This window comes from Pseudomonas sp. R19M, assembly GCF_050312585.1.
Taxonomy (GTDB): Bacteria; Pseudomonadota; Gammaproteobacteria; order Pseudomonadales; family Pseudomonadaceae; genus Aquipseudomonas; species Aquipseudomonas palleroniana.
Genome location: NZ_JBNPJV010000107.1, coordinates 113,699 through 171,369, shown reverse-complemented (window position 1 = coordinate 171,369; position 57,671 = coordinate 113,699). Strand labels below are relative to the sequence as shown.

Sequence of the window (57,671 nt, the reverse complement as noted above, 5' to 3'; positions counted from 1 at the left end):
GGTCGATGGCATCAGGGCTGGTACCGATGATCGGCACGCCGGCAGCTTCCAGGGCACGCGCCAGCTTCAGCGGGGTTTGGCCGCCGTACTGGACGATCACGCCTTTAGGCTTCTCGACGCGCACGATTTCCAGCACGTCTTCCAGGGTCACTGGCTCGAAGTACAGGCGATCGGAGGTGTCGTAGTCGGTGGAAACGGTTTCCGGGTTGCAGTTGACCATGATGGTTTCGTAACCGTCTTCGCGCAGAGCGAGGGCGGCGTGCACGCAGCAGTAGTCGAACTCGATACCCTGGCCGATACGGTTCGGACCACCACCCAGGATCATGATCTTGTCGCGGCCCGACGGCGCGGCTTCGCACTCTTCCTCGTAGGTGGAGTACAGGTAGGCGGTGTCGGTGGAGAACTCGGCAGCACAGGTGTCAACGCGCTTGTAGACCGGGAAGATCTCCAGCTTGTGACGATGAGTGCGCAGGTTTTTCTCGGTCACACCCAGCAATTTGGCCAGGCGCTGGTCGGAGAAGCCCTTGCGCTTGAGGCGGAACATCATGTCGCGGTCGATGCTGGCCAGGCCCAAGGTCTTGACCTTCTCTTCTTCCTTGATCAGATCTTCAATCTGGACCAGGAACCAAGGGTCGATCATGTTCATGCCGAAGATGTCTTCAACGGTCATGCCGGCACGGAAGGCGTCAGCCACGTACCAGATACGCTCGGCGCCCGGCACGGTCAGCTCGCGCTTGAGCACGCTCATGCTTTCCGGGCTGGCCAGGTCGAGCTTCTCGTCCAGGCCGCAAACGCCCACTTCCAGGCCGCGCAGGGCTTTCTGCAGGGATTCCTGGAAGGTACGGCCGATGGCCATGACTTCACCCACAGACTTCATCTGAGTGGTCAGGCGCGCGTCGGCCTTGGCGAATTTTTCGAAAGCAAAACGTGGCAGCTTGGTCACGACGTAGTCGATGGACGGCTCGAAAGACGCCGGGGTCTTGCCGCCGGTGATGTCGTTCGACAACTCGTCCAGGGTGTAACCCACAGCCAGCTTGGCCGCGACCTTGGCAATCGGGAAGCCGGTGGCTTTCGAAGCCAGGGCCGACGAACGCGATACACGCGGGTTCATTTCGATCACAACCATGCGGCCGGTGTTCGGGCAGATACCGAACTGTACGTTGGAACCACCGGTTTCCACGCCGATCTCGCGCAGTACCGCCAGGGAGGCGTTACGCAGGATCTGGTATTCCTTGTCGGTCAGGGTCTGTGCCGGAGCCACGGTGATCGAGTCACCGGTGTGCACGCCCATCGGGTCGAAGTTTTCGATAGAGCAGACGATGATGCAGTTGTCCTTTTTATCGCGGACAACCTCCATCTCGTACTCTTTCCAACCGATCAGGGATTCATCGATCAGCAGCTCTTTGGTCGGCGACAGGTCCAGACCACGGGCGCAGATTTCTTCGAACTCTTCACGGTTGTAGGCGATACCGCCACCGGTGCCACCCATGGTGAAGGATGGACGGATGATGCACGGGAAACCCAGGGTCTCGAGGACCGCATTGGCTTCTTCCATGCTGTGGGCGATACCCGAACGCGGGCATGCCAGGCCGATGGACTTCATGGCCTTGTCGAAACGCGAACGGTCTTCAGCTTTGTCGATGGTGTCGGCATTGGCACCGATCATCTCTACGCCGAATTTCTCCAGGACGCCTTCGCGCTCCAGGTCCAGGGCGCAGTTCAGAGCAGTCTGGCCGCCCATGGTCGGCAACAGTGCGTCCGGACGCTCCTTCTCGATGATTTTGGCAACGGTCTGCCACTTGATCGGCTCGATGTAGGTAGCGTCGGCCATGGCCGGGTCGGTCATGATGGTGGCCGGGTTGGAGTTTACCAGGATGACGCGGTAACCCTCTTCGCGCAGTGCTTTACAAGCCTGGGCGCCGGAGTAGTCGAATTCGCAGGCCTGGCCGATCACGATCGGGCCGGCGCCGAGAATCAGGATGCTTTTTATGTCTGTACGTTTTGGCATGGGTTTGTCACTCAAATCCGCAGGTCAGTCGGCAAGCCGTCTTGAACAATCTTTGAAGCGCCTGCGGGGGCCGCCGAGGTCCGGGGCCGCCCGCAAGCCGCTCAGTCAGCGTCGCTTGGCCATCTCATTGATGAAACGGTCGAACAGCGGCGCGACGTCGTTCGGGCCCGGGCTGGCCTCAGGGTGGCCCTGGAAGCTGAACGCGCTCTTGTCGGTGCGCTCGATACCCTGCAGGGAACCGTCGAACAGCGACTTGTGAATAGCGCGGACATTGCTCGGCAAGGTTGCTTCATCCACCGCGAAACCGTGGTTCTGGCTGGTGATCATCACAACGCCAGTGTCCAGGTCTTGTACCGGGTGGTTGGCACCGTGGTGGCCGTGGCCCATTTTCAGGGTCTTGGCGCCGGAGGCCAGGGCCAGCAACTGGTGGCCCAGGCAGATGCCGAATACCGGAATCTCGGTTTCCAGCACGTCCTTGATTGCCTGGATAGCGTAGTCGCATGGCTCGGGGTCACCCGGGCCGTTGGACAGGAACACGCCATCCGGTTGCAAGGCGAGCACATCGCTGGCCGGGGTTTGCGCCGGAACCACCGTCACGCGGCAGCCGCGCTCGACCAGCATGCGCAGGATGTTGTACTTGACGCCGTAGTCGTAGGCCACTACGTGGTAAGGCAACTCAGCGGCTTCGATGGTCGCATGGTCATCAGTCTTCAAATCCCAGACCGTGGAGCGCCACTCGTACTTCTCTTTGACGCTGACGACCTTCGCCAGGTCCATGCCTTTCAGGCCAGGGAAACCTTGCGCCGCGGCAATCGCCGCCTCTTCGGAGATATTGTCACCGACCATGATGCAGCCGTTCTGCGAGCCTTTTTCACGCAGGATGCGTGTGAGGCGGCGAGTGTCGATACCGGCGATCGCCACAACGTTGTTGGCTTTCAGGTAATCGGACAGCGACATCGTGTTACGCCAGTTGCTCGCAACCAGTGGCAGGTCACGAATCACCAGACCCGCCGACCAGACACGATCAGACTCGACGTCTTCCGGTGTAGTACCGGTGTTGCCGATGTGCGGATAGGTCAGGGTAACGATCTGCTGGGCGTAGGAAGGATCAGTAAGGATTTCCTGATAGCCGGTCATGGCAGTGTTGAACACTACCTCTCCAACGGTTTGACCGTCGGCTCCAATGGCATCGCCGCGAAAAATGCTGCCATCAGCAAGGGCGAGTATGGCTGGCTTAGTCAAGAAGACCTCCCGTAAATAAAGCCTGAAAGGGCGATCGCAGGTTGTAAAAAAGCGGAGTGACGTATGGACACGTCACCCCGCTTGTTCACTGAATTATTCTGCGCGCTTTTAGTGGACACACTAAAGCTGTAGCTTACAGAAAAAGGCTTTTTTGGTCCACCGCTAATGAGCCTTAAAGGCAGGGGAATGCGACAGGACGTCGCCTAGCGGGTAAAAACGGGGCCTAAGCATAAGCTTGAGACCCCTTTTTAGCTACTGATTAGTGCAGTTCCAGCACGTCACGCATGTCGTAAAGGCCAGGCTCACGCCCTTCCAGCCAAAGCGCGGCACGTACCGCGCCCTTGGCGAACGTCATACGGCTGGACGCTTTGTGAGTGATTTCCAAGCGCTCGCCTTCAGCGGCGAACAACACAGTGTGATCTCCCACCACATCACCACCGCGAACCGTGGCAAACCCGATGGTGTCATGCGCGCGCGCACCGGTATGGCCTTCACGACCGTAAACGGCGACTTTCGACAAATCACGCCCCAACGCATCGGCAATTGCCTCACCCATACGCAGCGCGGTACCGGACGGCGCATCGATCTTGTGGCGGTGATGAGTCTCGATAATCTCGATATCCGCCTCATCACCCAGCACACGAGCCGCCAGATCCAGCAGCTTGAGCGAAAGGTTCACCCCCACGCTGAAATTGGCGGCGAAGACGATAGGAATATCCTTGCCCGCCTCCACCAACAACTGCTTCTGCTCGGCACTCAAGCCCGTGGTACCGATCACCATGGCCTTGCCGGCCTTGCGGCAGAACGCCAGGTTCTTCAGCATGACGTCCGGCAGGGTGAAATCGATCAATACGTCGAACTCGTCAGCCACCTGTTCCAGGTTGCCGGACAGCGAAACGCCGATACGCCCCAACGAGGCCAGCTCACCGGCATCCGCACCGATCAATGTGCTACCGGGGCGCACGATGGCCGCGGTCAGCCCAGAAGCCGGCGAGCGCTGCTGCACCGCCTCGACCAGCGTCTTGCCCATGCGCCCTGCAGCGCCCATTACGGCTATACGTCGCATACTCACTTCCTTACAGGTCGCCGAAGAAGCGCTTCACGCCATCGAAAAAGCCAGTGGTCTTCGGAGAGTGGGAGTGATCCCCCTCCAACGAACTGCGGAATTCTTCAAGCAATTCACGCTGACGGCGATTCAGGTTGACCGGCGTTTCCACCGCCACGCGGCACATCAGGTCACCGGCGCCACCGCCGCGCACCGGCGCAACACCTTTGCCACGGATGCGGAACTGTTTGCCGGTCTGTGTGCCTTCAGGAATCTTGAGTTTCACACGCCCATCAAGCGTCGGAATCTCGATCTCGCCACCCAAAGCCGCATCGACAAAACTGATCGGCACTTCACAGAACAGGTGCTTGCCATCACGCTGGAAGATCGAGTGCTCACGCACGTTGATCACCACGTACAAGTCCCCCGTAGGGCCGCCCTGAGTACCCGCCTCGCCCTCGCCCGACAGGCGAATACGATCACCGGTATCCACACCCGCCGGCACTTTCACCGACAGGGTCTTGTACTCTTCGACACGCCCTTCGCCGTGGCAGGAGTCGCACGGGTCGGAAATGATCTTGCCCTGGCCATGGCAGCGCGGGCAGGTCTGCTGCACCGAGAAGAAACCTTGCTGCATGCGTACCTGGCCGATACCCCCACAGGTCGGGCAAGTAATCGGCGAGGAGCCCTTCTTGGCACCCGAGCCATCACACGGCTTGCAGTTGACCAGCGTCGGCACACGAATGTTGACACTGGTACCGCGTACGGCTTCTTCCAGGTTCAGTTCCAGGGTGTAGCGCAGATCGCTGCCGCGCTGGGCACCGCCACGCTGGCCACCACGACCACCACCAAAGAAGTCGCTGAAGACATCGCCGAAGATATCGGAGAAGTTCTGACCACCAAAACCGGCGCCACCACCGCCCATGCTCGGATCGACGCCGGCATGGCCGTACTGGTCGTAGGCCGCACGCTTGTTAGGATCAGATAGGCATTCGTAGGCTTCGTTGGCCTCTTTGAACAGTTCTTCGGATTCCTTGCTATCCGGATTACGGTCCGGGTGATGCTTCATCGCCAGGCGACGGTAGGCCTTCTTCAGGTCCGACTCGCTGGAGCTGCGCTCCACACCCAATACTTCGTAATAGTCACGCTTTGCCATAAGTCTTTGCACTCTTAAGGACGTTCAGCCAGACCCTCCTGAGCCTTGCCAAACTCGTTGAGCCCCAATACAGGCCCGGACCCAACTCACGTCAATTCAACGATCCTGGTCATTACTACTTTTTAACCGGAGCCCCGATCAAAAACGCGGTATTTACTGCTCGGGAAGCAGGAGCATTCCCGGTCACACCGCCAGCATCCGAACGCTGTCGCATGCTGTAAAAATTCGCGTACCCCAGACACGCCAACGCGGGAGCAAGCTCCCGCGCGGCGACATCCTACCAGTCACCGCTTGATAGCGGTCAACCGGACGACCAACTTACTTGTTGTCTTTGACTTCTTCGAACTCAGCATCGACAACGTCGTCATGCTTGGCTTCAGGCTCAGCGTGTTGCGCGCCGCCTTCAGGCTGGGCTTGTTGTTCGGCGTACATTTTCTGAGCGACTGGCGCGGAGACCTTCGACAGCTCTTCGATCTTGGCTTCGATGGCAGCCTTGTCGTCGCCTTTTACAGCGGCTTCCAGGGCAACCACGGCAGCTTCGATTGCAGTTTTCTCTTCAGCAGTCACTTTATCGCCAGCATCAGCGACCATTTTGCGGGTCGAGTGAACCAGGGCATCACCTTGGTTACGAGCACCGGCCAATTCTGCAAACTTGGCGTCCGCGTCGGCGTTGGCTTCGGCATCACGAATCATCTGTTGAATTTCTTCATCAGACAGGCCGGAGTTGGCCTTGATGGTGATCTTCTGCTCTTTGCCGGTCGCCTTGTCTTTCGCACCGACGTGCAGAATACCGTTGGCGTCGATGTCGAAAGTTACTTCGATTTGTGGCACGCCACGTGGTGCTGGTGGAATCTCGGACAGGTCGAACTTGCCCAGGGATTTGTTCTGTGCAGCCTGCTTACGCTCACCTTGCAGCACGTGAATAGTCACGGCGCCCTGGTTGTCGTCGGCAGTCGAGAACACTTGCGATTTCTTGGTAGGAATCGTGGTGTTTTTCTCGATCAGCGCAGTCATCACGCCGCCCATGGTTTCGATACCCAGGGTCAGCGGGCTGACGTCCAGCAGCAGTACGTCTTTCACGTCACCAGCCAGTACCGCGCCCTGGATAGCAGCACCCATGGCAACCGCTTCGTCCGGGTTCACGTCTTTACGTGCTTCCTTGCCGAAGAACTCGGTGACTTTCTGCTGGACCAGTGGCATACGGGTCTGACCGCCCACCAGGATCACGTCGTTGATGGAGCCAACGTCGATGCCTGCGTCTTTCAGGGCGATGCGGCAAGGTTCGATGGTGCGCTGAACCAGGTCTTCAACCAGCGCTTCCAACTTGGCGCGCGAGATCTTCACGTTCAAGTGCTTCGGACCGGTGGCGTCTGCAGTGATGTACGGCAGGTTCACGTCGGTCGACATGCTCGAGGACAGCTCGATCTTGGCTTTCTCAGCGGCTTCTTTCAGGCGCTGCATGGCCAGCGGGTCACCCTTGAGGTTCATGCCGCTTTCTTTCTTGAATTCGTCAACGAGGTAGTCGATCAGACGAATGTCAAAGTCTTCACCACCCAGGAACGTGTCACCGTTGGTGGCCAACACTTCGAACTGGTGCTCGCCGTCGACTTCCGCGATTTCGATCACGGAAACGTCGAAGGTACCGCCACCCAGGTCATAAACGATCACAGTGTGGTCGCCTTTGGCCTTGTCCATACCGTAGGCCAGAGCCGCCGCGGTAGGTTCGTTGATGATACGTTTTACGTCCAGGCCCGCGATGCGGCCGGCGTCTTTGGTCGCCTGGCGCTGGCTGTCGTTGAAGTAGGCCGGAACGGTGATCACCGCTTCAGTCACGGTTTCACCCAGGTAATCTTCGGCAGTCTTCTTCATCTTTTTCAAGACTTCAGCCGAGATTTGCGGTGGAGACGCTTTCTTTCCATTTACTTCAACCCAGGCGTCACCGTTGTCAGCCTTGGCGATTTTGTAAGGCACCATCTTGATGTCTTTCTGTACGACTTCTTCGTCGAACTTACGACCGATCAGACGTTTTACCGCATACAGCGTGTTATGCGGGTTAGTCACGGCCTGACGCTTGGCCGACTGGCCGACGAGGATTTCACCGTCGTTGGCGTATGCAATGATCGACGGCGTGGTACGCGCGCCTTCGGCGTTTTCAATGACTTTTGCAACGCCGTTTTCCAGCACGGAGACGCAGGAGTTGGTAGTCCCCAGGTCGATACCGATAATTTTGCCCATGATTTACTCTCCCGAAACTTGAATTTTGATGCCGCAGCAGTGGTGGCTAACCGCGGTAGCACTTAAACGCTTGACTTATAGATGGGGCCGTTACGACTGATTTCAAGCCTGCTCATCAATAGAAGGTGAAACGGGTGCAGGAGCCTTGCTCACCACCACCATTGCCGGGCGCAGCAAGCGACCGTTAAGCAGATAACCCTTCTGGAACACTTTCAACACACTGTTAGGCTCAAGGTCATGGCTCTCTTGCATGGCCATGGCCTGGTGATGCTCGGCGTTGAACGGCTCGCCGCCTTGTGGATCGATCGCTTCCAACTGATAACGCTTCAGGGTGTCCTGGAACATTTTCAGGGTCAGCTCGATCCCTTCACGCATCGCACGGATGTTTTCGTCGTCTGGGTTGGACAGCTCAAGACCACGTTCCAGGCTGTCGATAATCGGCAGCAAGTCGCCGGCAAATTTTTCCAGCGCGAACTTGTGAGCCTTTTCTACATCCTGCTCGGCACGGCGGCGGACGTTCTGCAGATCGGCGGCAACACGCAAAGACTGATCCTGCGCAGCGGCCAATTGCTCTTCAAGCACTTGTACACGAGTTGCCAGCTCATCGCCGCCAGCCGAATTGGCGTCTGGAGTTTGCGTATCCTGCGTCTGTTCGTCAGCCATAGATTTCTCCTTTCAAAATCATGCGCGAACTCGACTCGCGCTTCTGTTCCGGTATATGGGGTCACAATTTCCAGGTTCAAGGGCGCAGGCGTTACCAAAAGTCTTTCACAGGCCCGGGAGCATTTCCGTCGCATTCATTCCGTATCGCACTAAGAAAAAACAATACTCAAGCAAATCGAGCTAAGCGCCAGGATTGTCAGGCCCGAACAAAACACTGTATAAATAACCAGACCTAAAGCCTGGGAGCGGCCGTCATGCTGGTGCACCTGTCCGTACATAACTACGCCATTGTTGAACACCTTGATCTAGAGCTGGATCGCGGAATGAGCGTAATCACAGGCGAAACCGGCGCCGGCAAGTCGATCATGCTCGACGCGCTGGGCCTGACCCTGGGCGACCGTGCCGACAGTGGCGTGGTCCGCCCCGGCGCGGACAAGGCCGATATCCTGGCCACTTTTGATCTAGCGGACATCCCGGAAGCGGAAGCCTGGTTGGCTGAACGCGACCTCAATAACGACGGCCCGTGCATCCTGCGCCGAGTCATCACCGCCGAAGGGCGCTCACGCGGCTATATCAACGGCACGCCCTGCCCCCTGGGCGACCTGAAAGCGCTGGGCGAGTTGCTGATCGATATCCACAGCCAGCACGAACATCAATCCCTGCTGAAAACCGATACCCACCGCCGCCTGCTGGACGAATACGCAGGGGCCACCGACCTGGCCCGCCAAGTGCAGCTTGCCGCCCAACGCTGGCGCCAGACCCGCCAGGAGCTGGAGCGTCTGTCCAACTCCGGCGACGAACAACGCGCTCGCCACCAGTTACTCAGCTATCAACTTGAAGAACTGGAAAGCCTGGGCCTGGGCGAGACGGAGCTGGAGCAGCTGGAACAGGAACACAAGAACCTCACCAACGCAGAAACCCTGCTGGGCATTTGTCGCCAGGTAGTGGAGCAGTGCAGCGAGAGCGATTCGGGCAATGTGCTCAATGCACTCACGACCAGCCTCAATCGGCTGTCCAGCGTAAACAGCGCATCCGGCTCATTGAGCGAAGCCACCACCCTGCTGACCAGCGCACAGATCCAGGTTGAGGAGGCAGTGGGCGAACTGAATCGCTTCCTGGACCACTTTGATGCCGACCCTGCTCGCCTCCAGGAAATAGAAGAACGCCTGGACACCATCTACACCCTGGCGCGCAAACACCGGATCCAACCCACCGAAGTGGCGACGATGCAGCAGAAATTGCTGGATGAAATCGAAACCCTCAACGCAAATGACGAATCCATCGAACGCCTGGGTGAAGAGCTCGCTTCGTTTGCCCGTCATTACCAGGAGAAAGCACGAGAACTCAGTGACCTGCGCCGTCAAGCAGCCACAGGGCTGGCCGGTGCGGTCGAGCAGGAAATCCAGCGCCTGGGCATGCCGGGCGGCCGCTTTACCATCGAGTTGCGCACCAACGCCACCAATGAACTGCAACCCCATGGCCTGGAGCAGGTAGAGCTGCTGGTCAGCGCCAACCCAGGGCAGCCGCTCAAGGCACTGGCCAAAGTGGCGTCCGGCGGCGAGCTGTCGCGCATCAGCCTGGCCATACAGGTGATAACGGCCCAGACCTCACGCGTCCCCACCCTGGTGTTCGACGAAGTGGACGTTGGGATCGGCGGGCCGACTGCTGAGATTGTTGGTCAGCTGTTGCGACGTTTGGGAGATCGCGGCCAGGTGCTGACGGTGACCCACTTGCCGCAGGTAGCTGCCCAAGGGCATCAGCACCTGTTTGTACATAAAGTGCGGGGCAGTGATGCAACGCATACCGCAGTGTCCAAGCTGAACAAATCGGAACGCGTGGAAGAAGTGGCACGCATGTTGGGCGGTATAGACTTGACCAAAGAGTCCTTGGCTCACGCCAAGAAAATGGTGGTAGCCGCCAAGGCTTAGCCAAGCCTTTCTTTATATAGAGGTAGAAAACACGAAGGCGACCCTGAGGTCGCCTTCGATCGTTGCGCGGGTGAATCCGCGTCATTTTTACTTTTTCTTACGGATGTACAGAACCAGATTGTGGTCGACCAATTCGAATCCATGGTCCTCGGCAATCTTATGTTGCAGAGCTTCGATCTCGGGGCTGGTGAACTCGATAACCTCATTGGTATCCAGGTCAACCATGTGGTCATGATGACCACCGTCAGCCAATTCAAACACCGCATGACCGCCGTCGAAATTATGGCGAACCACCAGCCCTGCGGCTTCAAACTGGGTCAGCACACGATAAACCGTGGCCAGGCCAACGTCCTCGTTAGACTCCATCAGCGCCTTGTAGACATCCTCGGCACTCATGTGGCGCTGCTCAGCAGAATCGAGCATTTGTAGAATTTTGACTCGTGGCAGAGTCACTTTGAGACCGACTTTGCGTAGTTCGCTATTTTCAACCATGGTTAGCTTTCTCGCGGATGCTGCTTCGCAGCTTCTCTTAATACGGGTATGATCGGCGTTTAACGTTGTCCCAGCCAAGATAGTGGAAGTCGCCCACCGATGCAAAACACCAAGCTCTTGCTAACCAGTTTCACCTTTGTGGGACTGCTCGCACTCGCCGGTTGTTCATTCCCCGGGGTTTACAAAATCGACATCCAACAGGGCAATGTCGTCACGCAGGACATGATAGACCAGTTACGCCCGGGAATGACCCGACGGCAAGTACGGTTTATCATGGGCAACCCTCTGCTGACCGACACTTTCCATGCCGATCGCTGGGATTATCTCTACAGCATCCAGCCTGGTGGCGGTGAACGCCAGCAGGAGCGCGTCAGCGTTATTTTTAATGGCAACGACCAGCTTGTCAGCCTGTCAGGTGACTTCAAGCCCGGTGTAAGCCGCGATGACGCCCTGCTCGGCAAGGATAACGGCACGAACGTGAGCGCGCCTGCACAGGACGCCGAGAAGCCGAAGTCCGAAGAGCCTGCCAAGCCCGGCTCCTTGCTGGACCAGATCCAGAAAGACGTCGACGGCGTGAAGACCGTCCCGGTCCCGACACCAGAACCTCTGGACGCCAGCCCGCAGTAACTGTGCGGCAAGCAACAAAAAAGCCCGGCATGCCGGGCTTTTTGTTGCGTGTCATCTGGCGAACCTATGTGCCTTGCTGCCTGGTCATCGCAGCCTTGGCCGCACGCAGCCTACGCACCTCTTTAGGGTCTGCCAGCAACGGCCGGTAGATCTCGATACGATCACCCGCGTTGACGGTACGCTCATCCGGCTTTTCGACCACCTTGCCGAAAATACCCAAGGGATACTCAGCCAGCTCCACCCCGGGAAATTGCGCCGCAATCCCCGACGCCCGCACCGCGCCCCTTAAACTCGTGCCCACGGGTACCGTTACCGCCAACAACACCTGGCGGTCCTCGGCGGCATACACCACTTCAATCTCAACCATGCAGTTGTTTGGCTCGCTGGCAAAATGCGTCCACCAGCGTATTGGCGGCCTGATTGAACAGAGGGCCCAATGTCGCCCGCACAACCGGGCCCGCGTAGTCAAAGGACAGGTCCAGGCTGATCTTGCAGGCTTTGTCGGTCAGCGCCTTGAAGACCCACACCCCGTGCAATTGAGTGAAGGGGCCTTCCTGCAGGTTCATTTCAATGGATTGCCCAGGCACCAGCACATTACGCGTAACAAAGTGCTGGCTGAGACCACCCTTGGCCACCCCGACACTGGCAACCATATGCTCATCAGTGCTTTCCAGCACTTGCGCAGTAGAACACCACGGCAGGAACTCCGGGTAACGCGCCACGTCGTTGACCAGGTCATAGAGCGCCTGCGCCGGATAGGGCAGCAGGGCCGAACGTTGAATATGCGTCGTCATGTGAGCGTGATTTCCACTGCTGAGGCAAACATCGCGAAAAGAACAGCCGGATCCGCGAGCGAAAAAGATCAAAGAACTGTCTGCATTGTCCGGGATTCGTCGAACACGCTCAAGCACGCAGGTTGACCGTAGCCGACACGCTCGCAACTCCCTATAATGCCGCCCCTATGGCTAAACAAAAGAAACACCCCACAGGGACCATCGCGCAAAATAAAAAGGCGCGACACGATTACTTCATCGAACATCGGTTCGAGGCTGGTCTGGTCCTGGCCGGCTGGGAAGTAAAAAGTCTGCGCGCCAGCAAACTGCAACTGGTCGACAGCTACGTATTGCTCAAGGATGGCGAGGCATGGCTGCTTGGCAGTCATATCACCCCGCTGACCACCGCGAGCACCCACGTGATTGCCGACCCGGTACGCACGCGCAAACTGCTGCTCAATGCCCGCGAGATCGATAAACTCGCGGCAGCCGTACAGCAGAAGGGCTATGCCTGCGTCTGCTTGTCCTGGTACTGGAGCAAGCACCTGGTCAAGTGCGAGATCGCACTGGGCAAGGGCAAGAAGGAATACGACAAGCGCGATACCGAGCGCGAACGCGACTCCAACCGTGAGCTGCATCGCGCCGTGCGCAACAAGGGCAAGGAAGAGTAGCCCTTGCGAGGCTGTAGCCTGGGGTGGCTCACCCCGGCTACATGCCTTTACGCCGCTCCGCCCGCGCCACGCGCTGAACCTCCTGACGTACTTCCTCCAACACTTCCTGCACATACAGCAGGTGACGTGTTGAGACTTCCCGCGCCTGCTCGGCCCGCCCTTCGATAATTGCCAGATACAAGTCCCGATGCTGGCTGATGAGCATGTCGCGCGTCTCGGTGCGTTGCTGGTACATGCCACCGATATTGGTCACCACGTTGCGCTTGAGCAGATCGAACAGCCCCCGAATGGTGTGCAACAACACCGCGTTATGGCTGGCCTCGGCAATCGCCAAATGAAACCGCGCATCGGCCGCCCCCTCTTCCAGGCGGCTTACCTCGTCGGCCCGCGTGTAGCAATCCTGCAATGCGTCAAACGCTGCGGTCAGCCGCTCACGGTCGACCTCGGTGGCGCGCAGCGCCGCGTAATAGGCGCAGGACGCCTCAAGCGTCTGGCGAAACTCCAACAGGTCACGCTGCGCCTCGGGGTTGTTTTCCAACAGATGCAGCAACGGATCACTGAAGGTCGACCCCAGCGACTCCGCCACATAGTTACCCCCGCCCTGGCGACTGACCAACAACCCCTTGGCCGCGAGCTTCTGGATCGCCTCACGCAACGACGGGCGCGACACGCCGAACCGTTCCGCCAGAGCACGCTCTGCCGGCAAGCGTTCGCCTGACTTCAACGTGCCCTCGAGGATCATGCCCTCAAGCTGCTCGACAATATCGTCAGACAAACGGCGCTGCCGCACCTGATCAAACCCCATAACTCACTCCCCACAACCCCGACCACTCGCCGGGGCCTCTATTCTCGCCTATCGCCGCGCTCGCAGCACCTATCAGAACGCCCTCGATTGACCCAACCAGAACCCCCTCGCCGACGGCGCTACGACCAAAGTTTGCCAAGCGGCAAATTGACACACCCACGCCAAGGCTTTTACTCTAGCCGACAGCGCTTGTAAATTGGTCTTACCAATTATCCAAGATGACTGAATCGCGCCTGACCAACAACAATTAGGGGCCACCCCATATGCAAACCTGGCAACAGCTCTACAGCCCTCTCGGCAGCCTCGGCCTGTCCGCATTGGCCGCCGTTATCCCGATCGTATTCTTCTTCCTGGCCCTGGCCGTGTTTCGCCTCAAAGGCCACGTCGCCGGGAGCATCACCCTGGCGCTGTCGATACTGGTGGCAATCTTCGCCTTCCAGATGCCGGTAAACATGGCGCTCGCCGCCGCAGGCTACGGTTTCGCCTATGGGCTGTGGCCAATCGCGTGGATCATCGTCGCCGCGGTCTTCCTCTACAAACTGACGGTCAAAAGCGGCCAGTTCGAGATCATCCGCAGCTCGGTGCTGTCGATTACCGACGATCAACGCCTGCAGGTATTGCTGATTGGTTTCTGCTTCGGCGCCTTCCTGGAAGGCGCCGCCGGTTTCGGTGCGCCGGTCGCGATTACCGCCGCCCTGCTGGTGGGCCTGGGCTTCAACCCGCTGTACGCTGCCGGCCTGTGCCTGATTGCCAACACCGCGCCGGTCGCCTTCGGTGCGCTGGGCATTCCGATCATTGTCGCCGGCCAAGTGACCGGTATCGATGCGTTCAAGATCGGCGCCATGACGGGCCGCCAACTGCCGCTGCTGTCGCTGTTCGTTCCGTTCTGGCTGGTGTTCATGATGGACGGCCTGCGCGGCGTTCGCGAAACCTGGCCGGCAGCGTTGGTGGCGGGCGCAAGCTTTGCGGTCACGCAGTACTTCACCTCCAACTTCATTGGCCCTGAACTGCCGGACATCACCTCGGCCCTGGCCAGCCTGATCGCACTGACCCTGTTCCTGAAAGTCTGGCAGCCCAAGCGCACTGCCGGCGCACAGATCGCCGGTGTCACCCCCAGCGCGACGATCACCGCCAGCGCCGGGGGCTTCGGCCAGCCGCGCAGCACAGTGGCCTCGCCTTATAACCTGGGGCAGATTTTCAAAGCCTGGTCGCCGTTCCTGGTCCTGACCGTACTGGTCACCATCTGGACCCTCAAGCCCTTCAAGGCAATGTTCGCCGCAGGCGGCTCGATGTACAGCTGGGTGTTCAACTTCGCCATTCCCCACCTGGATCAAATGGTGATCAAGGTTGCGCCAATCGTCACCAACCCGACCGCCATCCCCGCCGTCTTCAAGTTGGACCCGATTTCGGCTACCGGCACCGCGATTTTCTTCTCCGCACTGATCTCGATGCTGGTGTTGAAAATTGACATCAAAACTGGTCTGACCACTTTAAAAGAAACCTTTTACGAGCTGCGCTGGCCGATCCTGTCCATCGGCATGGTGCTGGCGTTCGCCTTCGTCACTAACTACTCCGGCATGTCGTCGACCATGGCCCTGGTATTGGCGGCCACCGGCGCCGCTTTCCCGTTTTTCTCGCCGTTCCTCGGCTGGCTGGGGGTTTTCCTGACAGGCTCCGACACCTCGTCCAACGCCCTGTTCAGCTCGCTGCAAGCCACCACCGCGCACCAGATCGGCGTCAACGACACCCTGCTGGTGGCCGCCAATACCAGCGGCGGCGTGACCGGCAAGATGATTTCGCCGCAATCGATCGCCGTGGCCTGCGCCGCGACGGGCCTGGTGGGCAAGGAATCCGACCTGTTCCGCTTCACCCTCAAGCACAGCCTGTTTTTCGCCACGATCGTGGGGCTGATCACCCTGGCACAGGCCTACTGGTTCACCGGTATGCTGGTGCACTAAAGACCTGCACGTAATAGGGTAAGCATCGACGCCGGACCACGGTTGCGGCGTCAACTATTCCTGGAGGACCGATGAGCCTGCCTGCTGCTTTTCTGCGCGACGTCGCACAGCTGATTTCGAAAGATCGACGCTTCGACGACCCGCTTTCCACCCTGGCCTTCGGCACCGACGCCAGCTTTTATCGACTGATCCCACAACTGGTGGTCCGTGTAGAGTCGGAAGACGAAGTGGTGGCGCTGCTGCAACTGGCCCAACGCGATCACGTACCCGTGACCTTTCGTGCGGCAGGCACCAGCTTGTCCGGCCAAGCCATCTCTGACTCGGTGCTGATCGTGCTGGGCGACAACTGGAACGGCCGCGAGATTCGTGGGCAAGGCACGCAGATCCGTCTGCAACCCGGCGTGATCGGCGCTCAGGCCAACGCCTGGCTGGCGCCGTTCGGGCGCAAGATCGGCCCTGATCCTGCGTCGATCAACGCCTGTAAAATCGGCGGTATCGTTGCCAACAACGCCAGCGGCATGTGCTGCGGTACGGCACAAAACACCTACCACACCTTGGCGGGCATCCGCCTGGTACTGGCTGACGGCAGCCGCGTGGACACCGAAGATCCAGCCAGCGTCGCAGCCTTTGAGCAACAACATGGTGCACTGCTCGAGCGCTTGGCGACATTGGGCCGCGAGACGCGAGCCAACGCCGAACTGGCAGCCAAGATCCGCCACAAATACCGCCTGAAAAACACCACCGGCTTGTCACTCAATGCCTTGGTCGACTTTGATGAGCCCCTGGATATCCTCAGCCACCTGCTGGTGGGTTCCGAGGGCACGCTGGGCTTTATCAGCGCAGTCACATACGACACGGTGATTGATCACCCGAACAAGGCGTCGGCGCTGATTGTCTTCCCGGACGTCGAAACCTGCTGCAACGCAGTGACGGCGCTGAAAACCCAACCGGTCTCGGCGGTCGAATTGCTCGACCGGCGCAGCCTGCGCTCGGTACAGAACAAACCCGGTATGCCGGCTTTCGTACAACACCTATCGGAAAGCGCCTGCGCGTTGCTGATCGAATCCCGTGCGGCATCGCCATCACTGCTGCAGGAACAGATCAGGCTGATCATGGCCTCTCTGGCGCCTTTCCCTGTGGAAAAACAGGTCGACTTCACCGAAGACCCCGTGGAGAACGCCCGGTTATGGGCCATCCGCAAAGACACCTTCCCCGCTGTCGGCGCCGTGCGCAAAACCGGCACCACGGTAATCATCGAAGACGTGACCTTCCCGGTCGAACAACTGGCCATCGGCGTCAACCGCCTGATCGAACTGTTCGACAAGCATCACTACGACGAAGCGATCCTTTTCGGACACGCCCTGGAAGGCAATCTGCACTTTGTGTTCACGCAAGGCTTCAACAGCAGTGAAGAAGTCGCACGCTACCAAGCGTTCATGGACGACGTCGCGCAGCTGGTGGCCGTGGAATTCGGTGGTTCGCTGAAAGCCGAACACGGCACCGGCCGTAATATGGCGCCCTTCGTCGAACTGGAATGGGGCAGCGACGCCTATCAATTGATGTGGCAGCTTAAACGCCTGCTCGACCCCAACGGCATTCTCAATCCAGACGTGGTGCTCAGCGAAGATCCGCAAATCCACCTCAAACACCTCAAGCCCTTGCCCGCCGCCGATGAGCTGGTGGATAAGTGCATCGAGTGCGGTTTCTGCGAGCCGGTGTGCCCGTCGAAGGGGCTGACCCTGAGCCCGCGCCAGCGCATCGTGATCTGGCGCGACATCCAGGCCAGACGGCGCGCCGGCGTCGACACCACCGAGCTGGAAGCGGCGTACCACTACCAGGGCATCGACACCTGCGCCGCCACCGGGCTATGCGCCCAACGCTGCCCTGTAGGCATCAATACCGGTGACCTGGTGAAAAAGCTGCGTTCTCGCGACGCCAACCGTACGAAAACAGCCGAATGGCTGGCCAGCCATTTCGCCACCGCCCTGCAAGGTGCACGCTTCACCCTGCACGTTGCCAACGGTGCGCGCATGCTGCTGGGCGCACCACGCCTTGCAACACTCTCGGCGAACCTCACCCGGTTGTCCCAAGGCCAGATCCCGCAGTGGACCAACGCCATGCCGCAGCCGGAGAAAGCCATTCGCTTCAGCCCGCCCGTGACCGACGAGCGCCCCCGCGTGGTTTACCTGGCGGCTTGCGTCTCGCGTGCCATGGGCCCCGCAGCCGGTGATAAAGAGCAGATGTCGCTGTACGACAAAACCCGTGGCCTGCTGGAAAAGGCCGGCTACCAAGTCGTATTTCCCGAGCACCTGGACAACCTGTGCTGCGGGCAGCCCTTCGCGTCCAAAGGCTACGCCGAACAGGCCGAACACAAGCGCCAGGAAATGCTCGGCGCCCTGCTCCACGCCAGTCGTGGCGGCCTCGACCCGATCTACTGCGACACCAGCCCCTGCACCCTGCGGCTGATGCAGGACCTCGGCGAAACGCGCCTGGACCTCTACGACCCGGTGCGCTTCATTCGCACCCATCTGATGGACCGCCTTGACTTCACCCCCCAGGAAGCGCCCATCGCCGTACACGTCACCTGCAGCACCCAGCACCTGGGCGAAAGCCAGGCGTTGATCGATCTGGCGCGACGCTGCGCCAAGACCGTGGTGATCCCTGAGGGCATCCACTGTTGCGGCTTTGCCGGCGACAAGGGCTTCACCACGCCGGAACTCAACGCCCATTCACTGCGAACCCTCAAGGACGCGGTGCAATACTGCAGCGAAGGGATTTCCACCAGCCGCACCTGCGAAATCGGCCTGAGCCAGCATGGCGGCATCGATTACCACGGCTTGGTGTACTTGGTGGACCGCGTCACCCAGGCCCGCGCAGATTAAACCTGCAAAAAAACAGAACCCCGGCGCGCCGGCGTAGTCATCTGCATAGGTCTTCGCGACGAAGGCCCTCAACGACTTCGCTGGCTGCCCCACCCCGGGAGCAGCATCGAGCCTTACGTGTACAAGGAGAATACCGATGAAGCGCACTGCTCTTGCTGGCTTGTTCATCACTGCGGCGATGCTGGCCTCCCCTGTTTTCGCGGCCGGTGAACCTGATTTGTGCAAAATCAACCTCGACAAAATCAACAACGGCAAAGCCCTGCTGGCCACCGACACCTCTGGCAAAAGCGGCGAAATCGACACCGCCGTCTCCCAAGCCAAGGCAGCCCACGCCGCCGGTGATGACAAGAAGTGCATCGAGATCACCTCCAAAGCCCTGCAAGACCTACAGAACAGCGACAAAGGCGGTAACCAGTAACGCGCCGACGCTCAAGGCCAACCTTCGGGTTGGCCTTTTGTGACCGTTTGGCGTACACTGCACAAGCTTGTCACTCACTATGAAACAACGAGTTACAAGCACGGGGCCGTTTAGGATTCGACGCCGGTCGCGAAACTTTAGGTGCATGCCGAGTTGGTAACAGAACTCGTAAATCCACTGTTGCAACTTCTTATAGTTGCCAATGACGACCAATACGGTGCTGCTCTCGCTGCTTAATTGCAGCTGACATGCACTCCTGATGCCTTCGGGCTCAGCAATCATCAGGGGATGTCTGTAAACCCAAAATGATTGTCATATAGAACAGAATCGCCGTGCAGTACGTTGTGGACGAAGCGGCTAAAACTTACACAACTCGCCCAAAGCACCCTGCCCGTCGGGTCGCTGAGGGTTAACTTAATAGACACGGCTACGCATGTAGTACCGACAGCGGAGTACTGGCGGACGGGGGTTCAAATCCCCCCGGCTCCACCACTTCATCATCTAAAGACGTCCACGGACGTCTTTTTTTGTGCCTGAAATCCAGTGAAATCAAGGGTTTAAGCGCTACTTGGCGCTGGAGAGGTTTTTTGAGTTCCAGCCGTTTGGGTATTCCAAATGGTATTCCAAGCCATCCGGTGCTATTTTTTGGAATACCAAAACGGTGTCAGAGGTAGCTCTCATGCCCGCTCCAGCCCTTCGCCTTTCCGACCGCCAGCTCAAGGCAGTCAAGGCAAAAGACAAGGATTACGTCCTCAGCGATGGTGACGGCCTTCAGCTCCGAGTCAGGAGCAATGGCTCGATGCTGTGGAACTTCAACTACCGCGAGCCGGTAACCAAAAATCGTATCAATATGGGGCTGGGCACATACCCAGAGCTCTCGCTAGCGAACGCCAGGAAGAAAGTGGTGGAAGCACGCGAGCTGCTGGCACAAGGCATTGATCCCAAGGTGCAACGCAATGCACAGGACGAAGCCAAACGAGCGGAGACGGAACACACGTTCGAGAACGTGGCCACCGCCTGGTTCGAGCTGAAGAAGGACTCCGTCACGCCAGCGTACGCCGAGGACATTTGGCGATCGCTCACGCTGCACGTATTTCCAGACCTGAAAACAACGCCGCTCTCGAAAATTACCGCACCGATGGTCATCGAACTGCTTCGCCCAATCGAGGCCAAAGGCAGCCTCGAGACAGTGAAGCGACAGAGCCAACGGCTCAACGAGATCATGACTTACGGGGTTAACTCCGGTCTGATTTTCGCTAACCCTCTCAGCGGCATTCGGGCGGTCTTCAAGAAGCCCAAGAAAGAGAACATGGCCGCGCTACGACCCGAAGAGCTATCCGAGCTCATGATCGAAATCGCGAACGCCAGCATCAAGCGTATCACCCGCTGCCTGATCGAATGGCAACTGCACACCATGACCCGTCCTGCCGAAGCGGCTACCACCCGATGGGTAGACATCGACTTTGACAAACGCATTTGGACCATCCCGCCGGAGCGCATGAAAAAGCGTCGTCCGCACACCATCCCGCTGACCGAACAGGCACTCGCCTTACTAGAGACGCTTAAACCCCACAGCGGCCACAGGGAATACGTGTTCCCGGCAGATAGAAACCCGCGCACCCACGCCAACAGTCAGACTGCCAACATGGCGTTGAAACGCATGGGCTTCCAGGACCGCTTGGTCAGCCACGGCATGCGTTCCATGGCTAGCACCATCCTGAACGAGCATGGCTGGGATCCGGAGCTGATCGAAGTCGCGCTGGCGCATGTCGACAAAGATGAAGTCCGTAGTGCCTACAACCGGGCGGACTACATCGAACGCCGGCGTCCGATGATGGCTTGGTGGAGTGAGCACATCCAGAAAGCGGCCACTGGCAACCTGTCGGCATCTGCGATCAATCAAACCAGGGACGACAACGTCGTGCCGATACGGTGAGCGCTCACCGGACGCCGCCAGTAACCAAAATAACTCCCCAGATGGAGTGATGGTTGATTTGGCGACAGCGGCGACACCGGCGACGACCCGTGCAATACCTGGTCTGCAGCATGGCGACAGAAGTGGCGACTGTCGCCGTTGCAAGCCTCTCTCTTGGGGCTTTCTCGGCCAAGCCCAAGCGAGCGGGAAGGCTCCGCATTCCCACTCGCATGGGCTCTGCGTAATTGCATCTCACTTGACCACCTAATTGCATTGCCACTGAACAGTCATTTGCATTCGCGCTGACCAGCAGTTTGCAGTTGATGGGGGTCAGCAGGTGCCACTCAGCGCGAGTGCGTCAGCCAAGCACTGAAGGACTGCAACCGACCCATAGTTGTCAGTCATTTGTGTCCGCAAAATCACGGGTTGTTCAGCTCTCAATCAGCGATCACGCCTTCTGCTTACACAGAACTTGCTTGTGTTGCATCGACCGGTTGAATCCACAGCCGTCTCTTGCCTTTTGCAACAGGCAGAAAACGACTCATAGCTACCGGTCAGCAATGGCTGAAATTGACCGAAAGAAGTAGTCGGAAATATCGAAAAGACCGGGGGCAACTCAAACACTACAAGGCCGGCGAGAGCTAACTTGCAGCATTGCCGAGCATGCTCGGCACAGTTTGATGGTAAGCCTAATCGCCATGATAGTGTCCATGACGATTACGTAAACCTATGAACTAACCTCTACTGATATGTTGCTGAGCATCTCAGATGAGTCCATCTACACTGCTGCCAACTTCATAACTTCTGGGCTTTCGCTTATCAAGTTTTGCAGTTTTAGCGTTACTTTGTCATCCAGCTTTGAGGAGGGTGGTAGCTTTCCGCAAATTACTGCAATTATGTACTCGGACAGCATGTTGCTCTGGTCTATATCACCCAGCTCTTCAAGCAGGATATTTAGTGTTTTCTCTTTTTCGACCACGCCAAACTCGATACCTGCTGCATTTCGAATCAACGCGGATCTGATAAGACCTTCTGAGTAGCTTACAAAGTTAGCCGAGGCCAGTACCTGGGTATGAGGGAAGCCTGGTGCTAAACGAGCTGTATCGTCCTGAACTGTGCGCAGCTGCTGTAAAGCCGAAGCAACGGCCAAAATTACACCGCTAATCGCTGTGTCTGTTGGTGCAAGAACCGATTCCGCACCCAGTCGTACCTGCTCGCTATCGTGGTCAATGTGGAAAACCGCGTCAGTGCCTTTGACTCCATCAATCAAGTTGGAAAGCTTCGAAACTCGGCGATGAAAATTCCCTAAACTCTTGAGTGCAGGTTTGATGGAGCCCTTGATCGTTTTCAGTTCTAGGCACCAAGGACACTCCTTTGGCCCAATGTCAGGTAGAACTAGATATTCAATATGGTCAAACGCTCTGCGCACCCCTGGATCAGGATAGGCCAGGCTATTTCGGAGAAGTTTATGCGTTCGCCACGATGACGTGGGTCTGAAAACTCCAGCCAAAAAAGTAATATCTTTAATCGCTGTGCTGAGCTCAGGCTGTTGCCTGAAAAAGTTGTTGAATTTTGTAAAAGCATTACCATTGATTGTAACGGAATCATAAATCACTACTTTGTCTGCTTTTTTGATAACATCCAAAGTAGCTGGGTCGAGCATATTTCCGGGTTTAGGCGTATATTGGCATGTAGCTCCAATCGCTGCTACTGCCGCCTTGATTGCGGTTTCATCTACGAGCGTGAGAACAACTGAGTCTTTGGTTAGAGTTTTAGCCAGTTTTTCATGAAGACTCTCTTTAAAACAATCGGTTTCAGCGATTTTATTATAGTCTAGGAAATAAGCATAGTGCTTGTTGCCTTTGGATGTGTCTCCCTTATGGAATATGATTATATCATCGAGGTGAGAATTATATTTGACAAAGAAGCCATATCCCATTCTCGCTATTGAGGGTGGCAAACTAATTCCTGAGTCTTTTGGATCCTTTACGTAATAAGCGCTAGGGTGAATTTCAATAGCCTTGCTGTTGTTCTTGCAGAATTCGCAGTCTTCAAAACTATAGTTGACGATGTCGTAGTCTGCGATGCACAAGCTGTGTGCATTCTCCGAGAAAGAGTAGACCGATACAGTCGCCAGTTTTTTTGATGGATAGGCCTCATCGAAAATCTCTTGAAACATTCCGATAAGACTCCCGCTGCTTACCACGCTGACTAGCAGAAGAGGGCTTTGAGCTGCTTTGAGGGCCGGTGTTGGCGCGCAGACTACGCTTTTACAATCTACCATCTTCTTGGCTGGGTGCGCAGGGAGAGCGTCAAACGCAGTATCTTTGCCAAGGATCTGCAACGCCCGCAGTGGAATGGCCGCAATTGACCATGAGTCAATAAAAATATAGTCAGCACAATCAATGTGCTTGAGAAGCCAGAAGGTCACCCTGTCCAGGTCATCTCGATTTCGTATAGAGTCTCCTAAGCGGAAGAACGCATTGGTATGATTATGCGATGGCGTTGCAAAATGATATTGAGATCCGCCGTGAATGAAACTATCGCTGGCATTTTGTTCCAAAAGCCGCGCCAGGTCGATCGAGGCCGCACAAGCAGTGTCAAAATCGCTGTCTACAAGTTCAACCTTGTCCGAATGGATTTCGTAGACTCGGTAAGCCTTCAGGTTTTTGCAATAGTGAATTATAGCTATGGACTTGACATTCAAGCGTGCGAGCAGTTTGTCCCTGATCGGCGCGTTGTCCTCATCTCCCATGGCAGCAAGAAAATCCTTGCTCGTGGCAAGGAGATAGCATCTGTCATAAGGATTGTCAGATGGGCTGGTAGAAGATACAAGCAGTGGCTCAACGTCAGCCGGCGCAGCCATTCCAATGCAATTAATGATTACAGGGTTCATAGTTTAGGCCGGGATGATAAGCGATAGCGATGTTGATAGATCATCTGCTGGAAGTTTCAAGTCGAAAACCTGAGTCTCACTAAGGAACTTGTCATTAATAAAGTCATAGTTTATGCAGAGTGTACCGGAGGTTGTCATGATGACCATGCCTTTCAATTTCTTTGCGCATTCCATGGCTGCAAAAAGTCCCAGTCCGCGACTAATAGGCTGTCTTTGTATTTTTGAAGTACTATTCTTATGAAACGCCAGTCTCACTACGTCCACTCTTTCCAGTCCAGGCAGGGTGTCTTTGAGTGTCTCATAGATGCCGGTACCGGAGTCGACAATGTCAATAATCAGATATTTTTTAGCGGATTCTTTTTCGAATCTAAATGTCAGATACTTTCTAAGTGATTCCGGAATTTCGGTGCTCTGAATCTGAGCGAGGTTAGTGTAAATTACTTTTGAAACCTTGATGTATCTAAGTGATATTTCGGTGCTTCTTGCGTGATGAATAGTGTTCTCCCAGATTTCTTTCAGAAGAACATAAAGACTCATTGAGTTTGTGATGTGTTCGAGTGAGTCTCTCGCTACAGCAGTGTCGCCAAACATGCATTGCTGAATCCTGGGTGCAAGAGTACGTCTAAAGTCTATCTCTGAAGGCTCGCTGTCCCCGAGATTTAGAAATGGAGGATGTATGAAGTAAGGGTCTAAAGCATAGAGTGAATAAGACTGTCCGCCCTCAAATTCACCGTAGTCCATGTTGACAGCGTTGCTCACCATTTCCACCAACAAATCGGTTACGTCGACATTCAACTTGTCATAAATCTTTAAGTCTTGTGTGCAGATATTGATCATGCATGCTGAGCTGAGATAGTTATCATCTCTAATGCCATGCTGTTCAAGATCAGTTTTGCGCAGGTGAAGTTTTACCTTCCCTAATTTTTTCCTCCTACCCAAAGCAATGATGCAGGATATAAAAAAGCCTTCAGCGCCAAGCGTGAAGCTAGCATCCTTCGTAAAGGTAAAATCCATCGTTGTTTCAAAATCAATGTGTTTTGTCAGGTAGCCTATTGAACAGCCTGACTTTATGCTGATTTCACTCATAAACAGTACCTGTCTCGTCAGCGTAGATTGCCCATAAATTCTATTATCATCGTTTCTGCGCTTTAACTGGCAAGCTGTTTTTCGCCTTCATTCTGGATGTTTTGGGTCTTAACATCGGTGTTCAGTCAGATGCAGTGAAGCACTTTGGAGCTTACCACTGAAGAAAGGCTTCGTTAGCTATAGGATTAGCTCATCATCTCCCTGCACCCTCCAGTTGGGGTATTGGGTCGAGTAACCGCGCTCTACCGATCCCTGATCTCTTACAAGACTGAAACCGGCCAACGCCTGCAACCGGCTTCGAGAGAGTGGTCAGTTGACCAATGAATTTGTCAGACCGGCCCGAAAGCTGCCGTTGGTGGAAGGCGGCTTTTGGCCGTTCTCCGCCGGTCGTCACTACGGCGTGTGCTGGTCAGGTCGAATGCAATTCGACTGGTCAGTGACAATGCAAATGGTCAAGTCCATGCAATTACGCAGGCTCACATTAAAAACCGACGAACGACCACCCGGCCATGGAAAACCACCGGCCGCCAAGGTCTTCCAGCGCTACCAATGGACGCAAGAGTCACCCCCAAAATACGGTTGACCGCGAGCAGAACGAGCGCTAAACCAGAACTGTACCAGCGCTGTCCTCGACAGCACCCAGGTAGCCAGAACCTTTGAGGCTACGCCACATCGTGGTGGTTCACCCCAAGTGCGATTAGCGTCCGGTGGCTCGCACGGTCACAGCGATGTGATGGATGCCTACTTCTCAACTTTGCCCACTGCGGCAACTCAGGCCTTCTCCTGGCTGCTCTGCAGCAACTTATCCGCTTGGCCATTTCTTGCGCCAACCTATTGCCCGTCTCTTTGCCTCCTAAAGAGACGGGCGCATATCACACTGCTGCAGCCCTTCTCGCACGGGCCTTTGCGGCTTTCCACCTCGTGACAATCGGCGTGACAAACACCGAATGCTCACTCGCCACAGCGATACCGATGATGGTGCCGCAGCCCACGGAATGGACTGCACCTGACTGACAGTCACGCATGCCCCAGTCATCGCCTCACTGCCTTCACCTGACTCAGGATCTCGCGACACCGGCCTCGTCAGCCAGTGCAGCCTCCACCCGCCCACCGCTATCGGTGTTCAGGGGGCCAGATCATGAGATGCCCAAGCTCCCGGCCGTAAGGAGCCGTCAGTCCCGCGTTAGCGGACAAACCTCACAGGTCGCAGGGGCCTTGATCCCTGATAACACTCAACAACCGTGGCGGGATGAGTGAGGACGACGTCGATAATCTCAGGAGAATTGTGATGCAACTGTGCGAAGCGTTCGAGCCCCCACAACCCTTGCTGGAATACCAGCAGGCGCCACTGCCCTACCCGGTCGAAGCACTCGGGGAATTGTTGGGCCCTGCGGTCGAACGACTGGCCGAGGTGATCGGCGTGCCCTGCGCCATGGCCGCGCAATCGGTGCTGGCCAGCGCTGCTCTGGTGAGCCAGGGTCATGCCAATGTCCAACTCGACGGCCGAACCTATCCGCTGTCCCTCTACCTACTGACGGTGGCGTCCTCGGGTGATCGCAAAAGCGCGGTGGACCATCTGGCACTGAAGGCCGCGCGTGACTGGGAACGACAGCAGTGGACCCTGTATGCGGAAAAGCTCAAAGCCTATCGCGCCGCTACCAACATCATGGCCAAACCCAAAACCTCAAAGAAACACGCGGAGGCGAAAGACGGTGAGCTATCCGAGCCGGTACCGCCAAGACTGATCATTGCCGAACCCACCATTGAGGCTCTGGTCAAAAGCCTGTGCCATGGTTTGCCCAGCATGGGCTTATTCAATGATGAAGGTGGCCAGTTCTTGGGCAGCAGCACCATGAGCAAAGAGAACCTGCTTAAGGCGATCACCACCTTGTCGACACTGTGGGATGGCAGCCCGATTGATCGGGCGCGCTCCATGGCCGGAGAAAGCCTGCGAGCCTATGACCGCCGCCTCAGCCTGCACCTGATGCTGCAACCCTACCTGGCCAACCAGCTGTTCAAAGACCCGGTGATCAATGGCCAAGGCATCCTCGGCCGTTGCCTGATCAGTTGGCCCGAGCGCCTGGTCGGCCAGCGGCTCTACAAGGCGATTGACCTGAGCCGGGATGCCAAAGTCCAGCGCTACCAACAACGGATCACCACCCTGCTGCAACAGCCTTGGTCGATTCACCAGGATGGTTCACTCAATCCCGCCACACTGGAGCTGACTGCCCGTGCCCGTCGTGCCTGGATTGATATTCACGACACCATCGAATGTCAGTCTGGCGAGTTCGGCGAGCTGGCCGGCATCCAGCCTGTCGCGGGCAAAGCCGCGGCGAATGTACTGCGTATCGCGGGTGTGCTGGCCATGGTTGAAGAGGCCAGTGCGTTGGACGAAGCACACATTCAGCGCGCCTCCACGTTGATGGATTACTACCTGGCCGAGATCCAGCGCCTGACCGAACAGGAGCCGGTCAATAGCCGATGCGAAGAGGCAGATCGCCTGCTGCGCTGGCTGGTGCAGAAAGGCTGGACTCACTTCACCATTCGCGACGTCAATCGCAACGGCCCTCGTTTTGCCCGCAAGAGCGCTGACCATACCGCCTCTTTATTGGTCGTGCTGATCACTCATCGCTGGCTGAGCAGCCGCGACGGAAAAACTTTCGAGGTCCGCCATGTTTCGCCTCAATGACGCGGTGCGCCGCTACCAGGCGCAACATCGATCGCAACTAGAATCGCGGCGTGTCGCCGCCTCTGTCGCCACCCTGTCGCCACGCGCCAGGCCAGAAACGACGCGGGTTGTCGCCACTGTCGCCGCTGTCGCCACACCACCCCTGAAGCCTGCCCACATCGCCCTGCTGATCGAGCAACTGCGTGAGGAAGGGGCACTGCTGCAACACCAGGAGAACACCCTTCTGATCCGCCCGACGCACTGGCGGCAGATGGACAGGCTCAGCCCTCACTGGAAAGCCTTGCTGCTTTTTCTGCAAACAAACGAAAACGGTGAAGATGATGGCTCTGGTCGGTCGGCGTGAGGGTCGCAACTTTGGCTATGGCCGCCAGCTGAGCTATGCCGGCTCACAAGCGCTAAAGGATTTGTTTGCCGGCGGCCACTTCGCCACGGTCAAAGCGCATAGCGATCGCTGGCAAGCGTTCGTGCGTTGGTGTCGGTCAGAGGACGGCCCGGGTTACAACGATGCGCGCCAGATCGATCGACGGACGCTGCAAGACTACGCCGCCTACCTGCGCCAGCAGATCCAGCAAGGTGAACTCTGCATCGCGACCGCGCAGAACCGCCTGAGCAGCGTCAACCGCACCCTCGCCGCGCTGCGCGGTGATCAGGACGTGAGGATCGCCAGTCCGAGCCAGGCGTTAGGTCAGCAGCGCTCGAGCGTACGCACCCGCGCGCCGGATGGCCAAGACCGCCAACAGGTAAGGCGAGTGATTGAGGCGCTGGGTGAACAGCAACACGAGCGGGTGGCCGCAATTGTCCTGTTGGCCCGAGCAACCGGCATGCGCCTGCGCGAAGCGATCCTGGCCGACCTGCCACGCTTGCAACGCGAATCCGAACACTTAGGCCGCATCAACATCCAGGACGGCACCAAAGGCGGCCGCTCAGGCGCTTCAGCGCCGCGATGGGTTGTGGCCAATGAAGCGGTGAAGGCGGCACTGCAGTTGGCTGGTCATGCGTCGCCGACTAGCAGCCGCAACTTGCTGGCTCGAGACGAAAGCTATGCCGCGTTCCTGCAACAGACCGTGCTCCCCGCCCGAGAAGTGCTGCATGAACACGGGCTGAAGGGTTTTCATGAACTGCGCGCAGCCTACGCCTGCGAGCGTTACGAGCAGCTCACGGGGCACGCCGCCCCGGTCAACGGTGGGCAGTGCTATCGCATTGACCGCAACCTTGATCGACAGGCGCGGCAACAGATCAGCCTTGAACTCGGACATAACCGGATCGATGTGGTGTCGGCCTACATTGGAGGTCGAGCGTGACCAAGATCTTTGATATGGAGCTGTTCCTGAGCGGCGTACTGACTGGCTCGAAGGCCACCCAGCAACGACACCTACGGCAAGCCCGAATCATGCAAGCTGCCATTCAACAGCGATGGCAGCGAGATAATCCTTGGACCTGGCAGCTCAAGCATTTGCGCTGGTTTCTCACTCAGCACCTGAAAGACCATACCGACGCCACCCGGTATTACTATCGACTCACAGCTCTATTGCTCTGGAAGCGATTAGGGAGAGTCCGAGAGCTGCTGATGTGATATTCGACGAGTCCTAGCCTAGCCCACCAGTCGCACTTACAATCGGGCTAGTGCAACCTCACTCTTTCCAAACCTCAGCAGCCAACGGCAACTCATTCAGCTCGGCACGGGCCTCACGCCACGTTGGAAAATGCTCCCCAAGGATAGATATAAAGCGATCGTTGTGGGTGGGTTCGAGCAGGTGAACCATCTCGTGGACGACCACGTACTCAAGCAGGTCTTTCGGCTTCTTCACCAGCTCGGTGTTCAGTCGAATGTTACCTGCTTGATGGTTACAGCTGCCCCACTTGGTTTTCATCCGCTGCAGGTAATAACCAGCCACCTTCACCTTCAGCTTGCACTCCCACTTCCTGACCAATGCAGGCACAACGGCGTGCATTTGCAGCTTCTGCCATTCGTGCATCACTTCTGCGCGTTTTTGTGCATCGCTGCCTGGACGAACAGTCAAGGTAATGCGTTTGTGGTCGAGCACCACCGATGGCTTGGCATCCTGATGGTTAACTACCATCAGGTAGCGTCGACCCCAGATATAGTGGCTTTCTCTTTCCACAAACTCACGCGGCGCCTCACGCGCCTGCGCTTCCAGTTTGCTCTGCTGCTCGCGAATCCAGCCCAGTCGGGAAATAGCATAAGCCCGAGCGACTTCAAACCGCGTGCTTGTTGGGGCGACTAACGTTACCCGCCCCTCGGGCGGGTGCACGCTCAGGTGGACATTCTTGATGTCTTTCCTGGTCACTGAAATTGAAATGTCGCCCAGCTCAATAATCTCGTTCATCAATATCCCTGTTGGTTCTTGATGATCTCGAATATTGCCGAAGTCGCTACACGGTCACGCCCCATCAGGGGAAACAGCGCATTAAGAACCTGCGCTTCCCGCGCAGGATCTCCTCGCCAGGACGAAGGGGCTGATCCGCGCATGGCCAGATCAATATCCAGAGCCAGTTTCACCTTTGCCCCTTCATCTTTCGGGCACTGGAAGGTGGTCGTTGCAATGTTGTCCAGGTTATTAAAAAGCACAGTCGCTTCCCGATGGCCGTTAAGTGCAGCCGGGGAGTTGCCTGGTCCTTTATGCCCCAACTGTCTGACCAGCACCTCGGCCTTACGCAAAAATTCCTCGTAAGCGGCTGCATCGTCACGACTCTGTTTGATCAGATCCTCAAGCAACCGCGACATACCCTCGTAGAACTTCGGGTCTGTCAGTTGCTCTCGAATGATGGTCTTCCGTACGTTGTTGATAATGCCTTCGGCAATCGCTCCCTTGGAGAGGTTGCCTTTGGCGTTGAGCTTTTTGGCGATGGCATCGTGAACGCCAGTCTGAACAATCAGCTCAACCAGCGAGAAATTATCGACCGTGCTCATCGGGTCGGCAGGGTCTGCCTGAATATAGGTATTGAGCAGATGCCGCATGTCCGCTTCGAATGGTTTGATATCCAGCTCTTCGCCGGAATGTTTCTTTATCGCCTCACGAACGTCAGCGTAGAACTGCACTTCTGTCTGAAGCCTGCCGGCTTCAGCAGCCGAGTAACCGGCTTCGGTGAGGTTCTGCGCCAACTCGGCAAACGCCCGCACAAATGAAGCCACCGCCTTGTAGAAGGACACCCGCAGTGCTTCGGTCTCATCCAGCCCATTGGCGTTAGCGGCAGCACCACAGAAGTAATGGATAAACTGCTCAATCTCGCGCGGTGGTGCCACGGGGTCGCACAAGTAACTCAATGCCTCGCGGGCAGCGTCCAGTTGCTTCTTCCCTTCGACCAGCCAGTTCTTCAGCTCAACGTTGTTATTGCCCCCGCTGCCTGCGTCAACATCCAGCTCGTCAGAGGTGTACACCGAAATGGCATCTTGCACGTCGCCGAACAGCTCTTTGAAGTCGACGATATAGCCAAAGTCCTTGTCATCACCGTCGAGCCGGTTGGTGCGGCAAATTGCCTGGAACAGGTTATGGTCCCGCAGCTCGTTATCCAGATAGATATAGGAGCAACTAGGTGCATCGAAGCCAGTCAGCAGCTTGCTGACCACGATGAGTAACTTCAGGTTGGCCGGCTCCTCAATGAAGCGACGCTTGGTCTCTTCTTCATAAGCGTTGGTAGTCTGGCCCGGCTTCAACACGTACTGTGTATAAGTATCGAACTTGTAACGCTCATCGCTTTGCGCCGGCTCGCGGGAAATTGCGTTGTGGTTCGGCTCATAGGACGTGACGATGCCGCAATACGTGCCGAAATAGGTGTTCTTAAACAACCGGAAGTAGTGACAGGCATCGTAGATGCTGGCGGCCACCAGAATGGCCGTCCCTCGGTCATTGTTCAGACGTGGCTTTAAGCCAAAATCCTCAATGATACTAGCGACGATGCGCTGCTTACGCTCACCAGCACTCATGAGCGACTCCATGGTGGCCCATCGTTTGCGCAGGATCGATTTCTGGTAATTATTCAGAGCTTTGGTTGCTCGTTCAAACCATGCATCGATTCCGTCCCGCGAAGTCAAATGCTGCGGTACGTCGCGCGCTTCATACTTAAGGTCCAACACGACCTTATCCGCCACCGCTTCGTGGAATTTGTAGGTATGGATGTAAGTGCCGAACACGTCGCGCGTAGTCTGCTTGTCCTTACGCAGCAACGGTGTACCGGTAAAACCAATAAACAGGGCATTGGCCAGCCACTGCTTCATTTGCTTGTTCATGTCACCGCCTTGGGTACGGTGACATTCATCCACGAAGACATAGAAACGCCCATGCATGGGCGGTGCCGGTACGCTCAAATCAGGCTCAAACTTGTGTAGCAAGGCACATAGCAGGCGTGGTGCGGCAGCTGAGAGCTTCTGCACAAGATCGGCACGGGAGGCAATGCGTGGCGAGGGCGAGTCGTTACCGATTACCCCGGCATTACGCATCACCCCGGATATTTGCTTGTCCAGCTCATCGCGATCCGTGATGACCAGAATGCGCGCCTCAGGATCATGCTCCAGCAACCACTTGGCGATCAGCACCATCAGAATGCTCTTGCCACTGCCCTGGGTATGCCAGATAACCCCGCCCTCTTTACGCCGAACACGCTCCTGCGCGGCCTTCACTGCAGCGTATTGATGAGGGCGCGGCACCTTCTTGATACCCGCATCGAAGATGATGAAGTTGCGAATCAGATCGAGTAAACGAGACTTCTCGCACATCTGCGCCAGTGGGTCGTCCAGCAAGTAACCAGACTGTGGCACTTCTGCATCCAGTAGCACTTGGTAGCGAGCAGGCATCTCCTGCAGGGTATTCAACTCCTCAGGCCCAGCGTTCAGGGAGGACGCCTTCCACTCGACAAAAAACTCGGCGCGGGTAGTCGCCGTGCCGTAGCGCAAGCCCTGAGAGTCACTGCCAGCGAAGACCAACTGCACTGTACTGAAGAAACCCTTGTTGAAGATTTCCTCCTGGTTGGTGATCAGTTGGTTAACGCCATCGGCCACCTCTACCGAACTACGCTTGAGCTCAATCACACCGATGGCGATACCGTTCAGATAAATCACCAAATCAGGGCGGCGCTCATGGCCACCGCGCAAGGTCACCTCTTCGGCAATGGCAAAGTTATTGTGCTCAGGGTGCTCCCAATCAATCAGATGCACCGTTTCGTGGGCCTGTCCAACGGCTACCTGTACTGGTACGCCGTAACGCAGCAGTTGGTAGGTACGCAAATTAGCCTGATACAGCGTGATGCCAGTGGAATCAGCCGCTGTTATCAGCTTTTGCAGCGCCGCCGATATCTGTGCATCGGAGTAGCCGCGCTGTTTCAGATTGGCCTGCAGCAGCTCGACTTCAATGTTGCGGTTCTGCCCACGCTTGCTCCACTCACCCAGGTAGTTGTAGTCAAGACAATCAGGCCGCGACTTGTCCGTAAACAAAGCCAAAACACGATTCTGGGTGCGACGTTCAGAGCGAGGTTGTTGAATCATCAGGTGCATCCTGCAGGGTTTATTCGGTTACGTGTTTGCTGACGAGACTGTTGAGCAACACGTTATTCATTTGTTCGGAATGGACGCGTATGGCGTCGGCGTCCCAAGACTCTGTTTCCATCATCAAATACTGTTTAACGCTATCGATGGTGTTGTTCTTATAAAACTCTTTCTTCGCCGCAGGCATGAAATTGCTCAGCCGAGAGTTCTTGCTATGGCTGATCAGGCATAGATTGCCGAACGAATTGAGCGTGTCGGAATCGAGCTGCACCTGCCCGTCTAGCGGATGCTGAGGGTAGTAATGCTCCACCGAACTACGGAAGGTGAATTCATAGGATTTAACCTTGTCATTCGTCCCGAGCTCAAGCCAAAGCAGATAGTCCAGGAAGTTGAAAATCAGGTTGTTTTCGATATTGCCGAACCTCAACCGAGACTCCACCGTCTCTACCGCAATGCTTTCGCGGCGTGTCTGACAGGCGCCCCGATTGGTATAGATCATCGCAAAGTAATCCAGGCCTGCCTCTTGGGCCAGAAAGCGGTCAAAGACAAACGCCTTGGCGACCGACTCCATGTGCTGCAGATAAACTTGAGCCTCAATTTGTTCAACATAAAACAGGTGAAACAGCGCCGCATTCAGCCAGTGCTTGTAAACAAGCGTTGGCGTAGAAACATGAAAAGCTGACAGCAACATCAGGATGCGGCGGTTGATGCCTTCATTGCCGTCCTCTTCGCCGAAGGTATTCACATAACTTCCCCGTCCAGCGCTGCTGTGATCGCCGCTTTTGTTCCACTTGAAGCGTTTGAGACTCCAACCATCCGAGCCCTTGATGAACTCGCGCTTGATCACATATTGGTCAAACAGATACTTGCAGCGCAGCAGGCTAAAGGTAAAACGCTTCACTGCCGCAACAGGGTCTGGCTGCTTGAGCACATGCGCCTCAAAGGTATCGAGCAAGCGCTTGTCATCCAATGGGATGTCCGCTCGCGTATCGACACGCAGTACATGCAATAGGAAGTTGGGAAAGTTAATCACCGTGTTGAAGCGATCTGGCGCCTCCTCACCTGACTCACCCTGCTTCGCAGCAACCGGAACCTTGGCAATGATCTGATCAAGGGTCATGCGAGTGTCCTGCCGAGCAGTCACCTCCTGAGTTTTGTGCAGTGCCGCCCGAAGCGAATCGAAGTCAGCGAGTTGAAACTGTCCCCAGTCCCCTTCGCCAAAAATGCTGCCACGTTGGCCAGGCGTGAAGCCCATTTGCACATAGCGCTCCATGTTCGCGCAGGCTTCCCATACTGCATGCAAGCAATTCTGACTCTGTTCGCAGCCCTGCAGTTGCTCCATCATCCGCGCCTTGAGCACCTCGTGTTTTTCCAGCTGCTCACCGCGGTTATTCATGATCTCGAAGTAATGGTTCAGGTCCGTATCCGACGGCACTTTCACCCGCATGATTTGCACGTAGCCAAACAAATAATCGGCAAATTGCTGAGGTGAAACTCCGTTTTCTTTGAGCTTCTGCGACAAGACTTTCTGGATAAGGCGGTAGCCATTGAGGATGCCGGTATTGATCTGCTTCTTAGTCAAAAGCTCGGCAGGGTCGTCGTTGAACTTCTTCTCGAAGATGGCGGTAAAGGTTGCGCGCGAATGCTCGCGGCTATCGAAGTGGATACTCAGGTTTGAATACCAGGCAAGCTCGACAGCCTTGGTGTTTTTCAGATACGACGTCAGCAACGACAGGGTCGTCAGGCGTTGCTGACCGTCAATGGTTTCAAATACCGGGGTTTTACTGTCCGGGCGCTCATACACCACCAAGGTGCCAATGTAGTATTTGCGCGCTTTATCGTCCTTCTTCGGCAGGTAATCGATCACGTCCTGAATCAGCTGCGTGATTTCGCCCTCCTCCCAGGCGTAATTGCGCTGATACATCGGGATGACATACTCGTCCCGACCGCTGAGCAGCGCCTTGATGGAGAGCTGACTGATTTCGCTACTCATAGTATTTCATCGCCTTGAACAGAGCTTCGATCTCATCGGTTCTGGTTGACTTCTGGCCGCTCAATACCGGCAGGCTGCAATTAACAAAGTCAGCAGGACGTGTGGCCTCCTTGATCAACCTGAAAAGATTGTTCTCCAACACGTGGTTATCCATGCTGGCCAGCTGCACCACCTGCATCTTCAGGCGCAGGCTGTAGGCCCAGATGAAAATCTTCTCGATGGCCCGGGAGATATCTGTGTGACCGAACTTGTCGATGTAGTAAATCAGCAGGCAATCGAACATAGCCCGTACGTAGCAATCGCCGGTGCGGGTTCTTGCCGGGTAGCTATTGAGGGTTTTCATGATGGTTTTCGCATAGCCATCGAGTCCTTCAAAGCCCACCAGTTCATGCCCGCTCCAGGACTCGGCGCTGATCCGCGCCACCTTGCCCTGATAGTGGCTGATCAGCTCAAAAAAGCGCCGGCCATTGATGATGATCTGATCCAGGTGGAAGGGAAAACCACGCTCACGCGAGTCGATTCTGCGCTCGTATTGCCCATTGTAATTATCGACAAAATGGTGGGCGATACGCAGCTGCTCCACATAGGGGTAGCTGGCCACCGTATCGATATTCACGCCCTTGAATAAGTCGCTGTCATCCTTGCTGAAGTAACGCGCAGAAACCCCTTTCGACCAACTACGGATGCGGTACAGGTACTGGGAGAACAGTGTGGCCAACGCCTCGGTGTCACTGTTTTCCCAATGCGCCACCGTGGCCGCCTTCAACTGCTCGTCACGCGGGCTGAACTCACGCAGATGGTAAGCCTTGAGCAAGTCATGAGGCTCCAGGTCCCGGCCCCGCGCATTCTGCGAGTCAAAGAACTGGAAGGCTTCCGACACATCATTCAAGGCAACAGCCACGACCTGACACTTGTTCAGGAAGAAGTCGATATGTGCCTCGGTAAAGTCCGCACGGGAAACGATGCGGGCCACCTCAAGATAATTGCTATGGATGTTCCTCTGCGATATCTCGCTGGTAAAACCGGGATTCACCATGGCTTTCTCAAGCTCGAGCAGGCGTTCCCGCAAGTCTTTGCGTTCGAGCCTTATTTCCTTGTTCCGCTGGATCAACGCACGGGCCGCCAGCAGCAGACTAATGGTCCGCTGCTGGCCATCGACGATGTTCTTTGTATCACCGTCCTGGTGAAACACGATGGTGCCCAAGCGATAGGCCGACTTGTCCTTATGGATGGCAATATCGGAGAACAGTTGGTTGATGTTCTTGCCGGTCCACTTGTAAGGGCGCTGGTACTGGGGGATATCCAGCGCAGAATCCATGAGCAGTTCGTAAACGCTGATGATCTTGCTGGATAGTTCGGTAGCCTGCTGAGTTTCAATCGCTTCCATGCTCAGGTTGGTCATAGCAGTCGGGTTCTTCCGGTTAGCAGCTCTTGCATCATGCCTTGCTTCAGGGCGCGGGTTTTGGCCAGGCGCTGCTCCAGTGCATCCAGTTCGGCGTCCATATCGGACAGCACGGCGGCGATGGCAGTTTGTTCGGGAAGAGGCGGCATCCTCAGTTCAATTGCTGCAAGCGAACTTGCACTGATGTGGACTACAGCATCCCCTTGGCCACGACTAGCCTTTTGCTTCTGTATTGGAGCGCTGTTGAGGATATAGCCGAGAAACTTAGCGTCAGCAGCAGCAGGGCGTAGAATCACAATGTCACCGCCAGCAAAGGCTTCGCATTCATGAACAAACGCCACAGCCTTGCCAATCTCCTTTTTTGTCTCTCCAGAGCCAGCAAAAAGAATATCGCCCGTCCTCAAAAGCGTTGCCTTGGCCGCAACTGAAGCAGTGATTCGCGAATAGAACGTTCGCACAACATCATGATGACGCGTATAAATTTCGCCGTAGCGTACGCAAGGCAGATCACCAGCTGTTGCTTCGTCCTTTTTTACACCTGTGCCTTTTATAAATCTGCCCAAGCTTCCCAACCGAATCACCTCCCACTCACCCTGGAAGCCCGGAAGGCGAATTTGGCCGGTAAGGAGTTGTTGCATGGAGGCCTGTTTAAGGTCGCGTTTCTTGACAATAAGCCGCCCCAGCGCGCCCAGCAGCGCATCCACATCGCCCAACGCTGCAGCAATAGCACGTTGTTCTTGGAGGGGTGGACGCGGGCACAGGAGTCTTTCGATGTGGTTTAGAAAGAGATTCGGCTGCGCCCCTTGATTAACGCTGTTGGCTATCTGCACCTGAGCTGGATTGCTCTGAAGCCAAAACTGGATGTAATAAGCATCCGCCTTGCCACGATCAAGTTTCACCAAAGCGGCACTGCGAACCAATACACACTCAAACCCAGCTGGAACAACAGTGACCCGCCCAATTGTTCCAGAGCATGAAATCAAGATATCACCAGCTTCCGGGCCACACCGACGCTTCATCCTGAAGTATTCATCATCTCCAACGTAGTCAACGTCGGACACGTCGATTGCTCCGTTGAGAACATTGCGGGCAGACAGCAAGTAGTAACCATGCCGAGTTCGATTCGGTGTTACATGGTCGCCATCGGTGATTTTGGTGGAGATGTCAGATAGGTGACATACCACCCACGCCTCCGGAATAACGCCTACCTCGGTTTGCTTGTAACCCGGCTTCACTGCCATACAGCACCCATTTTTTTCAAATGCTCTGCCACACGACTGGCAAGGGTTGCCACTTCATCGGTGAGCTGTGGCAGCGGGGTGGCGTAGCGCTCACTCAGCTCGCGGATGCGTCCGGTCAGAGTCTGAGAGACTCGGTCGAGTTCACCCTGCACAGCATCGGCCAAGGTAGCCAGCCATTTATCATCCACTACCAGGCTTTTGATCTCATCCTCGCCAAGCAGCGGGTATTTCGCGTGGATCTTGTTCTCGAGCTCTTCCTCTGCCTTTTTGAGCTTGGCATTGAGGATGCTTTGCTGATTAATCAATGCGTCGTATTCGGCCAATACCTTGAGTTCATCCTCATAATCCGGATCCAGGCCAATCTCGCGTTGACGTGTCTTGATCGCTTTGGCGGTGACCTTCTGCTTGTCCCCCTCGCCTTCGACCACTTCGCTGAGCGAGCCATCCTCGCCGCTGTGCTCTTCAAGCATTTCACTCAAGCTTTGCTCGACGCTGGCAAGTTGGGTTTGAAGGTCTTCAATGGCGTTGCGTTCGGCCATGAAATAGCGGGCAATCAGAATCTCGACCGGAATCAGGTCGGACTTGAAGCGGCGCTTGCCCAGGCAGTAGTCATGCTTCTCAGCCCAACCCAACTTGTTGTTCTTATCCTTTACCTTGAGGATTTCGCGCGCTTTGGCGGCGGCACTCCAGCCGTCGGCGCTGATCAGGTAGCAGTCGTCCTGCAGGGTCTCGGCCCAGTAGTCCATCAGGTGCTGATAGATGTCGTAATGGTCAAGCAAAGGCGCTTTGGCGAAGGCACTGAGCAGGTCTTCGGACAATGTGCCAATCAGCTCCTTAGGGTGGCTGTTGACTGCAAAACTTTTCAACTGAGGGGTACTGCCCGCCAGCCAGTGGTTGAACAGCTTATCGACGCCAGCTTTGAATGCAGTGAACTGCGGATGGCCGAAAATGACCGTTTTCACCTCAGGGCTGACCAGCTCAAAGTAACCGGGGTGGCTGGCCGGCTTGAACAACGCCGCACGCAGGGCTGGCATCACCTGCCAGTAGCCGTCAAAGGCGTCGATGTCACGCTCGGGAATGCCACCGCGCAAATGGCCGTCGATATCCTGAATATCCTCAGGCTCGGTACTGTCGATATAGCGCGGCAGGTTGAGGTTGAAGTCGTTCTTCGGATCGCTGATTTCGTCGAAGGTCACCATGCGGGCATAGCGCGGGTCTCTTTCATCCAGCCGGATAAAGGTATCGACAATCTTGTGCACATCCTGATCGCGCAGACGGTTCTTCGGGCCGTCCTTGATAAAGCCCTTGGCGGCATCGATCATGAAAATGCCTTTGCGGGCGCTGGCGTTTTCCTTGTCCAGTACCAGGATGCAGGCGGGGATGCCTGTGCCGAAAAACAGGTTGGCCGGCAGGCCGATAATGGCTTTGAGGTAACCAGAGCGCACCAGCTGCTCACGGATCACTGCCTCGGCATTGCCGCGAAACAGCACTCCGTGGGGCAGAATGCAGGCACCTTTCCCAGTACTTTTCAGCGAACGGATGATGTGCAGCAAGAAGGCATAGTCGCCCTGTTTGGCCGGCGGCTCGCCCCAGGCAAAACGCTGGTATGGGTCTTTAGCGGGTGTCAGGCCGACGCTCCAGGACTTGACCGAGAACGGCGGATTGGCCACTACGTAGTCATAGGTACGCAGCTGCTCGCCGTCCTTGAACTTAGGCGTGGACAGTGTGTTGCCCTGCAGAATATTGGCGGTCGGGAAGTCGTGCAGGATCATGTTCATGCGGGCGAGACCGGCGGTGGTCACGTCCATCTCCTGCCCTTCCAGGGTGATGTGGGTACCCGCCTGATCGGCCACTTTCAGCAACAGAGAGCCCGAGCCGCAGGTAGGGTCATATACAGTAGTCTTGGCTACGGCATTGGTCGGGCTTATGCCGATGACCTTGGCGATGATGCGGCTGACTTCAGAGGGGGTGTAGAACTGCCCCTTGCTCTTGCCGCTTTCGCTGGCGAAGTGACGCATCAGGTATTCGTAGGCGTCGCCGAGAATGTCGTCGTTGTCGGCACGGTTCTGCGAAAAGTCCAGCTCGGGCTTCTGGAAAATGGACACCAGATTAGTGAGTTTTTCCACCATGTCCTTCCCCTCGCCGAGCTTGTTCGGGTCGTTGAAGTCTGGAAAATCACTGCGGGCTAGCCGGGTGTTGGCGTCAATCAGTGGTTGGATAATCTGTGTGTTGATCTTGTTGCCGATGTCGGCATTACCCTTGAGAGCAACCATGTCCTTGAAACTGGCACCAACCGGGATGGTCACCGGTGATGCGAAGTCATCCGAGTTGCCGTACTTGTCAGAGATGTACTTGATAAACAGCATGAACAGGACGTAGTCCTTGTACTGGCTGGCATCCATCCCACCGCGCAGCTCGTCACACGAGGCCCAGAGGGAGGAGTAAAGATCGGATTTCTTGATAGCCATTGGCAATCCTGACTGGAGTAAAGAGTAAGTGCGCAGGCGCCCCTGTTATGCGCTCGGGATAATACCCATGGCGCTGGCGATAGACGGGGGGTCGAAAGATATTTGTAGCGAAGCGGAGCTTTACCTGCGGTTAATGGGTGAACCTTATCTACTTCGGTTTCGTCGGGCCAGCATTTCGCCCTTATTTCTGGTCTTCATCCACTGCCACAAGTCAATCAACCGTGAAGTCGCAGAAAGTGGGCGGCAGACTTGGATGCCGCGCACAGTAAGCCGGCGAGCCTCCGGCGCCAATACTGGACGTGTGCACAGGTAAGTAATCCGCTCACATCCCGATAGCACTATGCCGCTAGGCAAGCGCCACTTCGCTGTTTTTTGATCATTTGCAAAGCTCGGGATGAACTTGCCTGTATCCATAATTGACATCTCGCCCAGCACTGATTTTCCGCAGGCGGGCTCAGCGTGCTTTCAACAACGCCTCAAAATCCGAAGCCTGAATCTCCGAAGCCCCGCTCAACATGTCCCGCGCCAACGCCCGTCGCTTACTCAGCAGCTCATCCAGCGTCGCCTCAAACGTCGGCATCGCCGCATCCCGAACCGTTGGGTAGTACACGTACACATCCTTCTCCTGCCCAATCCGATAGGCCCGATCCGTCGCTTGATCTTCCTTGGCCGGGTTCCAGCAACGAGTGAAGTGAATGACGTGGTTGGCCGCTTGCACGTTCACCCCAAAACCGACGGCGATGGTCGACAGGATGATGACTGCGAAACCAGGTTGCTCCTGGAATTGGTCGATCAGCCTCTGGCGGCTATTCGCGCTCTGACTGCTAGTATTGGTATCACCATTAATGACGGTAGCGCGAAACCCGAAATGCTCTTGAATCGAGTGTTGCAACTCTCGCTGAATATCACGCAACTCGGTAAAGACAATGACCTTGTCGCCGTTCCCGGCTCTTTTGATCGACTCAAGCGTCTGCATCAACCACTGCAGCTTCGGCGAGTTGTCGCGCAGTCGTTTGTCTGGCTGAACGCTGTAAGGATGAGCACAAATGAGCTTGAGCTTGTGCAGCAACCCGAGCATGCCGGAGGTCTTTTGATCGAGCTGTTCTTCGATCTGCTGCATCTGGCTGTACGCAGCTATTTCGGACAGGTACAGATTGCGCTGCAAGGCGTGCATGCTCAGTGAACGACATGCCGTGTCTTCGATTTTGGCAGGCAGGTCCTTGGCAATGTCTTGCTTGGTACGGCGCAGAGTCTGTGGGTCGATAAGCACGCGAAGGCGCTCCAGGGCAACCGTGTCACGCTCCAACGCGGCTTCGATTGGGCGCTGATACTCGCGCCCGAACTGGTTCAAACCGCCCAGGAAACCTGGCTGAATGAAGTCGAAGAGGCACCAGAGATCTATCAGGGTGTTCTCGACAGGCGTACCGGTACACGCCACTCGAAATCTCGCCGGAATGGCTTTAATCGCCTGAGTCACCAGTGCCGCGGGGTTTTTCAGTTTCTGCGCTTCATCGCATACGACGATCGACCATTGCTGACGCGCCAGGGAAAACTCCTGATCGCGCAGTGTCTCGTAAGTCGTGAGGACGATTCGGGCGTCGCCCATCCAACCTGGGCGTAGCAAGTTTTTGATGCCTTTGGCTTTCAAGTCGGCAGGGATTTCTTCTTTCTTGAACTTCACTGCACTCAAGGCTGAGCCATAGAGCTTCAGCACTGGCAGCGCGTCAGCGAAGAAGAACCGGTAAAGCTCTCGCTCCCAGTTATCGAGCAACGAGACTGGGGCGACGATCAGTGTCGGCTTGTCCTGTGGGTACTTTTCCAGGTACCAGACCAGGAAAGTGAGCAACTGGATCGTTTTCCCCAGCCCCATGTCATCAGCGAGCAGGCAGCCTGACACGTCTGATGGGGACAAACGGAACAAGTGCTGAAGCCACGCCACGCCTTGAAGCTGGTGCTCACGCAGGACGACTTCAGGCTTGAGCAAGCCGGGCAACTCTGGGACTGCGTCCAAAGCGGCGCGAAGGGCTGCCTGACGAATCTGAACGTAGGTCGGTTCGTCAATGTTGTGGCCGATTTGCAGTACAGCGCGGCCCACCTTTTCCTGTTGCTGGACCAGACTGGTCTCGACAGGGGCGATCTTCTTCGACCAGGCAGCAAACAGTTGCTCGGCGGCGGCAATCGAGAGCGGTGTTTCGGACTCTGGCAAACAGACCGTTTCATCACCGGCAGCGCGAGCTTCGTCCAGTCGCTGTTCAAACGCTTCGAATTGAGCGCGGTCGGAAGGATCCCAACGCCCGAAGATCTCTGCGTCAATGCCCAGCGCTGCCACATCCTTCGGCAACCAGCTCTCGGTCGCCTCTTTTACGAGGAAAGGCGAAGTAATTCTTTGCGCTTCGCCGATGCCAGTTACACGATCGCCGTAAAGGGACAGGTCCAGGACAGAATCGAACTCGATACCCGCCGCTTCGTTTTGCCAACGCTTAAGCAGGTCGTTGATACCTGCCAACTGGCGTAAATCAAAATCGCTGAGCTCCAACTCATAGCCCTGCCAGAAACCAGCAGGCATGCCAGCGGCCAATTTCAGCTGCAGTTCATGCACGAACGGTGCGAGTTCATAGGCTGCTTTAAATTCAACTTCGATGGGCGCTTGCGGTGTTGGCGAGATTGGTTCGAGCGTCAGGTTTACCTGCTCAATGTGCTGTCCCGCTTCATCCAGTTTGGGTTCCAGATAAAAGCGATGAAAGAAGATCCCGGCCTCGACCAGTTCGTCTTCATAGCTCTGCGCATCCAGCACTTGTGCGGCACCATCGCCGAGTGCGCTGTAAGGGTTGCGGACGAAGGAAAGTGCATCGTCCCCAGCGACCCGACGCCCGGGCAACGAGCGCACATAGTCCAGTACAGATTTGACTTCAGGCTCAATCAGGACGTGGGTCAACGATCCATCATCACAGGTCACCCGGTATCGATCCTGAACCTGATTGGCACCGTCGAAAATATCAAGCCAGTTTGCCGGTTGGCCTTCGAAGCTTGGTTGCAGCTCGATAACCGGCGTATTACCGACTGTCGATTTTCGCGGATTGAGTCGCAGACTTTCAGGTTTGATCACGACGGTCTTATCCAGGAAGCCATCCATGCCGGCGCCCGCCTTGCGGGCCAACTTCCTGATGCTGGCCCAGCCGATCTGGTTGGTTACTTCACCCGGCTCATTTTGTTGAGCCAGGTAAAGTTGCCGTACTGCGCCAGTCAGCTTCCAGCACGACTCAGGCAAAATCTCCGCTTTTGCGTGGTACTGGAGGATGGCGCCCGTGCGCTGCACCTGCACATTGGCGTTAGATTGCGGATCACGCCATCCACTGACGGATACTTTGAAATCGTCGGAGGCAAGGCTGCCTTGGCTGCTCAGTTGAGGAATGAGAGCTGTCTTTGGCGGCAACCCCAATAGCGGTAGACTTGTTAAATGCTCTGGTTCATCTAGAAGCCGATAGAGTTCATCCCACGTCAGCAGCCAGCGATCGCTGAGTTGGGAGACGAACTCCTCTTCTTCCAGCTGATCCAGATAGCTCGCCAGCAGCCAGGACTCTGCGTTATCCGCCAAGCTCAAGGGATAGCAAATGCCCTGCTCCTCGATGGAAAAAACAGGCTCAGTATTTTCTACCGGCGAATTCGGCTGCAGACCAATGCCTTTGAGGAAACGCTTGAGCATTACTGCCTCCAGAACCGGAGTGGCTGTTGATTGACGGGTTTGAAGCCTAGGCGTTGGAGCGCAGCAACGGCGGCTTGATCATTGTCATCAAGCTGGACCTGAAACGCACCGCCGCGCGCGCGCTGGTCGTAGACTTTGTGTTTGACCGACTTCAGGGCGTTACGGACTTGGTCTTCAAAAGGCAATGGTTTGGCTGTACCTGGCGCTCCGGCCTGACTTTGAATGCGTATGCCCAATTTTTCGAGCTTGTCATCGAACTTGCTCAGCCAACCCTCGATGCGGTCCGGACGGCCAGGCGCAGGTGAATGGGGCATCCACTCTATCGTTCGATGGCGCTGCTTAAGTTCTTTGGTGAGTTCAAGCTGGGACTTGTCTGGGTTAAACGGCGAATCCTCCGCCTTGTACACAAAGCAGGCATTACCCGTTCCCGAAAACTCCACGAAAAAGTAGCCACCAAGCTGCATCACCACAGCATTGTTGTGCCCAGGACCGCCTACCAGCTTGCTCAAGCGCCCTTTGTTCTTCTCACGAAAATGGACGAAGTCCCGCCCAGTGTCATGCCAGGCATCCGAACCCATGACGATTCGGGTGTAGCTCATTTGGTTGGCAAATCTTAACCAGTAATACAGACGCGACTGATCAACCTCGGAGTCTCCCTTCAACAGGTTGAAGAAGTGCTCAAGATCTTCCTTCGCGAACCACGCAACGACCATTGCACAGACATCTTTTTCAACGTACTGCAGCCAGCTGTTTTGTCTGGAACGGATCTGAGGGCTGCCCCAGTTGTCGAGGGCGACCTGTTTGAGCAGCGACGACGGTTTCTCTCGATACGCTGCCAAGTGATAACGCGACAGGCATGCACTCAGAATGTCGTTCATGTACCGCGGATGCTGCCGGCCGATGTCGACAAGGTCGGCTAAGCGCTGAGAAAACTCGGCGTCATCCAACATAAAAATACGAGAGATAAGTACGTTAAAGATCCTTCGCCACAGCCAACTGCTGTCAGGGATCTGCGCAATCGTCTGCAATGCCGAAAGGTCGCTGATCTCTCCCTTGAACATCTGGTCACCCAGCCTGGCACCTGCCTGCTCGGAGAAAAGCTCCTGATGCTGCTGGACGATGTGAACCCATTCCTTCTCGCGTTTTTGCTGGCCTCTGACGCATTCGAAGCCAAGCTGAACGTCTTCCCGCAACAGACACCAGTTGGCGCTCTTATCAGGCGTGGCGGCCTCGTACCCAAAGTAACTAAAGCACAGCGCCAACCAGTCTCGGCGGCTCAGCCTCCGCTTTTCGATACGGTGATGGATTTCTTTGTGCACTCGGCCAAAAAGCTGGTCATCGTCCAGTATCGGTCCGACTCGCTCACTCTTGTCCGAGAGACCGGCAAAAACCAAACGCCATTCTGAGGCGTTGAGTGGGAGTACATTGCGGAATTTGTTTATCGCAGCGCGGCGCTTTTCCTGAGGTGGCGGCAAAGCTTTTTCAGCGCGTTCGAATCTTTCGTAAAGATCAACTCCCGCAGCCCCCAGACGGGGAAATCGCGCCAACGGTTCAGGCGCCGGCCCCGTGCGATGTGCCAACAGACTCAGGTTAATAGCGGCGGAAAGCCTCGCGATTGGGCTGGTCATCGGCTCATCGCCAACTGACACTTTTCCATATCAGTGTTATTGAACACCGGTACCTCTGGCTTGAGGTTGTCCTCCTTTTCCTTCAAGCCAAAGAACTGCATGCGCAACTCCACTCGCCGGCTTTCTTCCTTGGTGTCCTTTGCATTGTTGAACGACACACCGCCCGCCAGGAAAATCGATCTGATTTGCTGTTGGTGCTCTGGCGACAATCCGACTTGGAGCGGGCTGCGGCTATCGAGCAGACTACACATCACCCACTCTGAACGCTGCAGTGAAAGGTGCAGGTTATAAAGATAAGAACCGTCGGTGTCTGTCGATCCCTCGATCACAACCTGTTTGAACCACTTTCGGCCTTCTTCACTGTTAGCCGCGTCCAGAATCATCGGCACAACCTCCTGAAGTGCCGACTGGCCATCGTTGCTCAGTGCGTACTGGTTATGCCCAAATCGGCCAGCATCGCCGAAGCTAATCCGATTGTCCTTACAGTCCACAACGATGGTTTTACTGGCAGTCTTCGCCTTAAGGCTCAGGTGCTCGCAGATCTGACTGATGTCCCTATTACGTTGCTTCTCTCCCTGCTCCGCTTGGTTAATACGCTGCGTCACAGAACTCAAAGCCGCCACCATGACCACGAGAAATAGAATCATCATCGCAGTCATCAAATCAGCGAAGGAGATCCAGAACGGCTTCTCTCCCTCGTCTTTTGAACGGATAACCGAAGGCATTTGCTTACCAAACATCGACTAGCCTCCGTTACTGCCTGATTCGTTCCATGATGTCGCCGAAGTCTTCGAGACTTTCCTTGACCCCTTCTACACCGCCAGCGAGGCTCTTGACTGCTTTATCGAGCTCGGCATCCAGACTACCCAGCGTTTGTCTCAAGGTCCGATCCATACCATCACCGAACTCTTTAAAGCCGTTACCCAACACACCACTGATGTTTTCCAAGTATTCATAAACTTCACGGTTAAGCGCCTGCATCCGCTCGCTTTGCACCTTCAGGTCTTGGAGATACTGGCTGCGGCCGCTGGCCTCCCCTTGCGCGCTTGCGACAACCCCTTCGATGACCGCGAGAGTTTTCGCCAGCGCTTCACGATTGTTTCGATAGTCCGCGACCACGGTGTTCAACTCACGTGATGCCTGTGCAAGCTCAGTACCTGCGCCCTGGACTGTGCCCATCAGCCCCGCAGTCGACTCACTGGCACGCGCAACGCTTTGTCCGGCCGTTTCAAACCGCTCAGCCGCCGCCCGCATCTTGTCTGCGCCTAGCTGCATGCTCTGCAAATGCTGCTCTGTTTGGGCACTCAATGCCTTAACGGTGTCCTGTGCAGATTTCTGTTGCTCTGACACTGTTTGCAGCAACGCCTTGACCTGTTCGTCAAGACCGCCCACCAAGTCACGGGTGCCTTGATGCAGGTCAGCCTGTGCAGCGCGGGTGGTTTGATCCATCTGCTGCTGGCCGTGCTCCAATTGCTTGAAGACTGCCGAGAGTTGCTCACCCAGCACCTCAACGGAGCCCGCAATTTTCGCCATGGTTTCCTGTTGACCTTGGCCGACGTTCTGCTTGATCGACTCAACAAAAGCCTGGAGATTCTCAGCCATTGCCTGTTGGCGAGCCTCGCTTTGAGCAAACAACTTCTCCAACTGCTCGGCCATTCGAGCACCGGCCCCCTCCCCTTCGTTGCCGATACGGGCAACCGAAGCCTGGAGATTGGCGAGCATCTCGTTCATCCCCGCTTGCATGGCGTTCTGTCCGGCCTGCATATCGGAGAGTAACTGGGCGATCATGGTTGAGCTGTTTTGGTTCGAGGACTCGCTAGCCGAACGCATATCTTGGATCAGCGTCGAAAAGCCCTGCTGCATCGACTGCATGGCGGCAACGGACTGGCCCATCAGTTCGTGTAGACCGTTGAACTGTTGGCCGAACGTACCTTCCAGCTTGTTCATGAAGGCAACTAGAACATCCTGAAGAAGGTTCTGTACTTGCCCTGACTGATCGCCACTGGCGGCCTGAACCGCACCCGCGATAGCTTCAAGGGGGGATTTAAGACTGTTCTCAATCGCACTGCTTACCTGATCGGCCAACAACTGCCCAGAGTCACGGTAAGTCGTTGACAAGGTATCCGCTAATTTGAGGCTTTCGCGGACTTGGGTATCAACGAGGTTCTGCAGCATTTCCCGCAGATCGGTTACCAGGCTGTCCTTGAGCTGACGGGTTTGCACGGAGCTTTCAGCACTCGAGCGCACAAGCTCCGCTAGATATTCCTCACCGACACCGCTGTCGAAAAGCCCGTCGATGGTTTCGTTGAACGCTTCAAGAAGTCTGTAGCATTGGCCCAGACGCCACTTTTCAGTAATCGTGACGGCTATAGAGGCCATGATTGAAATAAAGGAGCCGATGAACGCAAACAACACGTCCTTGAGCAGCTTATCGACGCTGGCATTTACCTGCTCAGGGGTGCTTGGATCAAAATGCTGTAGGCCTAGCATCAAGCCGAAGAAGGTTCCGACAATACCGATGCCGGTCAAAATACCAGGCAGGTGTTTATAAAACTCGGTTCCCAGCGGGGTATCAACCACGCTTTGAGGTGAGAAAAAATGCGCGGCTCCGGCGGTTGCGCGCGACCGGACAAGAACCTGTTCGCCTTCTTGAAACTCAAACTGGTCGTGCAGCGTTTCAGCGTATTCGTGCCAGGAGTGCTCCAGCTTGCTTCCATTGAACAGTCGCTCCAATTCAGAGCGCCGTTGAGACGGGGCGAGCGCTTTCACACCGTGCACACGTTTAGTCAGTTTTTTCAGCTGACTGCTAAGTTTGAAGGATGGACAAAAATAACGGACAAAGTACCAAGCGCACAAAATGAAAACGAAGCCAACTACCGTTATTGGCGCGATCAGCTGCTCGGAGCTTGCTGCACCCCATAGATGCAACAGCGTCGAAAAATCCATACTTTCCGCCTTCAATTTAGCAATTTTTTGATGTTCGGGACGCTTGCAACAACCACATTGATGCGTCAATCGCCAATCCCGTTGGTGATCGATGACAGCACCTTGCTCGGCACGCGGTTTTCAGGGCACAACAACGTCGGAAAGAAAGGACGGTAGTTTCACTACGACTGATCAGGAACCTTCCGTGGACAAATGTTAGAAAATCATGTCCTTATGCCAGCACCTTAGCCTGAGCCTTGACCGTCGTAAAGCCGGACGCGATCAATGGATCCCTGATCTGAGAGATCCGATAGGCTTATCGGGTGTGCTCCGCCACCACTTGCGAACCATCAGCTCAATACGAGCGACATCTTGAGGAGTTGGAGCAAAAGCGCATTTGCCGTACGCGACAGCAATAAGGCACGCGCCGACTCGCCAGAGCGGGTGAAGGAATGAACCAAGCGCCAGCAATCGCTATCAGTAGCCGCTGGTTCCACTCAAAAGCGAAATCAGAAGTACAAGCTGTGGAATTGAGCTTTGGTCGACGTAAAGGCAGGAATTTAAGAAGATTCGCGAATGGTATTCCATAAGGTATTCCAATAGAAAAACCAACCGAAAATAATCAATAAAAATCAATACGATACATAATCAATTCAGATTACCCCGGCCCACCAAATGATTAAAAAAAGATGTCCATGGACGTCTTTTTTTGTGCCTGCGATTCGGTTAATACGCGGCTTCTTTTGAGGTTTTTGAGTTCCAGCCGCTCGGGTATTCAAGACGGCATTCCAGCCACAAGCGGTCATTCCGCCTATCCATCAAGCTATCGGCGATTCAGACTGCGCAATACTTTGAGAGCCGACTGGCACAGTAAAGGCTGATGGGCTCGCCGGTAGGATGTCACTAGCCAGGGTTCAGCCTCACAAAAAAACGTAGGTTGAACACAGTAGAAAGCTAAGGCTCGATTACCCATCGCCCGCGCAACATTCCTTTCAGCTCATCAACGCTCAGAGTCATATGCGGCTTGCGATGGACCACCGCGTGACAGTTCGCGCACAACGTAACGAGGTCAGTCTCAGGATTCACGGCTTTCTCACCACCAAAGTCCGAAATCGGCACTATATGGTGAACGTGAATGAACCCCTTCGCGTGCTCGCCGTATGCCTGTTCGAAATCAAAACCACATGCCTTGCAGTCAAAGCCGTGGATAGCAATGGCCTTCACCCTCAGATCTTTCCGGCGCTCGTAACGGGTTCCAAAGTAACTTAATTTGCTGCCTTCATTGGCCGATTCAAAGGTCAATGGATCGCCGTCGGAATTTGGTGCGACCTGGTCAGCCTGGGAAGACAGGAGCTTTGCATGACTTAGGATTGCATCGTAATCCAGTTGGGAAATGGACCGAACCCCGTCACGCCAATAGTTGTTGACTCGAGTAGCGGGTATCGTCTCTAGGTACACTCCGTTAATTTTCGAGGGGATAGCGCCTTCAAACGGAGTGAAGTTTTCGATCAAAGCAAAAAGGTCACCTTTATCACTCCTCCGGTCTGCGTAGACCTTGCCGATGCGTGCCATACCAAAATAATGCGGATCGGCGCTGAGGCGTACAGAAGCAAAGGTTTTGTCCTTGATGCGTCCTTTGTAATAGATCACTTCGGTTCCTTCAGCAAGCCAGGCTTGATACCGCTTGGGGAAGTGATAGACAGCACCGGTTTCGTCTTGCCATTGCGATGTGTCGTTTTCAACGATGACTGCGGGCATTCCATTTCCTCTAGACTGATGGCAAAAGCCTACCAAAAATGAGGAAGTTTCTTACAAGATACTTAAGATTTACATCCTTGCTTAACGTCAGCTCCGCTCTGTTGAACTCATACCACCGATCGTGGTGAGTATTGCCCGGTAGAGGGGTATTCCAATTGGTATTCCAGACGGAAAGCTTGACCGGTGGACCTTCGGAATTTTCCTTCAAGATGCCGAGCCGTTCGTGAACTAGTGCAATCCACCCCACAACGCTAACTTCCCTCTGTCGCTGCCCATCAGCGACCGGCTTTGACAGGCCGAAAAGTGTAACCTTTCACACCCCCTGATAAGTCGGCATGCTTCAAGCATCCCGACTCGTTCATGGCGGCTGTGCGTGGGGCATCTTCGGGTGCGCCGGGTTCCTACACTTCCGGTCTGTCAACCCGCGTACAGCTGCCACCCAATCCTGTTTGACAGCAGGGGGCGGCGGCTCCTTAAACAGTGTGGGAGCTCCATCATGAAAAAGGTCACCCCCAACCCAACAACAACCCTCTTCACCCTGGCTCAGGACATTCCTGCCGAAACCCTGCTGGTCCAAGCCAGTGAGATCCTCACCTCGCTGAACGTCATGACCACAGACTTGGCCTTTGAACTTGAAGGCTCACACCGCCACAAGCTGCTGGCTACTCAGCAATTGATAGTGTTGGGCGAGCTGCTGCTGGACCGAGTACTGGACACGCTTGTGTTCACCGGTGGTGCGCAAACGCCGCGACAGTAAAGAGTCGGCAAACTGAAAGCGGCCTCTCGCAGGCTGCTTTCTCGGCCATACTTTCGCTACTCTTGTGGGCCTATCCCCCAAGCCTCTGATCCCTCCTGCAATCATTCCCTCAACATCTCCCCTCTCTCAATACAAGCAATTAAAAACACAAGCCTTACAATGAGAACGTTCGGCCTCTCACTCGCTCCCCCGCGAGCCCCAGACCCCGGCCTCCACAGCGACCTCTACCCACCCCAAGACAGGCGCCCCGATGGATATCAAGCAACTCAAATTCCTAATCGCACTGGAGCAAACCCGTCACTTCGGCCAGGCAGCCGCGCGCTGCCATATCACGCAACCGACGCTGTCGATGCGCTTGCGCAATCTGGAAGATGAGTTGGGCCTGGAGCTGGTCACCCGTGGCCAGCGCTTCGAAGGCTTCACCGAAGCCGGGGAGCGTGTGTTGGCGTGGGCCAGGACCTTGCTGGCCGCGCATGATGGGTTGTTCGCCGAAGCGGCGGCGTGCCGTGGTCAGTTGGTCGGTAACTTGCGCCTGGGCCTGGTGCCGCTTAGCGGGTTCAACCCGATCAGTTACATCCAGGGTCTGTCTCAGTCGTTTCCCGAACTCAAGTTCAGCTTGTCGTCCATGAGTTCGGACAAGATCATCGAAGCCTTGGGCACCAACCAACTGGACCTGGGCGTGTGTTATCTGGAGCACGTGAACGCCAACTACCTGGACTTTTTCGAGCTGGGTGAGACCCGCGTCGGGCTGTTGTACGACACCCGGCACTTCCATTTCGAAGGCACCGAGATGAGTTGGGAAGACGCCGCCGAGTTGCCCCTGGGGATGATCAGCAATGGCATGCACTATCGTAAGTCGATTGACCTGAGTTTCCGCAGTCGCGGTCTCGACCCCCAGCCCATCCTCGAGAGCGATTCGACCTATCAGTTGTTCCAGGCGATCCACGAAGGTTTTTGCTGTGCGATCATGCCGTTGGACAGCGGCCTGGAAAGCCCAATCGAGAATCTGGCGTTTATCAACCTGCCCGATGCCAGCGTGCTCGCGCCGTTGGGCATGGTCATGCGCAAGACCGAGCCGCGCTCGGCCATCGCCGAAAAATGTTTTGCCGAAGCCAGGAAATTGCTCACCGCCAAGGGCGCAGGCGAGTAACGGAGGTTTGCCCATGATTTGCCGAGTCGAACACGCCGCTGAAGCAGGCGATGCCAATGCACCGGCACCGCAGCCACGCAACGTTGCCTATCGGGAGTATGACGAAGGCGCGCAGGTCGCCGAGGCGGCGCTGGCGGCGGAAATCGCGCTGGCCATCAGTTACAACGGCTTGAGCCAGGCGGTGATGATGGTTTCACCTGGCGACATCGAGGACTTCATCCGCGGCTTCAGCGTGAGCAATGGGATCATCGACAACCAGGGTGAAATCTACGATATCCAGCTCACGCATTTTGATCAGGCCTGCCAGGCAGACGTCAACATCTCCAGTCGGGCGTTCTGGGCGCTGAAAGATCACCGGCGGCAGATGGCGGGCACCAGCGGCTGCGGATTGTGCGGCGTGGAGGCGCTGGAACAGGCACTGCCCCAACTGGACATCCTGCAACCGGCGCCCCTGCCGCCCGCGCATCACCTCAAGGGTTTGCGTGAGCGTATCGACGCCGCCCAGGTCATGGGGAAAAGTACCGGCGCCCTGCATGCGGCGCTGCACTTCGACGCTGACGGCTCAGCCTTGTTCTGCCGTGAAGACATTGGCCGGCATAACGCACTGGATAAATTGATCGGCGCGATGCAACAGGCACAGGTCGATGCGCGCAGCGGGTTCACGGTCGTCACCAGTCGTTGCAGCCTGGAGCTTATTCACAAGGCCGTGAGGGCTGGGCTGGGCACCTTGGTCAGTTTGTCGGCGCCCACCAGCCTGACGGTGCAATGGGCACGCAAACACCAACTCAACCTGATCCACGTGCCGCATCGAAGCTCACCGCGGATCTACAGCCCGATCTGAAGGACGCCCATGATTCCAGCGCCTTGCCGCTGGAATCCGGCCCCACGACGCATTACCCTGACGGCCTCTATCAGACAACCGGAAGTCAGATACCCGTGCTCAAGCCCCTCGCCGCCATTGCCCTCGCCTGTACGCCTTTGTTTGCCAGCGCCGCCGACCTGGCCGGGGTGTGGAAAGGCACCCTGGGCAAATCCGCCATCGTTGCCTGTTTCAACGGCGCCGATGGCGAGCACGGCAGTTATTACTATCAGCGCATCCTCACACCTATCCAGCTGACTCAAGCCAGCGACAACGCACCCTGGGTGGAAGCCGGAAATACCGGTTTCTGGGCGTTGCAACCCCCGCAAGGCGATAGGCTTTCAGGCGCCTGGAGCAAAACCCCGGGCGGCACACCGCTGCCACTCAACCTGCAACGCGTCGACACGCAAGGCTGTGGCAGCGACGCCTACAACGCGCCCATGGAAGCCGCGCCGCTACCGATCAAGACCGAGAAGAAAACCTTCGGCGAGCACCGCTATCAGCTCAAGACCCAAGGCGCCCAGGTCACGCTCAAGCTCGAGGGCGATGGCCAGGCCATCCAGAAGATCAACCAGCAACTCGCGGCCCTGGCCGTGAGCGACGATGATCAGAAGGAGTATTTGCAGGAACGGCGCGAGTACCTGGGCCGCAACGGCTCCGCCTACACCAGCGAAATTGAAGTGGCGCCCACGTACTGGTCATCCCAATTCATGACCGTCAGGTTTTACCGTTGGGCCGCGGGCACCGGTGCCGGCGGCATCAGCTGGGGCCTGCACTCATGGGATCTGCAAACCGGCGAAAGCGTCGATCCCTGGGCATGGCTCGGCGGGCGCCAGGAGTGGTATGACGCCTACGCCGGGCACGTGAAGCTACCGGCCAAATTCAGCCAATGGCTGGCCGGGCAGACCACTACCGACGAAGGCTGCCCGGCGATCACCAGCTATTCCACCTTCGACCTGAGCTTCAACACCCAAGGCTTGCAGCTCGCGACGCGCGCCACGGGTGACGGTTGCGATAACGAGCTGAATTTCACCTGGGAGCAATTGACACCGGTGCTGACCGAGGCAGGCAGAGCGGCGTTGCCCCGCTTGAAACAGCCCTGAACGGCAGGCTCGGCCAGCCTTACAAAAACCCCACATTGATTCACCAAATATTAAGAATCGCTTTCGTATACTGCTGGATCGCCCAGGACCGATCCCCCGATCGGTCCCCTTTCCCGGTAGCCAGACTCCATGACGCGCCCCGCCTCTCTGCTGCTTCTTCTCGCTGGACTGTTATTTTTCTGCGCCCTTGGCGGCCATGAGCTGCAAGGCTCCACCGAAGCCCGCGTCGCCGGGATCGCCATGGCTATGCACCTGGACAATGACTGGGTGATCCCGCGCCTGTTTCGCGAACCCTTCCTGGAAAAACCGCCCCTGAGCCTCTGGCTGGACGCCGGCGCCATTCGCCTGTTTGGTGCGTCGACCTGGGCGGTGCGCCTGGCTTCGGCGTTTGCCGGCTTGTTCAGCGTGATGCTGTTCTACGGCATGCTGCGCAAGTTTGGCCGGCCCAAGTCGCTGGCGTTCTGCGCCGCGTTGATCCTGGCGACCATGGCCAGCTACTGGGGCAATGTGCGCGGCGTGGGTGAAGACTCATTGCTCAGCCTCGGTGTGACCACCGCGCTGCTGGCGTTCTACCAGGCGATGCGGCCCGAGTCCGAGCGCCAGGGCTCCAACACGTGGGCCTGGGCACTGTTTACGCTGGGCATGGTCATCGCCACCCTGAGCAAGGGTGTGCTGGGCCTGGCGATGCCGGGCATCGTGATCTTCGTGTACCTGGCCGCGACCAGCGTGATGGACAAGCGCCTGCGCATCGGCGATTGGCTCAAGCCGGCGCTGTTTACGCTGTTGGCGTTGGTGCCGCTGCTGATCTGGCTGGGGTTCCTGTACCAGCGTGGCGGGATGCAGGCGGTCGGTGAGGTGCTGTGGACCAACAGCGTCGGGCGCTTCAGCGGTTCATTTGTGGAAGCCGGGCATTACGAGCCGTTCTACTACTACCTCGCGAAATTGCCTCAAGCGTTTTTGCCGTGGAACATCCTGGTGTACCTGGGCCTGTGGCACTTTCGCAAAAGCCTGGTGCGCAATCGCTACCGTCTGTTTTTCAGTGTGTGGCTGTTGGCGCAATTCACCCTGCTGACCCTGGCCTCCAGCAAGCGCACCGTGTACCTGATGTCGCTCACACCGGCCGCCGCCGTACTCGCAGCCGAATATGGGCGGGTGCTGCTGGAACGCTTGAAAGAGCGCAAGCCTGGCGTGTACCGCTACCACCGCCAGGTGATCGGCGGCGTATTCGGTGTACTCATTGCCTGCTATATGAGCGCTGCATTCTGGTTCGCGCCCAAGGCGGACGCCGTGGAGTCATTCGTGCCGGTGATCAGCCAACTCCAGGCACTGCAGGCAGAAGGTCGGGAAGTCGCAATATTCCAACCTAACGAACGGATCTTCGGTGCCGGGGTGTTCTACATGCAAGCGTACGTGCCCATCCTGCAAACCGAAGCCGAGTTGCGCGCCTTCCTCACGGCCAAACCAGGTAACGTGGCGCTGATGGATCACACAGACCGACTGAATGAAAAGGTCACGGTGATCAAGCAGATGGCAATCGGCCGCCAGCCTTACTACTTCGCGGAGCAGTAAGGCCGGCGCGGGTCATCAGTGCTTGGTGACCTTGTCCAGGTAACCCATGGCGAACGCCGAGATCACGAAGGTCATGTGGATGATCACGTACCACATCAGGTGTTGTGGGTCGACGTTCTTGGCGTCCATGAAGATGCGCAACAAGTGGATGGAAGAAATCGCCACGATGGACGCCGCCACTTTCATCTTCAGCGAGGAGGAGTCCATGGTGCCCAGCCAGTTGAGCTTTTCCTTGTTCTCATCGATATCCAGCTGCGAGACGAAGTTCTCGTAGCCGGAAATCATCACCATCACCAGCAAGCCGCCAACCAGGGCCATGTCGATCAACGACAGCAGTACCAGGATCAAGTCGGACTCGGCCATCGAGAACACGCTCGGCAGCAGGTGCACCACTTCCTGGAAGAACTTCAACGCCAGCGCCAGCAACCCCAGGGACAAGCCGAAATAGATGGGCGCCAGCAGCCAGCGCGAAGCGTACATAGCATTTTCGATAAAACGTTCCATTGGATCTCACACAGCTTGGCTAAAAATGGCCGCGAGTATACCAGCCGCTACCCGATGGCTGTCACCGCGAGAAAACTGACCCAGGTGGCATCTGTAAGAGATTTTTTCTGCTAGTGTCGAGCCCATGAACTCGGCTCGATGATGTCGGACAGGAAGACTCAGATGATGGATGTGCGATCCCCTTTGGCCAGCCTCGGCCTGTGTGCGGCGTTGCTGATAGCCAGCGGCTGCTCACCCAAAGAAGAGCAGAAACAGGCGACCCTCGAAGAGAAAACCGCAAAATTCGAACAGTCACTGGACAGCATCCAGGACCCCAAGCTGCGGGATGCCATCGCCGACCTTGGCGGTTCGCTGCTGCTGCTGGAACGGGCCCGCGTCAAGCTCGCCAACAAGCCGATCGAAGCCGAATACGGCGAAGACACGTTGACCCTGCTCAAGCATTACCCCACGCCCCAAGCCTTGGTGGACACCTACATCAACGGCCTGTTCGTGCTGCGCAAGACCTCCCATTCCGACTACCTCACGGATTTGCAGCCGGTCTTCCCGTTCAGCTTCAACAGCCCCGACCAGTTCCCCTTCCCTCACAGCCTGGAATGGCAGTCGGTGACGCTGAGCAACAACAAGGTGATCCCCTTCCAACCGGAATGGTCGGAAACCGATCCCGGCATTCAACTGAGCCCGAGCAGCTCCAACCTGACCAACCCCGACGACCTTACGGTGAGCTACCCGTTTATCGAAGGGGTCGAGACGGACAACAAGAGCCAGCCCCAACCGGTCAGCCTCAAAGGCACGGTTGACGTGGTGGCACCGGGCAAGGTGCTGACCTTTGACTTGTCAAAAAAGGACGTGGGCCGCAAGCGCACCGAAGGCAACATCACCCTCAACCTGGTGTTGCTTGAAAAAAACTACGCCGAGATCGAGCTGACCAACAGCGAGCCCCTGGCCGCCGAAGTCGGCGACGACTCGCCTAACCCGTTGCTGGTGCAGGCACGCGACAGCACCGGGCAGTTTCTGACGCGTTCGGGCTCAATCAACGAAAGTGCCGCGCAAGTGGCGTTCTATGAGCAGCAGTTGGCCGAGATGCGCAAGCAGAAGGCGTGGTCCGATGCTTTCGAGAAGCAGCTCACCGACGAGCAAAAAGCCTTTGAGCACAAGCAGACCAGCCATTATGCCAAGGTGTATTTCAATGGCCTGATCGACACGTTGCAGGTCAACGTCCTGGATTTTTCCAAAGCCACACTGACGCATAAGGATCTGGACCTGCCGGTGATGCGCTTCGACAAGAACAGCCTGCAGAATACGGTGCAAGCCTTGCCGATGCCCGTTACGGTGTACGACGACAGCGCCGCCGGCTGGCTCAAAGACGCAAGCATGAGCGAAGACCAGCTGAAAAAAAGCATCACAATCAGCCAGTCGACCGACGATGCCAGTGCTGCCAAGATCGTGTTTGACCACCCCTTCACCTTCAATGACGAACTGGTGGGCAACGACCACAGCAGCAGCGACGAACCCATCACCTTCTTCACTGCGGACGAAAAAGGCGAACGTGGCGAACCCATCGAGCTGCCCAGCGAAGCCTTTGAGCTGGACCCGGCGCGAGGCACGCTCACCTACGACCTCAA

At 56.4% G+C, this 57,671-nt stretch carries 42 protein-coding genes and 1 other RNA gene (2 of these 43 running past the window's edge); 19 read left to right on the top strand and 24 right to left on the bottom strand.

The window, feature by feature from the left end; genetic code table 11:
* The 6 genes from carB to grpE form a co-directional block, all read right to left on the bottom strand.
* Positions 1 to 2,008: the 5' portion of a carbamoyl-phosphate synthase large subunit gene (gene carB / locus ACQRBT_RS27920; protein WP_198762459.1), read on the bottom strand. Its footprint begins 1,214 nt before the window's first position; the window shows 2,008 of its 3,222 coding nt (coding positions 1-2,008); it begins with the start codon at positions 2,006 to 2,008; the stop codon falls past the left edge of the window.
* Positions 2,009 to 2,113: 105 nt separating this feature from the next.
* On the bottom strand, positions 2,114 to 3,250 hold the full coding sequence (carA, locus tag ACQRBT_RS27915) for a glutamine-hydrolyzing carbamoyl-phosphate synthase small subunit (RefSeq protein WP_090365778.1): 1,137 nt from the start codon (positions 3,248 to 3,250) through the stop codon (positions 2,114 to 2,116).
* 259 nt (positions 3,251 to 3,509) lie between these two features.
* Positions 3,510 to 4,316, bottom strand: a complete 807-nt coding sequence (dapB, locus tag ACQRBT_RS27910) for a 4-hydroxy-tetrahydrodipicolinate reductase (protein ID WP_060752271.1) — start codon at positions 4,314 to 4,316, stop codon at positions 3,510 to 3,512.
* A gap of 10 nt (positions 4,317 to 4,326) precedes the next feature.
* On the bottom strand, positions 4,327 to 5,451 hold the full coding sequence (gene dnaJ / locus ACQRBT_RS27905) for a molecular chaperone DnaJ (RefSeq protein WP_060752272.1): 1,125 nt from the start codon (positions 5,449 to 5,451) through the stop codon (positions 4,327 to 4,329).
* A 318-nt stretch (positions 5,452 to 5,769) separates the two neighbouring features.
* On the bottom strand, positions 5,770 to 7,686 hold the full coding sequence (gene dnaK / locus ACQRBT_RS27900) for a molecular chaperone DnaK (protein ID WP_244700622.1): 1,917 nt from the start codon (positions 7,684 to 7,686) through the stop codon (positions 5,770 to 5,772).
* Positions 7,687 to 7,788: 102 nt separating this feature from the next.
* Positions 7,789 to 8,349 (bottom strand): nucleotide exchange factor GrpE, encoded by a 561-nt coding sequence (grpE, locus tag ACQRBT_RS27895; protein ID WP_244700624.1) that lies wholly within the window; start codon positions 8,347 to 8,349, stop codon positions 7,789 to 7,791.
* 254 nt (positions 8,350 to 8,603) lie between these two features.
* Between grpE and recN the strand changes: the two genes are divergently transcribed.
* Positions 8,604 to 10,277 carry a DNA repair protein RecN gene (recN, locus tag ACQRBT_RS27890; RefSeq protein ID WP_412047033.1) on the top strand — a complete coding sequence of 558 codons (1,674 nt, stop codon included), beginning with the start codon at positions 8,604 to 8,606 and terminating at the stop codon, positions 10,275 to 10,277.
* Between the two features lie 87 nt (positions 10,278 to 10,364).
* Here recN and fur read toward each other — a convergent pair whose 3' ends face one another.
* On the bottom strand, positions 10,365 to 10,769 hold the full coding sequence (gene fur, locus ACQRBT_RS27885) for a ferric iron uptake transcriptional regulator (protein WP_090365772.1): 405 nt from the start codon (positions 10,767 to 10,769) through the stop codon (positions 10,365 to 10,367).
* A 99-nt stretch (positions 10,770 to 10,868) separates the two neighbouring features.
* On the opposite strand from fur, the gene ACQRBT_RS27880 reads away from it, so the two are divergent.
* The gene (locus tag ACQRBT_RS27880; protein ID WP_060752277.1) at positions 10,869 to 11,396 is read left to right on the top strand and encodes an outer membrane protein assembly factor BamE; all 528 of its coding nucleotides are present in this window, start codon (positions 10,869 to 10,871) and stop codon (positions 11,394 to 11,396) included.
* A 64-nt stretch (positions 11,397 to 11,460) separates the two neighbouring features.
* On the opposite strand, the gene ACQRBT_RS27875 is transcribed toward ACQRBT_RS27880, so the two are convergent.
* Positions 11,461 to 11,763 (bottom strand): RnfH family protein, encoded by a 303-nt coding sequence (locus ACQRBT_RS27875; RefSeq protein ID WP_161548379.1) that lies wholly within the window; start codon positions 11,761 to 11,763, stop codon positions 11,461 to 11,463.
* A complete protein-coding gene (locus ACQRBT_RS27870) occupies positions 11,756 to 12,190 on the bottom strand; it encodes a type II toxin-antitoxin system RatA family toxin (protein WP_060752279.1) in 435 nt (144 codons plus the stop codon). The genes ACQRBT_RS27875 and ACQRBT_RS27870 overlap by 8 nt, the downstream gene beginning before the upstream one ends.
* 167 nt (positions 12,191 to 12,357) lie before the next feature.
* On the opposite strand from ACQRBT_RS27870, the gene smpB reads away from it, so the two are divergent.
* Positions 12,358 to 12,840: an SsrA-binding protein SmpB gene (smpB, locus tag ACQRBT_RS27865; protein WP_060752280.1), complete on the top strand. Its 483-nt coding sequence runs from the start codon at positions 12,358 to 12,360 to the stop codon at positions 12,838 to 12,840.
* A gap of 37 nt (positions 12,841 to 12,877) precedes the next feature.
* Here smpB and ACQRBT_RS27860 read toward each other — a convergent pair whose 3' ends face one another.
* A complete protein-coding gene (locus tag ACQRBT_RS27860) occupies positions 12,878 to 13,645 on the bottom strand; it encodes a GntR family transcriptional regulator (RefSeq protein WP_060752281.1) in 768 nt (255 codons plus the stop codon).
* 263 nt (positions 13,646 to 13,908) lie between these two features.
* On the opposite strand from ACQRBT_RS27860, the gene ACQRBT_RS27855 reads away from it, so the two are divergent.
* From ACQRBT_RS27855 to ACQRBT_RS27835, 5 genes are all read left to right on the top strand, one after another.
* On the top strand, positions 13,909 to 15,603 hold the full coding sequence (locus ACQRBT_RS27855) for a lactate permease LctP family transporter (RefSeq protein WP_412047034.1): 1,695 nt from the start codon (positions 13,909 to 13,911) through the stop codon (positions 15,601 to 15,603).
* Positions 15,604 to 15,674: 71 nt separating this feature from the next.
* Positions 15,675 to 18,485, top strand: coding sequence for an FAD-binding and (Fe-S)-binding domain-containing protein (locus ACQRBT_RS27850; RefSeq protein ID WP_412047035.1), 2,811 nt, complete (start codon positions 15,675 to 15,677; stop codon positions 18,483 to 18,485).
* A 136-nt stretch (positions 18,486 to 18,621) separates the two neighbouring features.
* Entirely contained in the window at positions 18,622 to 18,903 is a 282-nt protein-coding gene (locus tag ACQRBT_RS27845) for a hypothetical protein (protein WP_060752284.1), read from the top strand.
* 102 nt (positions 18,904 to 19,005) lie between these two features.
* Positions 19,006 to 19,395: a transfer-messenger RNA gene (gene ssrA / locus ACQRBT_RS27840) on the top strand.
* A 187-nt stretch (positions 19,396 to 19,582) separates the two neighbouring features.
* A complete protein-coding gene (locus ACQRBT_RS27835; RefSeq protein WP_412047036.1) occupies positions 19,583 to 20,839 on the top strand; it encodes an integrase domain-containing protein in 1,257 nt (418 codons plus the stop codon).
* 757 nt (positions 20,840 to 21,596) lie between these two features.
* On the opposite strand, the gene ACQRBT_RS27830 is transcribed toward ACQRBT_RS27835, so the two are convergent.
* A complete protein-coding gene (locus ACQRBT_RS27830; protein ID WP_412047037.1) occupies positions 21,597 to 23,714 on the bottom strand; it encodes a hypothetical protein in 2,118 nt (705 codons plus the stop codon).
* A gap of 3 nt (positions 23,715 to 23,717) precedes the next feature.
* Entirely contained in the window at positions 23,718 to 24,800 is a 1,083-nt protein-coding gene (locus ACQRBT_RS27825) for a hypothetical protein (protein WP_412047038.1), read from the bottom strand.
* A gap of 313 nt (positions 24,801 to 25,113) precedes the next feature.
* On the opposite strand from ACQRBT_RS27825, the gene ACQRBT_RS27820 reads away from it, so the two are divergent.
* The 5 genes from ACQRBT_RS27820 to ACQRBT_RS27800 all read left to right on the top strand — a co-directional run bounded on the left by ACQRBT_RS27820 (position 25,114) and on the right by ACQRBT_RS27800 (position 29,062).
* Positions 25,114 to 25,383, top strand: coding sequence for a hypothetical protein (locus tag ACQRBT_RS27820; RefSeq protein WP_412047039.1), 270 nt, complete (start codon positions 25,114 to 25,116; stop codon positions 25,381 to 25,383).
* Positions 25,384 to 26,088: 705 nt separating this feature from the next.
* The gene (locus tag ACQRBT_RS27815) at positions 26,089 to 27,489 is read left to right on the top strand and encodes a YfjI family protein (RefSeq protein WP_412047040.1); all 1,401 of its coding nucleotides are present in this window, start codon (positions 26,089 to 26,091) and stop codon (positions 27,487 to 27,489) included.
* Positions 27,473 to 27,832, top strand: coding sequence for a hypothetical protein (locus ACQRBT_RS27810; protein ID WP_412047041.1), 360 nt, complete (start codon positions 27,473 to 27,475; stop codon positions 27,830 to 27,832). Before ACQRBT_RS27815 ends, ACQRBT_RS27810 begins: the two co-directional genes overlap by 17 nt.
* Positions 27,810 to 28,790, top strand: coding sequence for an integrase domain-containing protein (locus ACQRBT_RS27805; RefSeq protein ID WP_412047042.1), 981 nt, complete (start codon positions 27,810 to 27,812; stop codon positions 28,788 to 28,790). The genes ACQRBT_RS27810 and ACQRBT_RS27805 overlap by 23 nt, the downstream gene beginning before the upstream one ends.
* Positions 28,787 to 29,062 carry a hypothetical protein gene (locus tag ACQRBT_RS27800; protein WP_412047043.1) on the top strand — a complete coding sequence of 92 codons (276 nt, stop codon included), beginning with the start codon at positions 28,787 to 28,789 and terminating at the stop codon, positions 29,060 to 29,062. Before ACQRBT_RS27805 ends, ACQRBT_RS27800 begins: the two co-directional genes overlap by 4 nt.
* Positions 29,063 to 29,120: 58 nt before the next feature.
* Here ACQRBT_RS27800 and ACQRBT_RS27795 read toward each other — a convergent pair whose 3' ends face one another.
* From ACQRBT_RS27795 to ACQRBT_RS27745, 11 genes are all read right to left on the bottom strand, one after another.
* Entirely contained in the window at positions 29,121 to 29,837 is a 717-nt protein-coding gene (locus tag ACQRBT_RS27795; RefSeq protein ID WP_412047044.1) for a M48 family metallopeptidase, read from the bottom strand.
* Positions 29,837 to 32,989 carry a type I restriction endonuclease subunit R gene (locus ACQRBT_RS27790; protein WP_412047045.1) on the bottom strand — a complete coding sequence of 1,051 codons (3,153 nt, stop codon included), beginning with the start codon at positions 32,987 to 32,989 and terminating at the stop codon, positions 29,837 to 29,839. The genes ACQRBT_RS27795 and ACQRBT_RS27790 overlap by 1 nt, the downstream gene beginning before the upstream one ends.
* A 19-nt stretch (positions 32,990 to 33,008) precedes the next feature.
* Positions 33,009 to 34,982, bottom strand: coding sequence for a DUF262 domain-containing protein (locus ACQRBT_RS27785; protein WP_412047046.1), 1,974 nt, complete (start codon positions 34,980 to 34,982; stop codon positions 33,009 to 33,011).
* Complete coding sequence (locus tag ACQRBT_RS27780; RefSeq protein WP_412047047.1) at positions 34,975 to 36,384, bottom strand: DUF262 domain-containing protein; 1,410 nt, start codon at positions 36,382 to 36,384, stop codon at positions 34,975 to 34,977. The genes ACQRBT_RS27785 and ACQRBT_RS27780 overlap by 8 nt, the downstream gene beginning before the upstream one ends.
* Positions 36,381 to 37,625: a restriction endonuclease subunit S gene (locus tag ACQRBT_RS27775; protein ID WP_412047048.1), complete on the bottom strand. Its 1,245-nt coding sequence runs from the start codon at positions 37,623 to 37,625 to the stop codon at positions 36,381 to 36,383. Before ACQRBT_RS27775 ends, ACQRBT_RS27780 begins: the two co-directional genes overlap by 4 nt.
* Complete coding sequence (locus ACQRBT_RS27770) at positions 37,616 to 40,093, bottom strand: type I restriction-modification system subunit M (protein WP_412047049.1); 2,478 nt, start codon at positions 40,091 to 40,093, stop codon at positions 37,616 to 37,618. The genes ACQRBT_RS27775 and ACQRBT_RS27770 overlap by 10 nt, the downstream gene beginning before the upstream one ends.
* A 454-nt stretch (positions 40,094 to 40,547) precedes the next feature.
* Positions 40,548 to 43,796, bottom strand: a complete 3,249-nt coding sequence (gene zorD / locus ACQRBT_RS27765; protein WP_412047050.1) for a type I Zorya anti-phage system protein ZorD — start codon at positions 43,794 to 43,796, stop codon at positions 40,548 to 40,550.
* Positions 43,796 to 45,424: a type I Zorya anti-phage system protein ZorC gene (gene zorC, locus ACQRBT_RS27760; RefSeq protein ID WP_412047051.1), complete on the bottom strand. Its 1,629-nt coding sequence runs from the start codon at positions 45,422 to 45,424 to the stop codon at positions 43,796 to 43,798. The genes zorD and zorC overlap by 1 nt, the downstream gene beginning before the upstream one ends.
* A complete protein-coding gene (gene zorB1, locus ACQRBT_RS27755; RefSeq protein ID WP_412047052.1) occupies positions 45,421 to 46,164 on the bottom strand; it encodes a type I Zorya anti-phage system protein ZorB1 in 744 nt (247 codons plus the stop codon). Before zorB1 ends, zorC begins: the two co-directional genes overlap by 4 nt.
* A gap of 13 nt (positions 46,165 to 46,177) precedes the next feature.
* Entirely contained in the window at positions 46,178 to 48,370 is a 2,193-nt protein-coding gene (gene zorA1 / locus ACQRBT_RS27750; RefSeq protein WP_412047053.1) for a type I Zorya anti-phage system protein ZorA1, read from the bottom strand.
* A gap of 933 nt (positions 48,371 to 49,303) precedes the next feature.
* Positions 49,304 to 50,107: an HNH endonuclease gene (locus ACQRBT_RS27745; protein ID WP_244700660.1), complete on the bottom strand. Its 804-nt coding sequence runs from the start codon at positions 50,105 to 50,107 to the stop codon at positions 49,304 to 49,306.
* A 496-nt stretch (positions 50,108 to 50,603) separates the two neighbouring features.
* On the opposite strand from ACQRBT_RS27745, the gene ACQRBT_RS27740 reads away from it, so the two are divergent.
* The 5 genes from ACQRBT_RS27740 to ACQRBT_RS27720 all read left to right on the top strand — a co-directional run bounded on the left by ACQRBT_RS27740 (position 50,604) and on the right by ACQRBT_RS27720 (position 55,545).
* On the top strand, positions 50,604 to 50,864 hold the full coding sequence (locus ACQRBT_RS27740) for a DUF6124 family protein (RefSeq protein WP_244700663.1): 261 nt from the start codon (positions 50,604 to 50,606) through the stop codon (positions 50,862 to 50,864).
* 250 nt (positions 50,865 to 51,114) lie between these two features.
* Positions 51,115 to 52,014, top strand: a complete 900-nt coding sequence (locus ACQRBT_RS27735; protein WP_412047054.1) for a LysR family transcriptional regulator — start codon at positions 51,115 to 51,117, stop codon at positions 52,012 to 52,014.
* A gap of 13 nt (positions 52,015 to 52,027) precedes the next feature.
* Complete coding sequence (gene fdhD / locus ACQRBT_RS27730) at positions 52,028 to 52,855, top strand: formate dehydrogenase accessory sulfurtransferase FdhD (protein WP_198762444.1); 828 nt, start codon at positions 52,028 to 52,030, stop codon at positions 52,853 to 52,855.
* A gap of 95 nt (positions 52,856 to 52,950) precedes the next feature.
* Positions 52,951 to 53,976 carry a hypothetical protein gene (locus ACQRBT_RS27725; RefSeq protein ID WP_412047055.1) on the top strand — a complete coding sequence of 342 codons (1,026 nt, stop codon included), beginning with the start codon at positions 52,951 to 52,953 and terminating at the stop codon, positions 53,974 to 53,976.
* Positions 53,977 to 54,105: 129 nt separating this feature from the next.
* Complete coding sequence (locus ACQRBT_RS27720; protein ID WP_411985597.1) at positions 54,106 to 55,545, top strand: ArnT family glycosyltransferase; 1,440 nt, start codon at positions 54,106 to 54,108, stop codon at positions 55,543 to 55,545.
* Positions 55,546 to 55,560: 15 nt separating this feature from the next.
* Here ACQRBT_RS27720 and ACQRBT_RS27715 read toward each other — a convergent pair whose 3' ends face one another.
* Positions 55,561 to 56,049, bottom strand: a complete 489-nt coding sequence (locus tag ACQRBT_RS27715) for a TIGR00645 family protein (protein ID WP_060752294.1) — start codon at positions 56,047 to 56,049, stop codon at positions 55,561 to 55,563.
* 162 nt (positions 56,050 to 56,211) lie between these two features.
* Between ACQRBT_RS27715 and ACQRBT_RS27710 the strand changes: the two genes are divergently transcribed.
* Positions 56,212 to 57,671, top strand: the 5' portion of a protein-coding gene (locus ACQRBT_RS27710) for a hypothetical protein (RefSeq protein WP_412047056.1). It continues 364 nt past the right edge of the window; 1,460 of the gene's 1,824 nt are visible here — the first part of the coding sequence; its start codon is at positions 56,212 to 56,214; its stop codon lies off the right edge, out of view.

Excerpts from the sequence above, each read along its gene's own strand:
- zorD (WP_412047050.1), bottom strand. The coding sequence starts at position 43,796 with ATGCTCAAGCGTTTCCTCAAAGGCATTGGTCTGCAGCCGAATTCGCCG.
- ACQRBT_RS27805 (WP_412047042.1), top strand. The coding sequence starts at position 27,810 with ATGGCTCTGGTCGGTCGGCGTGAGGGTCGCAACTTTGGCTATGGCCGC.
- ACQRBT_RS27870 (WP_060752279.1), bottom strand. The coding sequence starts at position 12,190 with ATGACGACGCATATTCAACGTTCGGCCCTGCTGCCCTATCCGGCGCAG.
- dapB (WP_060752271.1), bottom strand. The coding sequence starts at position 4,316 with ATGCGACGTATAGCCGTAATGGGCGCTGCAGGGCGCATGGGCAAGACG.
- ACQRBT_RS27860 (WP_060752281.1), bottom strand. The coding sequence starts at position 13,645 with ATGGGGTTTGATCAGGTGCGGCAGCGCCGTTTGTCTGACGATATTGTC.
- ACQRBT_RS27770 (WP_412047049.1), bottom strand. The coding sequence starts at position 40,093 with ATGGCTATCAAGAAATCCGATCTTTACTCCTCCCTCTGGGCCTCGTGT.
- ACQRBT_RS27855 (WP_412047034.1), top strand. The coding sequence starts at position 13,909 with ATGCAAACCTGGCAACAGCTCTACAGCCCTCTCGGCAGCCTCGGCCTG.
- ACQRBT_RS27785 (WP_412047046.1), bottom strand. The coding sequence starts at position 34,982 with ATGAGTAGCGAAATCAGTCAGCTCTCCATCAAGGCGCTGCTCAGCGGT.
- ACQRBT_RS27845 (WP_060752284.1), top strand. The coding sequence starts at position 18,622 with ATGAAGCGCACTGCTCTTGCTGGCTTGTTCATCACTGCGGCGATGCTG.
- ACQRBT_RS27795 (WP_412047044.1), bottom strand. The coding sequence starts at position 29,837 with ATGAACGAGATTATTGAGCTGGGCGACATTTCAATTTCAGTGACCAGG.
- fdhD (WP_198762444.1), top strand. The coding sequence starts at position 52,028 with ATGATTTGCCGAGTCGAACACGCCGCTGAAGCAGGCGATGCCAATGCA.
- ACQRBT_RS27825 (WP_412047038.1), bottom strand. The coding sequence starts at position 24,800 with ATGAGTGAAATCAGCATAAAGTCAGGCTGTTCAATAGGCTACCTGACA.
- ACQRBT_RS27720 (WP_411985597.1), top strand. The coding sequence starts at position 54,106 with ATGACGCGCCCCGCCTCTCTGCTGCTTCTTCTCGCTGGACTGTTATTT.
- dnaK (WP_244700622.1), bottom strand. The coding sequence starts at position 7,686 with ATGGGCAAAATTATCGGTATCGACCTGGGGACTACCAACTCCTGCGTC.
- zorA1 (WP_412047053.1), bottom strand. The coding sequence starts at position 48,370 with ATGGATTTTTCGACGCTGTTGCATCTATGGGGTGCAGCAAGCTCCGAG.
- ACQRBT_RS27745 (WP_244700660.1), bottom strand. The coding sequence starts at position 50,107 with ATGCCCGCAGTCATCGTTGAAAACGACACATCGCAATGGCAAGACGAA.
- ACQRBT_RS27810 (WP_412047041.1), top strand. The coding sequence starts at position 27,473 with ATGTTTCGCCTCAATGACGCGGTGCGCCGCTACCAGGCGCAACATCGA.
- ACQRBT_RS27775 (WP_412047048.1), bottom strand. The coding sequence starts at position 37,625 with ATGGCAGTGAAGCCGGGTTACAAGCAAACCGAGGTAGGCGTTATTCCG.
- zorB1 (WP_412047052.1), bottom strand. The coding sequence starts at position 46,164 with ATGTTTGGTAAGCAAATGCCTTCGGTTATCCGTTCAAAAGACGAGGGA.
- ACQRBT_RS27875 (WP_161548379.1), bottom strand. The coding sequence starts at position 11,763 with ATGGTTGAGATTGAAGTGGTGTATGCCGCCGAGGACCGCCAGGTGTTG.
- ACQRBT_RS27830 (WP_412047037.1), bottom strand. The coding sequence starts at position 23,714 with ATGAACCCTGTAATCATTAATTGCATTGGAATGGCTGCGCCGGCTGAC.
- ACQRBT_RS27740 (WP_244700663.1), top strand. The coding sequence starts at position 50,604 with ATGAAAAAGGTCACCCCCAACCCAACAACAACCCTCTTCACCCTGGCT.
- zorC (WP_412047051.1), bottom strand. The coding sequence starts at position 45,424 with ATGACCAGCCCAATCGCGAGGCTTTCCGCCGCTATTAACCTGAGTCTG.
- ACQRBT_RS27815 (WP_412047040.1), top strand. The coding sequence starts at position 26,089 with ATGCAACTGTGCGAAGCGTTCGAGCCCCCACAACCCTTGCTGGAATAC.
- fur (WP_090365772.1), bottom strand. The coding sequence starts at position 10,769 with ATGGTTGAAAATAGCGAACTACGCAAAGTCGGTCTCAAAGTGACTCTG.
- ACQRBT_RS27715 (WP_060752294.1), bottom strand. The coding sequence starts at position 56,049 with ATGGAACGTTTTATCGAAAATGCTATGTACGCTTCGCGCTGGCTGCTG.
- ACQRBT_RS27835 (WP_412047036.1), top strand. The coding sequence starts at position 19,583 with ATGCCCGCTCCAGCCCTTCGCCTTTCCGACCGCCAGCTCAAGGCAGTC.
- ACQRBT_RS27780 (WP_412047047.1), bottom strand. The coding sequence starts at position 36,384 with ATGACCAACCTGAGCATGGAAGCGATTGAAACTCAGCAGGCTACCGAA.
- ACQRBT_RS27850 (WP_412047035.1), top strand. The coding sequence starts at position 15,675 with ATGAGCCTGCCTGCTGCTTTTCTGCGCGACGTCGCACAGCTGATTTCG.
- dnaJ (WP_060752272.1), bottom strand. The coding sequence starts at position 5,451 with ATGGCAAAGCGTGACTATTACGAAGTATTGGGTGTGGAGCGCAGCTCC.
- grpE (WP_244700624.1), bottom strand. The coding sequence starts at position 8,349 with ATGGCTGACGAACAGACGCAGGATACGCAAACTCCAGACGCCAATTCG.
- ACQRBT_RS27735 (WP_412047054.1), top strand. The coding sequence starts at position 51,115 with ATGGATATCAAGCAACTCAAATTCCTAATCGCACTGGAGCAAACCCGT.
- recN (WP_412047033.1), top strand. The coding sequence starts at position 8,604 with ATGCTGGTGCACCTGTCCGTACATAACTACGCCATTGTTGAACACCTT.
- ACQRBT_RS27790 (WP_412047045.1), bottom strand. The coding sequence starts at position 32,989 with ATGATTCAACAACCTCGCTCTGAACGTCGCACCCAGAATCGTGTTTTG.
- ACQRBT_RS27880 (WP_060752277.1), top strand. The coding sequence starts at position 10,869 with ATGCAAAACACCAAGCTCTTGCTAACCAGTTTCACCTTTGTGGGACTG.
- smpB (WP_060752280.1), top strand. The coding sequence starts at position 12,358 with ATGGCTAAACAAAAGAAACACCCCACAGGGACCATCGCGCAAAATAAA.